We start from the raw sequence: 57,671 nt of genomic DNA, 5'->3' as shown, positions 1-57,671 counted from the left end.
ATCCAAATGCTGGAGGCGTTCTTGTACTTGGACTTGGCTGTGAGAATAGTAATATTGATGTATTAAAGCCATATATAGGTAATGTTGATGAGTCCAGAGTTAAGTTCCTTGTTTCTCAGAAATCAGACGATGAGATGGAAGAGGGACTTGAGCTTTTAAGAGAAATAATTGATGTTGTTTCCAATGATAAAAGAGAAGAAGTAGATGCTTCAAAGCTTGTTATTGGCCTTAAGTGCGGTGGAAGCGACGGCTTTTCAGGAATAACAGCTAATCCTCTGGTTGGTAGAATTTCTGACAGGATAGTAGAGTGTGGTGGTACATCTATTCTTACAGAAGTTCCAGAGATGTTCGGCGCAGAGACTATCCTCATGAATAGGTGTAAAGACGAGGCTACATTTAATGACACTGTAAATATGATAAATGGTTTCAAAGACTATTTCACCAAACAGGGTGAACCTATCTATGAAAATCCATCTCCTGGAAATAAGGCAGGCGGTATTACAACACTTGAAGATAAGTCTCTTGGTTGTACTCAGAAGTCTGGAGATTATCCTGTCATGAATGTTCTTGAATACGGAGAGAGGACAGATGTAATGGGGCTTAATCTTTTGTGTGCTCCTGGCAATGACCTTTGTGCAGCTACAGCACTTGCAAGTGCCGGTGCTCAGATAGTTCTTTTTACAACAGGAAGAGGAACACCTTTTGCATGCCCTGTTCCTACTATGAAGATTGCAAGTAACAATACAATCGCTGACAAAAAGAGTAACTGGATTGACTTTAGAGCAGGACAGATACTTGAGGGAAAGAGCTTTGAAGAACTTACAGATGATCTTTTTGACAAAATCCTGCGTACAGCTTCTGGCGAAAAGTTAAAGAGCGAGATTGCGGGCTTCCATGATATGGCTATCTGGAAGAGAGGAGTAACCCTCTGATAATAAATGTAAGGACTTACGGAAATATAAGTGCCTTATGCATGTTGTCTATTTTGTAAGCAATAAATGACAAAAGTAGAGCATTATGTGATTGTTTTTTATTTGCCAAATATACAAAGTGCACAAATGGAAACCGGTTACATTGTGTAAACTGTTGTATAAAACAACATGCTATTTTACGTTCGTTCACAGTTTATTAAAAAAATTGTTGTGATTTTTTACATGTAAGCACTTACGGAAATGCAGTAAAAACGGCACTTCCCGAAAAAAATGTACAACTTTGTTACAAATCCTACAAAATTCGTGCTTGCAAAGGTTTTAAATACATGATAAAGTACGTACATAAGCAAGTGAAAACGCTTACATTTTTAAATTCAAAAATCATTATTGGGAGGAACAAAATAATGAAAAAGAAAGTTTTATCATTACTTCTTTCAACAGCAATGGTAGCTTCTCTTGCAGCTTGTGCTTCAGAGACACCTGCAGACACAACAGAGCCAACTCAGACAGCTGGCGATGCAACTCAGACAGAGAATGCTGGCGAGACAGCAGCTGTTGAGGACTTTAACCTTGAGACTCTTAACATCGTAGTTGATGGAACACTTACAGCTACAGTAGAGAGCGGACAGAAGGAATTCGAAGAGCAGTGGGAAGCTGCAGTAGCTGAGAAGCTTGGTCACCCAGTTGATCTTGTTATCAACCAGCTTGATCACTCAGACTATGCTGGAACAGTATCTCGTCTTCTTACAACAGGTGAGGTTGGCGATGGTTCTTATCCAGATGCTCTTATCATGAGCGCTACAATGCTTAGACAGTATCAGACAACGGGTCTTCTTTGGGATATGGCTGATGCTTATGCAAACGCAGAGTTCCAGTCACGTATCACACTTCCTACAATCAACGAGAACATGAAGGATAAGGAAGGCCACCTTTACGGATTTGCTCCTACATATGGTAACGGATGTGTTACTTACATCAAGAAGTCATGGCTTGATGCAGTAGGAATGAAGGCAGAAGACATCAAGACATTCGATGACTATTATGCAATGCTCAAGGCATTCACAGAGAATGATCCTGATGGAAACGGATCAGCTGGTACATACGGTGTTATCGCAGCTGGTTATGGTAAGCTTGATGAGGCTCCATACATCAACTATATGCCAGAGTTCTGGCAGGGCGCATATCCTTCATTCTATCAGAAGGACGGCGTTTGGGTAGATGGATTCCAGGAGCAGGCTACAATCGATGCTCTTGCAAGACTTGCACAGGGCGTTGCTGATGGCGTTATCGATCCTGATACAGAGGAAGCTGGAACAAAGCAGGCTCGTGAGAAGTTCTTCTCAAACGATCAGACAACATCAGAAGGTGTATTCACATACTGGGCTGGTACATGGCTTAGAACACTTACAACAAACATGGAGAAGCAGGAAGTTGACAACGATCTTGGTGATGATAGACTCGTTCAGCTTGCTCCTATCCAGGAGATCAAGGATACATGGGGCGGATACCTCAACAGAGAAGCTCCTGTATGGGTAATCACAGATGATCAGGATGGCAATTCTGCTCGTGAGCAGGCTATCTTCGATGCTCTTCTTGAGACAATGCTTGATGGTGACAAGGTTCAGACACTCTGGACATATGGTGCAGAGGATGTTCACTGGTCAACACACGCAGAAGAGTTCACAACAAATGCTGATGATCCTGAGAAGAAGAAGGACTACTCTTATGAAGAGGGTGAGTTCCACCTTAAGCAGTCACCTAACGACCCTAACTCTGTATGGAAGAAGAATCACCTTGATTCAGTCCTTGTAATTGCTCCTCTTACAAACGGTTTCGTTGATAACGATGCACTTGTACAGGCTGGTAACAAGTTCTTCACAGAGAACTGTGTTGATGCTCCTGCAGCAGCTTCTTGCGATACACTTACAGAGAACGAGGCAGCTCTTGTAGAAGAGAAGACAACACTTATGAAGCAGGCTATCGCTGGTGAGATTACACCTGAGGAAGCTATTGCTCAGTATCAGGCTGACTTTGGCGATATCGCTCAGCAGATTCTTGATGAGCTCAATGCTCAGTAATTAGCATTTTGCTAATAATACTTTGACTTTTTCCCATCCTCCGAGGGAAAAGCTCTTTTGGAGGATGGGATTTTTTTGAAAAAAATTAAAGATTTGATATAATATAATAGTAAAAAAGTAACGATTTATTGTGAAAGGAATAGGATGCTATGAGTAAGAAACAAAATGTTACTACTACATCCACTGGTGCTCCTATCAATCAGAAACCTCTCGGTACACGTATCTGGAACAACCGTGGATACTATTTGATGTTTCTTCCAGTACTAGTTTTTGTAATCATCATATATTATTGGCCTATGCTTGGTGTAAGATATGCTTTCTACCAGTATAAGCTCAAGAACATCACATGGGTTGGTCTTAAGAATTTCGAGACAATGTTTTCTAAGAAGGAGTTCTGGACAGCCTTCACAAACACTTTACAAATATCTATAACAAAGCTGCTGATAACAACTTTTACATCTGTTCTTGTATCTGTTTTCCTGAATGAGATGCACAATATATTTGCTAAGAAGTCATTACAGACTATCATCTATCTGCCTCACTTCATGTCTTGGGCAGTAGTAGCAGCTATTTTCCAGTTGTTCCTTTCAACTTCATCAACTGGTTTTGTAAATGAAACACTTAAGGAATGGGGACTCATTTCAAAGAGTATCGATTTCCTTCATTCACAGACACTGTGGAGACCAATTTTCTATTTGATCAATATCTGGAAAGAGACAGGTTGGGGAACAGTTATTTTCCTTGCAACACTTTCTGGTATTAACCCTGAGCTCTATGAGGCTGCTGATATTGACGGTGCTTCACGACTTCAGAAGATTTGGTATGTAACAGTACCAGCACTTATGAATACGGTAATTATCGTACTGATCCTTAACCTTGCTAAGGTTCTTAACCTTTTTGAATCAGTATTCGTTTTATATAACAACCGTGTATTTGGTGTTTCCGATGTTATTTCTACATATGTTTACCGTCAGACTTTCCTTACTGCCATACCTGATTATGGCTACACAACAGCAGTTGGTCTGTTTAAGTCAATCGTTGGTTGTGTACTTGTTCTTGTATGTAACTGGGCTAGTAAGAGAATCCGCGGACGTGGAATTATTTAAGGAGGGAACATTATGGCACAGGCTAAACAGGCTCAGATGCGTGTAAGAGCCAAGAAAAATAAGGTTCACGTATTTGATGTTGTTAACTATGTAGTATTCGTTATCATTGCTTTGATCGTATTGATCCCTATTTGGAAGGTTGTAGTTGACTCATTTAACTCAGTAGGAGTTTATAAGTTCAGATTATGGCCACAGGATTTTACCTTTAACGGATACCTCACAATTTTTACAACAGTTAGATTATATAGACCATTCATCAATTCAGTTGTTACAACTGTTCTTGGTACATTGCTTGGTCTTGTACTTTCAACACTTGGAGGATATGTACTTACTCAGAAGGATATGCCAGGAAGAAATGCACTTTCATTTTTCCTTCTTTTCACAATGATCTTTTCTGGTGGTATGATTCCTGAATACCTTGTTATGAGACAGCTTCACCTTGTAGATACAATGTGGATCCTTGTTATCAAACATGGTATGAACGTTTATAACCTTGTACTTATGAAGAACTTCTTTGAAGGCATTCCAGAGTCTCTTTTTGAGGCTGCTAAGATTGATGGATGCTCTCCTATGGGAATCTTCTTCAAGATAGTACTTCCTCTTTCCAAGGCAGCTCTTGCATCAATTGGTCTTATGTATGCAGTAACTGTATGGAATGACTACAGCACAGTTCAGATTTATATTACAAATCCTGATCAGGTTAACTTCCAGTACAAGCTGAGGGTTATGATCATGGATGGTGATACACCAACAACAGCATACAAGGTATCTCAGAATACATTGTATTATGCAGCTATTATTGTTGCGATCCTTCCATTCATGGCAGCATATCCTTTCCTTCAGAAGTATTTTGTACAGGGTGTTAATGTAGGTGCTGTTAAGGAGTGATTTTTCCTTAAAACTTATAGAGAGAGAAATTGGTTACAATTTCTCTCTTTTTTTATACTTGATTTAGAGTGGATTAAAGGAGAGAGATATAAATGAGACATATATTTTGGGCAGGAGATTCAACAGTAGCATGCAACAAATTTGGAACCTACCCTCAGACTGGAATAGCTCAGGCATTTGACAGATATACCAAAATGGATGTAGCAATCTGTAATCATGCAGTAAATGGCAGGAGCACAAAGAGCTTTATTGATGAAAGCAGGTTAGCTGCTATTTATAACGATATAACTAAGGGAGATTATCTTTTTATTCAGTTTGGCCACAATGATGAAAAGATAAATGATCCTAAAAGATATACAGATCCTCATGGTGAATTTATTGTAAATCTTGGAAAGTTTGTGAATGTAGCCCGCAACAAGGGAACATATCCGGTATTTATTACTTCGGTAGAGAGAAGACTCTTTGATGAAAATGGAAATCTTAAACCATCAGAGCATACTGAGTATGTAATGGGGATGAAAGAGGCTGGCATACAGTTTAATGTACCAGTGGTAGATCTTTTTACTATGAGTAGGAATTTTCTTGAAAAAACTGGAGATGAAGCTTCTAAAAAGTACTACATGAATCTGAAACCTGGTGAAGTTTCCTGGGCAATTGAAGGAAAAAAGGATAACTCACATTTGCGCTACGAAGGTGCGCTTCTTTATGCCGGAATGATAGCTAAGGGATTGACTGAACTTGGAGAACCTTATTCTACGCTTATTGCAGATTCTGAGTATTTGAAAGAAACCTACGATATTGAAATAAATGGTTAATGGGGAGAAATAAATGAAATATAGAAATCCTATTCTTTTTGCTGATTATTCTGATCCTGATGTTATAAGAGTGGGGGATATGTATTATATGACCGCCAGTAGTTTTAACTATACACCTGGTCTTCCTATTCTGATCTCCAAAGACCTTGTAAACTGGGAACTTGCTGGCTATGCTCTTGATAATATTAAGGAAAAAAGATATGACATTCCAAGACACTCAGAGGGGGTTTGGGCTCCTGCTATAAGGTACCATCAGGGAATGTTTTATATTTTTTATGGAATGCCTGATGAAGGCTATTATGTTGTAAGAACTTCAAATCCTTTGGGAAAATGGGAAGAGCCTGTTTGTATCCTTAAGGGAAAAGGCCTTATTGATCCCTGCCCATTTTGGGATGAAGATGGTAAAGCTTATGTGATCCATGGCTATGCTAAGAGTAGAATTGGTTTTAAAAGCATTCTTGGAATATTTGAGCTTAGCAGTGATGGGTTAAAGGCAATATCGGAGGATCATTTTATCTTTGATGGTAATGACAAGGATCATCCAGCAGTTACTATAGAAGGCCCCAAGATTTACAAACGTGATGGCTATTATTACATTTGGGCTCCTGCGGGAGGCGTTAAGTTTGGCTATCAGGTTGTTCTTAGAAGTAAGAATATACGCGGTCCCTATGAGATAAAAGAAGTAATGCATACAGGAAGTAGCTGCATAAACGGACCTCACCAGGGAGGACTTGTTGATACAGTAAATGGAGATGAGTGGTTTATTCATTTCCAGGACAGGGGATTGTATGGAAGAATCTGCCATCTGCAGCCGGTTTCCTGGAAGAATGGATGGCCTATCGTAGGTATAAACCCTGATAAGGATAATATTGGAGAGCCTGTATTTGAGTTTGAATCTAAAATAATTGCCAAAGAGGCATCTGGGAAAGGAAATATAAATGATCTTGCCTCAGATAGCTTTGATAATGGAAAGTATAATTTATCCTGGCAGTGGCTTGGAAATCATTATGAGTATTTTACAAGAATCATAGGTTCTGATAATGGTAATGTCGAGCATAATACAAATGACATAAGTAATAGTGAAGGTGGCTTGTGCCTTAATGCTTTAAATCTTTCTGGTGAGGATACTTCGATAATCTGGAAAAGCCCTAATGTTCTGACACAGAAGATTGTTTATCCTATGTTTGAAACTAAGATCAATGTTGATGCTACAGGACTTAAAGATGGTGAAAAGTGCGGCGTTTGTATGACTGGTGGGCAGTATGTTGCAGCATATATCAAAAGAGAAAAGGAAGATAAGTATACTGTAAGAACAATAAGAAGCGAGGGTGGGGACCTAGATAAAAAAGAGATAGTTCTTGCAGATTTTGACCTTGAAGAAATATGTAGAGCGAAAGGAATTTCTCTGGACGCGGGACTTAAAAACATCTCTTTTAATCTTGTCTTTGATTGTGATGATAAGAGCATAACTTCTGAAAGAATGTATTTTGCAAATGTTGAGGATAAGACATATGTTCCTGATCTTAAGATTTATCTTTTGATTGGAGATAAAAATGAAAAGGGTATAGATGAGAAAGCTATAAGGACTGATCTTGGCATTAAATATAGTCCTTCTGATCACACCTGGGTTGGTGCTAAGGTGGGAATCTTTGCTCTGTCAGATAATAAATGTGATCTGAATAAATGCGGATATGCAAGATTTAAATCAGTAATAACTAGTGAGTTATGATTGTTAATTGGATTAGAGTATGACTGATTAAAATGTAAATTGGAGTAATGAAATGGACGTCGGAAATATAAATATATATGAAGCTGCAAGGAAGGGAGACTTTGAACTTGTTAAATGGATAGTTGAGTATTCAAGAGCAAGTCTCAATGAGTTTGACGAAAAGCATAGAACAGCCCTTTTTTATGCCGCAATTTCTGGACATCTTGAAATGTTCAGGTATCTTGTAGACAGATGCGGGCTTGATCCCCTAATGGGCGATGATGATCTTACAACCCCTTGGGATATTGTCCATTCTAGGATAAAAGAAATTGAGGGGAGTAAGCAGCCATGCTCAAATGAGGAGTTTTTAAATAATCTTAAAGAAATAGAAGATTATCTGGAAAAAAAGTATGGTCACAAATATGAGGATTATTATAGAAATCCTATAAGACCAGGCTTTTTTCCTGATCCGTCCATATGCAGGGTGGGAAGCGATTATTATATGGTCAATTCTTCATTTATCTTTTTTCCATGTATTCCCATTTCTCATTCCAAAGATCTTGTGCACTGGGAAATTATAGGCCACGCCATTACAAATCCTAAGTGGGCTCTTCTTGACGAACTTGAGGGAGGCCGTGGATACTGGGCTCCTGATATTACATACTACAATGGTAAGTTTTATATTGCAGCTACTTACAGACTTAATGACTCGGGACCTGTCTATAGGCGGCAAATAGTCGTATCATCAGATAAACCTGAGGGGCCTTATAGCGAGCCTGTTTTCATCGATGAGGATGGCATTGATCCAGGCCTTTTTAATGACGATGACGGAAGGCGTTATATGCTATTAAACCGAGGCGCCAGGATATTTGAGCTAGATGATACTGGAACTAAAAAAATATCTGATGCAAGGCTTCTTTATTATGGCAGCAATAAAAGAGCTCCAGAGGGACCTCATATATACAAAAAGAACGGCTATTATTATCTTCTTCAGGCTGAGGGCGGCACAGGTCTTGGTCACAGAGTTACAGTGGCAAGAAGTAGGGAACTTTTTGGCGTTTATGAGCCTTGCCCATATAATCCTATAATGAGACAAAATGATGAGGAAGCGGCCATTCAAAGGTGCGGACATGGAGATCTGGTGGAAACCCCTGATGGGCGCTGGTTTATGGTATATCTCTGCGGAAGACAAATAGGGAATGGCTATAGTATTCTTGGAAGAGAAACGGCGCTTGATCCAGTTACCTGGACCGCAGATGGCTGGCCAATCGTAAATAATCTAAAAGGGCCGTCCTGCATGCAGGTAAAACCTTTTGCAGATGCTGATTTCACTAATCAAGGGAAGATTGAATCAGAAAATACGGGAAAAGATACTATTTCGCCCTGCGGCTTACCTATGGATTACATGACTCCAAGAGGCTTTTATCCAGGGGATGTTTCATTTAAAGGTAATAAGTTTTACATAAGGGGCAGTAAGGCTCCGCTTAGCAGCGTAGATAGCAGAAATATAGTTCTAAGAAGACAGGATAGTTTTAAGTTCAAATATAGTGCTATCCTAAAACCATTAGACTTAAAAGAAGGCCAGAGTGCTGGAATAACAGGCTATTATGATGAAAACACTTATCTGGAGTTTGGAATAGTAAAAAAAGATGGCATGCTTTATATATATTCAAATGAGCATATTGGAGAGGATGATAATATTTTTTATGGAGAAAAGGCTCTGAAAGCAGAATTTTGCGGGATTGAGCTTGTTATGACAACAGACATGCTTGTAAGGACCTTATCTTACAGACTGCTTCCTTCTTCAGAATTAACAACATTTAATACACTTTCTGATGTATATTATCTATGTGATGAGGGTTATCATATTGGTAAAAGATTTACAGGGGCATTAGTTGGCATGTATGCCTATGGAGGTAAAGAGAGTCTAACAGCTGTCTTTGAATTTCCTTTATATGTAAGTCTGTAAAGATGCTTTTATAATACGATGTCTAATTTTTTACACGAAAGGATACCAAAATGCAGATAGGAATCAGATTTCATGACACAGTGGAACTTCCCTTCGAGGAAAGATTACAGGAGATAAAGAGACAGGGCTTTACCTGTACTCATATTGCGCTTTCAAAGGTGCCCGGATTTACGGCAAATACAGATGCGCTTACGCCTGGATATGCAATGTATATGAGAGATGCATTTAGAAGAGCAGATCTTGATGTTGCAGTACTTGGCTGTTATCTTAATCTGGCTACTCCTGATGAAGCTGCACTTAAGGCAACTCAGGACAAATATATGGCACATCTTCGTTTTGCCTCCCTTATGGGGGCTGGAATGGTTGGTACTGAGACTGGTGCTCCAAATGTTGATTATCACTACGACAAGGAGGCCTGTCATTCTCAGGAGGCTCTTGATATTTTTGTAAACAACTTAAGACCTGTTGTATCATATGCCGAGAAAATGGGCGTTATACTTGCTATTGAGCCAGTTTACAGACATATAGTATGGAATCCTAAGAGAGCAAGAGAGGTTCTTGATAAGATAGGCTCTCCAAATCTTCAGATTATCTTTGATCCTGTTAACCTTTTGTGGACTGATAATTTTGAGCAGAGGCAGGAGGTATTTGAGGAGGCGATAGATCTTTTGGGTAAAGATATATGCATGATCCACTTAAAGGATGCAGTGGTAGAGGGCGAAAGCGTAAAGAGCATGGCCTGTGGCCTTGGCGATATCAACTATGACGCTGTTGTGAAGTTTGCAGTTGAGAAAAAGCCTTTTATCCATGCTACACTTGAAGATACAAAGCCTGATAATGCAGTTTCAGCAAGGGAATTTATACAGAATATAGAGAAAAAATATAAGGCTTAATAATATTGAGCCGCTAGATGGTAAGACCTACTAGCGGCTCATTTAGTAGAAAGACTAACGATTTTGACTTGATTTGATATCAATAGATTTTATGTTTTGAAATAAATTTAGCTTCGCAGATATTCAATTTGCTTTGTTACAGCCTCTGGAATTGGAATATCTTCCTTTTTTAGCTTGGCTACAATGTTTGATACAGGTTTTGCTAGATTTTGTATTTTGGTATTGTAGTGGCTTATAAGCTCAGTATACTGAGGATTATCAGCAATCTTTTCCCTTAAATCTTTAGAAAAAGGACAGAAGGTAAAGAGAATTTCTCTAGCAACCTTATTAAGTCTTGGGGATCCGGCAGCTTCAAATTTGGTATATGCTAGATAGTCTGCAATGAACATATTTTTATAATTGTTGTTGTATTTCTTTAAGTCTGTTCTTAACTTCTCCTTCATATCTGATGATAGAGAAGGATTCTTTTTATAGAACTGAAGATAATCGCAATACATGGAGGTAAGAGATGGATCAGTAACATCATTCCAGTGCACACCTTGTTCAGTTTTGCACATTTCCCATCTGAATTCTGCAAAAAGCTTTATCATACATTCTTCGGTATTCTCTGTATTAAAGATGGAGACTACCATTCTTGCAGGCGTTCGTCTGTTTTTACCCTCAATTTCCTGCCAGAGAGCAGCTCTTGATCCTACATTAGGCAAAAGAATCATATATGGCGTGATGTCTTCTGAGTAGTGTAGCTGGGTTATGCCAATTTCAGGGTTTGAATAGACAGCAGATCTGCAAAATACACCATAGTCCAGATTCCTGATCATCTTATAGTAGTCATTTATTTTAGTTACTGTAAGATAAGCCATATCAAGCGGGCGTAGTACATTTTGAGCGTCAAAAACTGGAACAAAGGATGATATTCTGCCAAAGGTCATTCTGTTTCCAAGACCAAAAAGATTATGAATCTCAAACTGAAGTCTGCTAGTAGGGTCATTTGTCATAAGCTCTACCTGAGCCTGGTTTAACTGCCCGGTGCTTTTTTGCTCTCGAAGATAGGTAGGCCAGTCCTGGTCAAATTCGTTTCTGGAGGGCTCGAGTTCAAGATTATATATTTTAAGTAGCCACTCATAGATTGTAAGAACTTTTCCATCAGGATCCGGAACATATGCTTTGGCCATGTTGTATAGAATCTGTGTATTTTTTTCTCCAGCAAGTTCCTCGTCTACAAAACCAAACATAAAGAACATTTTAAGCTCTATTGGAATATTATTGTCGTTTAAACTTTTTATATAGGCAGGAGTGTAGACATCATAGAAAGTTGAGCCAATGCTTCTTCTGAGTGCTCTTGCTTCATCTGATGAATCATAGCGGTTATTGTTGGCCTTAAACTCAGATAACTGTTCTTCAAATTTGGCAGCTATCTCTGGTGATACACCAGAATACTCAAGAATTGTATTAAGAGCGTTGACAATGGTCACTACAGAACCATCGCCATTATTGTTTTCCAGATCATTTAACTTGGCATTTATAGCCTTCATTGTATTAGTAAAGGCTGTAGCTGTTTTCTTTAGTGTATTTCTATATTGTATCAGGTGTTTGGATTCCTCGGAAATCTTATGGAAGATAGTATAGGAGGACATAACAACACCAGTAGCTATTTCGATACTTAGAGGATACAGGGATTTTTTTAAAGATGCTTCATTGGCTTTTAATGCTCTGACAAAGTCAAAGGCCCAATCTTTTATATTGTCGCTTTTTTCAGGAGGTTCAATAGTTTCTATTTCTGGAAATGGCTTGGCTATTTCTCCTACCTTTATACAAAGGGCAGGGTAGTCGTTATAATCAGAGATTATCTGCTCATATTCTGATAGGGCATCTTCAAATTCTTTTTCAAAGATGTCGCAGCATTTAAAGGCAGATTCAACAGATTGAGCAGCGAGAATAGGGGCTATTTTGGGGTTTGAACGAACTACATTGGGGATATCATCGGCGTTGTCATAAGGATAGGAATAAACAGAAGTCTCTTCGAGGGCTTCAATTGTATAGTTATATGGAGTTCCTGGAGCTTCAACTATGCCAATGAAACTGCCAACAGACAGAGTAATAGAAGTGAACTGATTGGAAATTTTAAGGCTTCCCTTAACGAGAACCTCGATTGTTTCTACTATATCTGATCCAGCCCTGTGCAAAATCTGACCTTTTTCTAGTTTGACAAGCCCCATTTGTTACCTCCGGACAGTTGTGAAATATTATTAAATCGTACACATATTAATGGTAACACGTTGAATTTTTATCTTCAATCAGTAAAGACAAGGCAATTCTTAAAATTAAGTTAATTCGCAATAATCTGCTTTAGCTTATATTCATTTAGGGGACCTCTTGAGCATATAAGGCCATATATTTCAGATGAAGACAGATTTTTTTTTAGAATCTCCTGTTCATCATCTGATAGTATCTTGGAAGCGTTTTTCAGGTTTATAAGAATTTTATTATCCGTCAGAGCATTCATTCTTTTTACAAGAGAGGATGCTGATTTTTTCATTCCAAGAACCCTCAAAGGGGAGATATAGTCTTTTGATTTATACTCTTCCATATCATCTTTGGTTATACCAAGAAGTATATGGACCAAACATCTGCTGATCCTTGAATAGGCAAGATCTTTTGATTTTAATAGCTGGCAAAAACTGTCAAAATCAGCATAATTTTCAATATTCGCAATTATCTTATTGGAAAGATCTGTATTTATGTCAAGGAAACGGTCAAAGCCATTATCTTTTTCCAAAATAAGTTTGTAGCCTAGAAGGGCAGACAGTTTACCAGGATTACTTATCGAATCAGCATTATTTCTTAAAATATTGATACATGTTTCAGGCATAGTTAAAGATAAATTGTCTGTTATGCCGTTTGCTGAAATATATGACCTTATAGCTGATGCACTGGAATATTCGGTGAATATATCAGATGAATAGTCTTGTCCAACTCTTTTTATAGAATAAGGCTGTATGGGGCTTGCAGAGCTTATAAGAGCCTTAATATATTCAATCCCCAGAATGTTGTTAGGAGAAAGAAAGGCGTTTTCTACGTCTTTTTTGTTATATGGAATATTAGAAGAAGAAATATAGGCAAGGAGTGCCTTTTGTCTTGCACTGGCATAGGAAAGGCCTGACTTTAGCTCTTTTAATAGAGTTTCCTTGTAGTTTGCGGGCTCTTTTTCCAGAATGTCTGCAATGCAGGTTAAAAGGTCAACACTGCCACATTCACTTCCAAAGCAAAGATAGTCAATAATCCCAAGTCTGTTTAGTAAAGAAACAGCTCCTTTTGCGAAGAATTCAGCACTTCCTGTTGCATAGCAAACTGGCAACTCAAATACTATGTCTGCTCCACAGGAAAGAGCCATCTGGGTTCTTGTGTATTTATCGCAAAAAGAAGGGTAGCCTCTTTGAACAAAGTCGCCACTCATAACGATAACGACATGATCTGCCTTTAGGTCTTTTTTACAGGCCTCGATCAGATGAAGATGGCCAGTGTGAAATGGATTAAATTCTGCAATGATTCCAATAGTTTTCATAAAAATGTAAGCGCTTTCAATTTTGCTCTTGCTAATAATTTTTTCACTGATATAATTATAATGATGCATCATGCAAATGCAAAGCATCGATTTATTTCAAAAATAAATGCTTTATTAATAATAATATGAAAAGGGGTTATCTTATGAAAATTCTTGTAATTAACTGCGGCAGTTCTTCACTGAAATTCCAGCTTATCGATTCAGAGTCAGAGGCTGTTATCTGTAAAGGCCTTTGCGAGAGAATAGGTATTGAGGGAAGCCAGATTGTTTATACTCCAGAGGGTAAGGACAAGGTTACAAAGGTTACACCAATGCCAGACCATAACAGAGCAATTGAGCTTGTTATCGAGGCTCTTACAAATGCTGAGGATGGTGTTGTTAAGCTTGAAGAAATCGGAGCTGTAGGACATCGTATTGTACATGGCGGTGAGAAGTTTACAAAGTCTGTTGTTATCAATGACGAAGTTATCAAGGCTATTGAGGATGTTAGTGACCTTGCACCTCTTCACAACCCTGCAAACCTTATCGGTATCAGGGCTTGCCAGAAGGTTATGCCTTCTGTTCCGATGGTTGCAGTATTTGATACAGCTTTCCATCAGACAATGCCAGAAGAAGCTTATCTTTATGGACTTCATTATTCATACTATGAGAAATATGGTATTAGAAGATATGGTTTCCACGGAACCAGCCATTCATATGTAAGTAAGAGAGCTGCAGAGGTTCTTGGTAAGGACCCTTCACAGCTTAAGATGATTGTTTGCCACCTTGGAAATGGCGCCTCTGTATCTGCAGTAGATGGTGGCAAGTGCGTAGATACATCTATGGGACTTACTCCACTTGAAGGACTTATCATGGGAACAAGAACTGGAGATATTGATCCTTCAGTTGTAGAGTTCATTATGAAAAAAGAGAATGCTTCTGTTGCTGAGGTTACAAACATTCTTAATAAGAAGTCTGGTGTATTTGGACTTTCTGATGAGCTTTCATCTGATTTCAGGGACCTCCAGGCTGGATATGAGAACGGACATAAAGGTGCAAAGCGCGCTGTAGATGCTTTTGTTTACAGAGTAGTTAAGTATATTGGCGCTTATACAGCAGCTATGGGCGGAGTAGATGCCATCGCTTTCACTGCAGGTGTAGGTGAGAATAGCGGATTTGTACGTGGACTTATCTGCAATAGGCTTGGCTTTATTGGTGCTACTCTTGATGATGAGGCTAACAAGGTTCATGGTGAGGACAAGATCATTTCTGGTTCTGATAGTAAGGTAACACTTATGGTAATCCCTACTAATGAAGAACTTGCTATAGCTCGTGATACATATGCATTATGCAAATAATTAGATTATGAAAGAACTTAATTCATGCAAGGAAGCAATGGCAAAAAGCATGGAAAACAAGTATTTTGCCATTGCTCACCTATACAAAGATGAAAAAGCTATGGAAATGCACATTCATGACTGCTATGAAGTGTATTTTTCAATTTCAGGTGGCAAGCAATTCCTTATTGATAATAAGGTTTATGACATTGAGCCTGGAGATCTTTTCCTGATCAATCAGTATGATTCGCATTATCTGACTCAGATAGATAAGGAACTTCATGAGAGAATTGTAATAATGATAGATCCTGAGTACATGCGCAGCATTTCAAGTGCAGAAACAAATCTTGACGCGTGCTTTCAGGATAGAAATGACAAATTCTCGCATAAAGTTAAACTGTCAGCAGAGCAGCAGGGAAGATTTCTTTATTTTATAAATAAGATCATAACAAGTAACGGTTATGGACATGACCTTTTGGAAAGGGCTACATTTACTGAACTTTTTGTTATGATCAACCAGATAATTTGCGACAAACAGAATAATAAAGTTACTGAGAAGACTGCTACCTATAATGAGCAGGTGGATGCGATACTTTCTTATCTTAATAACAATATCCAATATCCGCTTAGTATTGGAGACCTTGCCAAGCATTTTTATATCAGTGAGTCCTATATATGCAGAATATTTAAGGCTGCTACTGGAACTACGATCAATAAATATATGACGGCAAGGAGAATATCTATTGCTAAATCCCTTTTAGCTGAGGGAATAGGCGTTAGTGAGGTTTGCGACAGATGCGGCTTTAGCGATTACAGCAACTTCCTTAAGGCCTTTACCAAGTCAGTTGGCATATCACCTAAGAAGTATTCTCAGTACTGCAACAGATAAAGAATCATAAAGTTAAAAAAATTATTGACAAATAGCATTACTATGGATATACTACTAAAGTATGCTAATGAATAAACGTAAACAATTGCCTTAAACACAGGCAGTTTCTTATACGGTTACTGTAAGGAGGTGTTACTGAAATGTCAATCTGCCCAAAGAATAAGTCATCAAAAGGCCATAGAGATCAGAGAAGAGCTAACTGGAAAATGACAGCTCCAACTCTTGTAAAGTGCAGTCATTGTGGAGCTCTTATGCAGCCTCATCAGGTTTGCAAGAAGTGTGGCTACTACAATAAGAAGAACATTGTTGAAACTGAGGCTTGATAAGTTTTAGTACAACCTAATTAGTTCGAATTTTAAGGCTTTCCGAATACTTCGGAAAGCCTTGATTTTTGCATATCACTTTAGTATAGTTATATAAGTTCAAAATTGATATGGGGGAACTAATAATGGCGGATTTAGTTAGAGTAGCTGTTGATGCCATGGGTGGAGACAATGCTCCTTTTGTTACAGTCAAGGGCGCTGTTGATGCCATTAAGGAATCAGACAGCCTAAAGGTTTTTTTAGTAGGCCAGGAAGATGCTGTTAATGCTGAGCTTGCTAAATATGAATATGATAAGAATAGGATCGAGGTAGTCAATGCTACTGAGATTATTGAAATGGCAGAGCCACCTGTTATGGCTATCAGAACCAAGAAGGATTCATCCATAGTTAAGGCTATGTACATGGTTAACCATGGAGAGGCAGATGCATATGTTTCTGCTGGTAGTACAGGTGCAACTCTTGTTGGCGGCCAGGTCATTGTCGGAAGACTTAAGGGCGTTGACAGAGCTCCACTTGCGCCACTTATCCCTACAGAGAAGGGAAATTCACTTCTTATTGACTGTGGAGCAAATGTGGATGCCAGATCCAACCACCTTGTCCAGTTTGCCAAGATGGGTACTGTATATATGGAAAATGTTATGGGAGTCAAGAATCCTACAGTTGCCATTGTTAACATTGGCGCTGAGGAAGAGAAGGGTAATGCCCTTGTCAAGGAGACTTTCCCTCTTCTTAAGAATTGCCCTGATATTAACTTTATAGGAAGTATTGAGGCAAGAGACATTCCTGCAGGATTTGCAGATGTCATTGTATGTGAGGCATTTACAGGAAATGTAATTCTGAAGATGTATGAAGGCGTAGCCAATTCTATGATGCATATCATCAAGAACAGCCTTATGTCTAGTTTGAAAACCAAGATAGGTGCACTTCTTATAAAGAATGATCTTAAGAAGTCTCTTGGCAATTACAGCATGGACAAATATGGCGGAGCTCCTATGCTGGGACTTAAGGGCCTTGTTGTCAAGACACATGGAAGTGCCAATGACGTAGAGGTCAAGAATTCAATCCTGCAGTGTGTAGTATTTACACAGCAGAAGATCAGTGAAAAGATTAGCGCTAAGCTTTCACCGGAAGCATAAGCTACTCGAATATAATTTTTTTATCTACTGCCTAGCAGTAAAGGAAGGTTTATTATGGAATTTGAGAAGATGAAAGAAGTTATTGCAAACGTACTCAATGTTGATCCTGAAGAGATCACAATGGAGACTACATTTACAGAGGACTTGGGAGCTGATTCACTTGATCTTTTCCAGATCATCATGGGACTCGAGGATGAGTTTGATGTTCAGATCGATCCTGAGAAGACAGAGAGCATCTCTACTGTAGGAGAGGCTGTTGAGCTTCTTAAAACTGCAATTTCTGGAAAATAATTGTAATAAATACAATGGACGATGGAGGCAGTTAGGTTTTAACTGCCTCTTTTAATTATTCTAGAGTAGGAAGACTAAACGTCTTCTACTAGATTTTAAGAGGTGTGTATGTTAAGCGAACAGGAATTAAATGAGTTTCAGAATGTGATTGGATATAAGTTCAAGAATATTGATCTTCTAATTCAGGCATTGACACATAGTTCTTTTGTTAATGAACAGAAGATCAACAAAAAGCCAGATTATGAGAGACTTGAGTTCTTAGGTGATGCGGTCCTTGAGATGATATCCAGTGATTTTCTCTACAGGAAATATCCTGATAAGAAGGAAGGAGAAATGTCCAAGATAAGGGCATCTCTTGTATGCGAAGGAGCTTTGGCTTTTGATGCTGAGCAGATCAATCTAAAGAAATACATTCAGCTTGGTAAAGGTGAAGAGGCTACTGGTGGAAGAAATAAGGAGTCTATTATTGCTGATGTGTGTGAGGCTGTGATTGGAGCTCTTTTCCTTGATGGTGGCATAGAGGAGTCTAAGAGGTTTATTGACACCTATGTACTTACTAATGCAGATAGTATGCAGATGTTCAGCGACAGCAAATCTCATTTGCAGGAATTTGTTCAGGCCAGAGGCCTTGGTGCAATTAAATATGAAATTTGTGGCGAAAGTGGCCCTGAACATGATAAAATATTTGATGTCCGCGTTTATGTCGGGGATGAAATTATGGGAGAGGGGACAGGGAAAACCAAAAAGGCTGCTGAGCAGAAGGCAGCATATCAGGCGCTTCTTGTATATAAAAAGTAATTTGCAATGTATTTAAAAAGTATTGAAATCCATGGCTTTAAGTCTTTTGCTAATAAAATAAAATTTGACTTTCACAATGGAATTACGGGTATTGTTGGACCTAATGGTTCCGGAAAGAGTAATGTAGCAGATGCTGTCAGATGGGTTCTTGGAGAACAGCGTATCAAGCAGCTTCGAGGCGGCTCTATGCAAGATGTAATTTTCTCTGGAACTGAGCTTAGAAAGCCTCTTGGCTATGCTTATGTTGCTATTACTCTTGATAATTCAGATCATTCTCTTGCTATTGATTATGATGAAGTTACTGTCTCCAGAAGGCTATATCGTTCTGGTGAGAGTGAATACATGATCAATGGCTCTTCATGTCGTCTTAAGGACGTCAACGAACTCTTTATGGATACAGGTATCGGTAAAGAGGGTTATTCCATCATTGGACAGGGTCAGATCGACCAGATTCTTTCAAGTAAGCCTGAGGACAGGCGAAATCTTTTTGATGAGGCTGCTGGTATCGTTAAGTTTAAATCTCGTAAGGAAACAGCTATCAAAAAGCTAGAGGAAGAGAAGATCAACCTCACAAGACTTAGTGATATTTTGTCTGAGCTCGAGAAGCAGATTGGACCTTTGGAGAAACAGTCTGAGGTTGCCAAGGAGTATCTGAAATTCAGAGAAAGACTCAAGACTCTTGATGTTAATATGTTCCTTGTAGAGAATAAGCGTCAGAAGGAACAGTATGAGGAAGCTAGCAAGAATCTTGAGATTGCAAAGGCATCACTTGAAGAGGCTAAGGCAAACTATGATAAGACCAAAGAGGAATATGAATCAATCCAGGGTAAGCTTGAGATTCTCGATAAGGAGATAGATGAGGCCAGAGCCAAAATTACAGATTCATCTGTAAAAAGAGAAAAACTTGAGGGCCAGATTGGTATTCTTAATGAGAAAATAAAGGCTGCTACTGATAATGACACACATTTCAAACAGCGTCAGAAGGATGAGCAGGCTAAGATAGATGAAAAGAACCTTCAAAAGGATAAATATCTTGAAGATAAGGCTGAGATTGACAAGATTGTAGAAGAACTCTCTGAGAACAGAAATGCTGCAAGAAAAGAACTTGATGCAGTGATCACCAAAATCTCAAATGTTAATGATGAGATTGAGGCCTGCAAGAATATGATCATTGAAACTCTTGGAACAAGAGCGACGATCAAGTCTAAGCTGAGTTCTCTTGATACTATGAAGGAGCAGGTCAATATCAGGAAGGCAGAACTTACAGGTAAGCTTGTAAGAGCGAGGTCAGACGAATCAAGGCAGGAAGAAATCATTCAAAAGCTTCGCGATGAGTTTGATGCTATTACTGCTGAAATTTCTGAAATGAACAAGAAAAAGAAGAGCGCTGAGGCTGAGGTCGTTAGTATCCGTGAGGGTATGAGCAAGAAGGACACAGAGCTTAGAAATACTCAGATTCTTTATCAGCAGGAAAAATCAAGACTTGAAGCTCTCGCAAATCTGACTGAACGCTATGAAGGATATGGTGGAAGTGTCAAGAAAGTCATGGAGAGGAAGGATGATACCAAGGGTATTATTGGTGTTGTTGCTGATATTATAAAGACTGAACCTAAGTATGAGACAGCTATTGAGGTTGCTCTTGGCGGTAATATCCAGAATATTGTTACAGATGACGAAGAAACAGCCAAGAAGATGATCCAGTATCTTAAGGATTCAAGGGCTGGTAGAGCAACATTTTTACCTCTTACAGCACTTGATAATCCTCCAGAACTTAAGGCTAAGGAAGCTCTTTTAGAGCCTGGCGTTCTTGGAATGGCAGATGAGCTTGTAACTACGGATCCCAAGTACAGATCTGTTGCTAAGGCTATGTTAGGCAGAATCGTGGCTGTTGATCATATCGACAATGCAGTCAAGATTGCACGAAAATACAAATATACTGTTAGAATGGTAACCCTTGAGGGAGAACTTCTTGTTCCAGGTGGTGCTATCAGTGGTGGCGCTTTTAAGAATAACAGTAATCTTCTTGGAAGACGCCGTGAAATGGAAGAGCTTGAGGGAAATGTAAAGAAATATAAAGAAAAACTTGATAGTCTCCAAAAAGAAATCGAGGAAGATAAGAAAAAGAGAAATGAGCTCAGAACTATTGTTGATGAATTAAGCTCAGAACTTCAGGGTAAATTCATACTTCAGAATACAGCAAGGCTTAATGTAGAAAATGAAGAAAAGAGACAGGAAGAGCAGAAAGGAAGCTTATCTGACCTCAAGGCAGAAAACGAGGAAATAGAGTCTAAGCTCCTGGAAATTGCCAGTCAAAAGGAAGAGGCGCAAAAGGCTCTCTCTGAATCAGAACAGCTCGAGAAGGAAAGTTCTGAAAAGGTTGCAGGATATCAGAAGGAACTTGAAGGACTCCATGCTATTGAGGAGACCGAGAACGAGAAAGTTTCCAAATGGGATATCGAATACGAGAAGATAGCTCAGAAACAGGAATTTGCCCAGGTTAATATTAATCGTATTGATGAAGAAATAATTGAAGAAGAGAAGGCACTTGCTGAGATTATTGAGAATCTGAACAACAATGCTATCTCCCTTGAACAGAATAAAAAAGACATTGAAGAAATAAAGCTTACTATTGAAGCATCATCCAATGTTACGGATGAGACTAATAAGGAACTTGAGGAAAAGAAAAAGACTAAGGCATCGCTTTCAGAAACTCAGAAGGAATTCTTTGGAAAGACTGAAGAATTGAATGCCCAGATGCTGAGCCTTGATAAAGAAGTTACAAGGCTTAATTCCAGAAGAGAAAAGTGCGAAGAGACAATTGATGCTCAGATCAATTATATGTGGAATGAGTATGAGATTACACTTTCCGATGCAGCTGGACTTAGAGACGAAGAGATGACTGATGTTCCGGCCATGAGAAAGGAAACAGCTTCTCTTAAGGATTCCATCAGAAAACTTGGTGACGTAAATGTAAATGCCATCGAGGATTACAAGAATCTCATGGAGAGATATACATTTATGAAGACCCAGCATGATGATCTTATTGTGGCAGAGGAACAGCTCAAAGGAATCATCAAGGATCTTGATGAATCTATGCGCAAACAGTTTATTGAACAGTTCCATCTTATCAATACTGAGTTTGATAAGGTATTTAAAGAGATGTTTGGAGGCGGAAAGGGCACACTCGAGCTCAATGAAGATGAGGATGTACTTGAGGCAGGAATTAGGATCAATGCTCAGCCGCCCGGAAAAAAGCTTGTTAACATGATGCAGATGTCTGGTGGAGAGAAGGCTCTTACAGCCATAGCTCTTTTGTTTGCTATTCAGAATCTTAAGCCTTCACCATTCTGCTTGCTTGATGAGATTGAGGCAGCTCTTGATGAGAACAACGTAGTTCGCTTTGCAAAGTATCTTCACAAGCTTTCAAGTACCCAGTTTATTGTAATTACTCATCGTCGTGGTACAATGGAAAGTGCTGACAGACTGTACGGTATTACTATGCAGGAAAAGGGTGTTTCTACCCTTGTTAGCGTAAACCTTATTGATAAGGAGCTTACAAATTAATGGCAAATGGATTTTTTTCAAAATTACAACAGGGTTTATCCAAGACTAGGGATAATATAGCTAAAGGCATAGATAATGTCTTTAATGGTTATTCTAATATTGACGAGGATTTCTACGAAGAACTTGAAGAAACTCTTATTATGGGAGACATCGGGATCAATGCCACCAGTAAGATCATGGATGAATTAAGAGCTCAGGTCAAGCAGCAACACATCAAGGATCCTTCTGAGTGCAGACAGCTTCTTATTGATGACATCAGACAGCAGATGAAAACTGATGAGCATGCATATGACTTTGAGGATAAGAAGACAGTTATATTTGTTATTGGCGTAAATGGAGTAGGCAAAACCACATCTGTAGGTAAACTTGCATCTGTTTTTAAGAAAAGAGGAAAAAAAGTTCTGATTGCAGCAGCAGATACTTATAGAGCAGCAGCTACTGAGCAGCTCAAGGAATGGGCTGACAGAGCTGATACTCCGCTTATTTCTGGAAGAGAAGGGGGAGACCCTGCCAGCGTAATATATGATGCTGTAAACTCTTTTAAAGCAAGAAATCTGGATATTCTGATTGTAGACACTGCGGGAAGACTACATAATAAGAAAAATCTTATGGAAGAATTATCCAAAATGAATAGAATAATAGACAAGGAATTACCTGGAATTTGCAGAGAGAACTTTATTGTACTTGATGGAACAACAGGGCAGAATGCTCTTAATCAAGCAAGAGAGTTTGGAGAAGCAGCTGATCTTACAGGTATTGTCCTTACTAAACTTGATGGAACGGCAAAAGGGGGAATTGCTGTAGCTATCGTGTCTGAGCTTAATATTCCAGTCAAGTATATTGGCGTTGGGGAAGGTCTTGACGATCTGGAAAGATTTGATTCAGATGAATTTGTAGATGCACTTTTTGAGTGATATAGGGAATGAAAATATATAGTGCTGTGCTTGCACATGGCACTATATATTTGAAATGACCGAACATACATGAGGAATAAAGAAATGCGAATGAAATGAGCATTTCGAGTTCCGAATGGATGTAGGATTGCGAGAACGAAGTGGAGCAATCCGTATATCACCTATTTTTTAAATGGAGGAGTATGAAAATGGCCGATGAAAAGAAGATGACTCTTGATAAGTTTGAAGAAGCCTATGAAGACGTCAAAAAAGTTACCCTGGAAACAAAACTAATCTACAGTGATTATTGGAGCAACACTACTGGAAATAAGGTTTATTTAAAACCCGAAAATCTTCAGAGAACTGGTGCTTATAAGGTTAGAGGTGCCTATTACAAGATTACAACTCTTTCTGACGAAGAGAGGAAAAAAGGCCTTATTACAGCATCTGCTGGTAACCATGCGCAGGGTGTAGCTTATGCGGCTAAATGTTATGGCGTTAAGGCAACTATTGTTATGCCTACGTCAACTCCACTTATTAAGGTTAATAGAACCAAGGCTCTTGGTGCAGAAGTTGTATTACATGGAAATGTATATGATGAAGCTTATGAGAAGGCAGTAGAGCTTTCCAAAGAGTATGGATATACTATGGTCCATCCATTTGATGATCTGGATGTTGCTACAGGCCAGGGAACAATTGCTATGGAGATCATCAAAGAGCTTCCAACAGTAGATTATATACTTGTGCCAATTGGAGGAGGCGGACTTGCAACTGGCGTATCTACTCTTGCAAAGCTTCTTAATCCTAAGGTTAAGGTCATCGGCGTTGAACCTGCAGGTGCTAATTGTATGCAGGAATCTTTAAAGGCAGGTCACGTAGTTGCACTTCCTTCAGTTAATACAATTGCTGATGGTACAGCTGTTAAAAAGCCTGGAGAGAAGATATTCCCATATCTTCAGGCTAATATCGATGAGATAATCACTGTTCCTGATGAAGATCTTGTAGTTTCTTTCCTGGATATGGTAGAAAATCATAAGATGGTTGTAGAAAACTCAGGACTATTATCAGTAGCAGCTCTTAAGCAGCTTAATTGCAAGGATAAGAAAATTGCCTGTGTATTATCTGGCGGTAATATGGATATTATTACAATGTCGTCTGTAGTACAGCAGGGACTTATCATGAGAGACAGGATATTTACCGTTTCTGTGCTTCTTCCTGATAAGCCTGGTGAACTTTCAAGGGTTGCAGGTGTAATTGCTGGCGTGAGTGGCAATGTAATAAAGCTTGAGCATAACCAGTTTGTTTCTATTAACAGAAATGCTGCTGTTGAACTTAGGATCACACTTGAAGCATTTGGAACAGATCACAAGGAAGAGATTATAGAAGCTCTCAATAAAGAAGGCTATAAACCAAGAATTGTAAGGACAAATATTTAATATGAGTAGCACAAAGAAAAATAGCATTAAAAAGAGACTGATGGAATACCTGATCATTACGGTTGCATCAACGCTATACGGGCTTGCCACAGCGATGCTGGTTGACCCTAACAATATAGCTCCTGGTGGGATGACAGGCCTTGCTATCGTAATTAACAGGCTTATTCCAATCGGAACTGGTAAGTGGTTTTGGATCATGAATATTCCTATACTGCTTGTTGCTATTTGGAAGTTTGGCATCAGATTTACAGTTTCTACAATCTATGCCACAGGGGTTATATCCCTGACTACAGATTTCTTTCACAATTATTTGTCTGCTTATTTTATAAATGATATTATTTTGGGCGTTACCATTGGTAGTGCATTATCAGCTATTGCCATGGGACTTATTTTTAAAAACCACGCCACAAGTGGTGGTACAGATGTTATAATTAAACTGTTAAGGCTCAGGTATCCGCATATCAAGACTGGCATGCTATTTATTATGACGGATATGGTAGTACTTATTATTGCAGGAATAGTATTTGGAGATATATCTGCTGCTTTGTATTCATTTCTTTCTGTTATGATCACATCTTCAGTTCTTGATCTTGTATTATACGGAAGAGATGGAGCTAAACTGCTCTATATCATATCTGATCATCCAGATATTATTACAGCGAGACTTTTAGAGGAACTTGATATTGGCGTAACACACGTATTTGCTCAGGGAGCATATAGTGGTGAAGATAAAAAGGTTATTATGTGCGCCATTAAAAAGAGACTTTCGCCTCTTGCTGAGGATATAGTAAGAGAAGAAGATCCTAATGCATTTATGATTGTAACTAGTGCCAGTGAAATTTTTGGTGAAGGCTATAAGAGTTATTTTGACGAGAGAATGTGAGCATGAAGAATACTTCCCAGGACACAAGAGAACGCATAGGCGTTAGAAATACTCATAATATCATATCCATTATTTTTTTAAGTCTGGTAGCGCTACTTGCTTTATCTTTTAGCGTTATGCTGCTTATTAAGAATGCCTCCCTTAAAAGAGAAGAGGAGGCTGTCAGAAGTGAGCTTGAAGCTTTAAATGAGGAAGGCTATTACACTGTAACTGAAGCGGACAGGCTTATTGAGGATGCCAAGGCGCAGACTAGACTTGAAACTACAAATTCTATAAAGGCGACAATTCAGTCTAAGCTTGAGGCTGGAGAGGGAACTACAACGACTATCAGATCTCTTTTTCCTGACCAGATGGTAGTTGCAAGCTCAGGCAGATATTACTTTTTTCCAATACTAGATACAATTGCGCATCATGGTTTTGGAGAAGAGGACTTTGTGGTTGGTGATGATGGATTTCTTGAGTATGTTGGTTCTGATGAGAGTATCCATGTGAAAAAAGGTGTTGATGTCTCAAGGTTTCAGGGCAATATAGACTGGAAGACAGTTAAAGAGCAGGGGATAGATTTTGCATTTATAAGAGTTGGACTTCGTGGAACTACAGAGGGCAAGATTCTTACAGATGACTGTTTTGAGGATAATATTAAGGGAGCTACTGAAAATGGTATTGATGTAGGAGTATATTTTTATTCCCAGGCAGTTAATGAGAAAGAGGCTCTAGAAGAAGTTCAGCTTATTCTGGATATGATTGAGCCATACGATGTCAAATACCCTGTGGTGATCGATATAGAAACAGCAGATTCAGATTCTGCGAGAACAAATGACCTTACTTCAGATGAGTATGAGGTTGTTGCCAAGACCTTCTGTGATACAGTAAGAAGCGCAGGCTATAAACCTATGATCTATGGAAATGTCAAATCTTTTACGCTTCTTATGGATGCGCAGGATGTTGATGATTATGGAATTTGGATTGCATATTATGGTAGTCCGTTGTACTATCCATACCATTTTGATGTATTGCAGTTTACATCTTCAGGAACGGTTAAGGGAATTGATGGCAACGTAGATCTTGATATATGCATTACGGATTATTGAAAAGAGTGATATGGTCAGAGAATTTGATGAAAAGCTTCCTTATTCCGCCTACGAGGAAAAGGGATATCTTAACAATGACTTTAAGTTTTTTCATATAAATGATCATGAAAAGGTTGACATTCCTTATCATTATCATGATTTTCATAAATTGATCCTTGTGCTTGGGGGCAAGGTTAAATATCTGATCGAAGGAAGGGAGTATGAGCTTCTTCCCTTCGATTTTGTGCTGGTTAACAGGTATCTGATACACAAGCCACTATTTGATGGGCAGATCAAAGAAAATTATGACAGGATCATATTATATCTAAGTGATGATTTTCTTAGAAAGTATAACCTCTTGGATGCATTTGAAAAAGCAAGAGAAATTGGGAGTTTTGTAGTAAGATTTCCTGGAAATGTTAGTTCAGATCTGTATGACAGATTTCAAAAGATACAGACAGACCTTCAGAATCAGGATAAAGAATATGCTGGAGAATTGCTTACCAGAATTGATGTTTTAAAAGCCATCATCGGTTTTAATAAGGCATGTATAAGCGAAGATTTTGGCTTTAAGCCAGAAGCCAGATATAACAGAAAAGTAATAGAGATAATAACATATATTACAGAGAATCTTTCATCTGATCTTTCCATAGATTACCTGGCTGATCATTTTTATATGAGTAAGTATCATATGATGAGAATCTTCAAGAATGAGACGGATTATTCAATTCATCAATACATTACTGAAAAAAGAATTCTAATGGCGAGGAATCTGATAATTTCAGGTATGCCTGCAACAGCAGCTTGCCTGGAGTGCGGATTTAAGGATTATTCTTCTTTTAGCAGAGCTTTCAAGAACCAGCTTGGATGTTTGCCATCTGATATTAAGATATAAGTGTCAAGAAAAAATACTTGACACCTATATCTTTTTTGTTTATTATATCATTTGTGTTTATAGGTAAAGAGGATATGTATGAAGAAAATCGTAGAGCAAGGCTTGTTGTATGATTTCTATGGCGAGCTTCTAACTGAACATCAGAGAAAAATATATGAGGCCGCTGTTTACAATGATATGTCTCTTACCGAGATTGCTGATGAAAACGGTATCAGCAAGCAGGGGGTGCATGATCTTATCAAGAGGTGCACCAATACGCTTGAGAGTTATGAAGACAGGCTTCACATGATCAGAAGATTTGAAGCTATTAAGGCTCAGGCCGTGGCTTTAGAAAAGTTATCCGGAGATACCGGAACCAACATGGATGCTGATCTTAGAGATAAACTTAAAGGCATCTCAGGCAAAATAATCGAGGAGCTTATTTGATAAATGGCTTTTGAAAGTCTTACTGATAAATTACAAAATGTTTTTAAGAATCTCCGCAGCAAGGGCAAACTTACAGAGGAAGATGTCAAGACTGCTCTTAAGGAAGTCAAGATGGCACTTCTTGAGGCTGATGTAAGTTTTAAGGTTGTTAAACAGTTTATTTCTGCTGTACAAGAGAGAGCTGTTGGAGAAGATGTACTAAATGGTCTTAATCCAGGCCAGATGGTTATCAAGATTGTTAATGAGGAAATGATTTCCCTCATGGGCTCGGAGACTACTGACATTAAGCTCTTGCCTGTGAACGAGATTACAGTCCTTATGATGTGCGGTCTTCAGGGTGCTGGTAAGACTACAACAGCAGCCAAGATTGCCGGCAAGCTCAAGATGAAGGGTAGAAAACCTCTTCTTGTAGCCTGCGATATATATAGACCTGCTGCTATTGATCAGTTACAGATCAATGCCAGCAAGCAGGAAGTGGATTCCTTTACACTTGGTTCTTCAGCTGATCCTGTAGACATTGCCAGAGCGTCAATTGATGAAGCTAAAAAGAATGGCAATAACGTGGTTATCATCGATACTGCTGGTAGATTGCAGATTGATTCCATAATGATGCAGGAGCTTGTAGATATAAAGAATGCTGTATCTGTTACTCAGACACTTCTGGTTGTAGATGCTATGACCGGTCAGGAAGCTGTTAATGTGGCTACTGAATTCAATGAGAAGGTCGGGATAGACGGAATTATTCTATCTAAGATGGATGGCGATTCAAGAGGTGGTGCTGCACTTTCAACCAAGGCAGTAACAGGCAAGCCTATCTTATACGTAGGTATGGGAGAGAAACTTTCAGATCTTGAGCAGTTCTATCCTGATAGAATGGCTAGCCGTATTCTTGGCATGGGAGATGTTCTTAGTCTTATTGATAAGGCTGTAGAGGCTAATGCTGAGAGAGATGCGGAAAAAGATCGTGAAATGGCCCAGAAGATGAAAAAGGGCAAGATCGATTTTGAAATGTACCTAGAGAGTATGAAGGCTATGCGCAATATGGGCGGCCTTTCATCAATTATGGGTATGCTTCCAGGAATGGGCAAGATAAGCGATGATATGCTTCCTGATGAGAAACAACTTGCCAGAATCGAAGCAATAGTTCTTTCTATGACACCTGAAGAACGCAAGAATCCTAAGCTTATGTCACCACAGAGAAAGTTTAGGATAGCTAAGGGCTCTGGCAACGATATTGCTGATGTTAACAGATTTATCAAGCAATTTGAACAAATGCAGAAGATGATGAAGCAGATGCCTGGACTTATGGGTGGCAAGAAGGGCTTTGGCAAGCTCGGTGGTTTTGGCCGAGGAGGATTTCCTGGCGGCAGATTCCCGTTTTGATATGTCTATCAGCTTTTGTGGCTGTTTTATACATATAAGCAAATAATATCTATCTTAATTTTTTAAATGGAGGAAATTAAAATGGCAGTAAAAATGAGATTAAAGAGAATTGGTAAGAAGAAGGTTCCTTTCTACAGAATTATCGTTTCTGATTCAAAGGCTCCTGTACAGGGTAAGTTCATCGAGGAGATCGGAACATACGATCCTAACACAGATCCTAGCACAGTTAAGATCGACGCAGAACTTGCTAAGAAGTGGCTTTCAAATGGTGCACAGCCTACAGAGTCTGTTGCAAAGCTTCTTAAGCAGGCCGGCATTAAATAAGGCTTTTTGGTAATAAAAAAACATATGCCGGGGGTTAATCAATGAAAGAATTAGTTGAAGTTATAGCAAAAGCGCTAGTTGATAATCCGGATGAGGTTGTTGTTTCCGAGAAAACAGACGGGCGTAACATTATGATCGAACTTCATGTAGCTTCTTCAGACATGGGCAAGGTCATTGGCAAACAGGGCCGTATTGCCAAGGCAATTCGTGCCGTTGTTAAGGCTGCATCAACAAGAGAAAATCTCAAGGTTGATGTAGAGATAGTTTGATTTTAACCTTTGCATTTGCCAATCATATGAGTCGAATAGGGCTTTATAGCTTTATTCGACTCTAAGTTTATTACAGGATTTTTAAAGAATATTATGAATTTTCATATCATGACGTTATTTCCAGAGATGATAACTGGAAGTCTTTCAAACAGCATTACTGGTAGAGCAAGCGATAAGGGTTATATCTCTTTTAATGCTGTCAATATCAGAGATTATTCTAATGACTTTAAGCATCACAAGGTTGATGATTATACATATGGAGGCGGTGCAGGTATGCTTATGCAGGCACAGCCTATTTATGATTGTTTTATTTCTATTCAAGACGAGATTTTAAAGCGCGGCGGAAAGAGTCCTAGAGTTATCTATGTTACGCCACAAGGCGCTGTTTTTAACCAGAAAATGGCTCAGGAATTTGCTTCCGAAGAAGATCTTGTGTTTCTGTGCGGACACTATGAAGGTGTTGATGAGAGAGTATTAGAAGAGATTGTTACAGATTATGTTTCTATAGGTGATTATGTACTGACAGGAGGCGAACTTCCTGCAATGGTCATGATCGATGCAATTTCAAGACTTGTACCAGGGGTTCTTAATAACGATGAGTCAGCTATGACTGAGAGCTTTAATAATAATCTGTTAGAGTATCCTCAGTATTCGAGACCAGAGGAATGGATGGGCAAAAAAGTTCCTGCTATACTATTATCAGGTGATCACAAGAAGGTTGATGAATGGAGACTTGAAAAGTCCATTGAAAGGACTAAGGAGAGAAGACCTGATCTTTACGAGAAATACCTTGCTGAGAATCCACCAAAGCCTCCAAAAAAGAAACGAAGGAGAAGAAAAGCTGATCCGGAAATTTCTATGGAACAAGTAGATACTGATAAGACGATCAAAAATGAAGATGGAGAATAATAGTGACAGATAGATTTCAAGTTGGAGTAATTGCATCAACACACGGACTTCAGGGAGAAGTAAATGTTTTTCCCACTACGGAGGATCCAAATCGTTTTAAAAAACTTAAGAAGGTTACTCTTCATACCCAAAGAGGTGAAGAGATTGAACTTGACGTTCAGAGTGCCAGATTTTTCAAGAAGTTTGTCATTGTTAAGTTTAAGCAGTACAACAATATAAATGATGTTGAGAAGTTTAGAGGATGTGAGCTTACAATCGACAGGAAAGATGCTATAAAGCTTGAACCTGGAGAATTTTACTGTGCTGATCTTATGGGCCTTTCAATAGTTGATGAAGATGATAAACTCCTTGGTACTGTAACAGATATCATTCAGACAGGGGCTAATGATGTATATGAAATGACAAAAGAGAATTCTGAGGACAAGATTTATATACCAGCCATAAAAGACTGTGTCAAAAATATTGACCTTGAGAATAAAAAAATAACTATCCATGTTATTGAAGGACTGTTATAATAATATTCTTGGACTGTGTAATATTTAATGACTTTTAACATTAAATGTCATATAATTATAATTATTAAAATATGAAAAAAATATAAATTCTAAATGTATCTAGTTTTATATTAGTGGGGTAATATATGGTCGATTATACAGAAGGTGCTGGCTATCAGTACCATACTCATGTAAAAAAAGGTGATGTAGGAAGATACGTTATTCTGACAGGTGATCCTGGCAGATGCGAGACTATATCACATCTATTTGATAATCCAAGATTTGTAGCTTACAACAGAGAATACAATACTTATACAGGAACTATTGATGGAGAGATGGTTACTGTAATGTCTCATGGCATTGGTGGTGCTTCTACAGCTATTGCAATTGAAGAACTTGTAAAATGCGGAGCAGATACTTTCATTCGAATGGGTACTTCTGGAGGAATGCAGGAAGATGTCATTGGTGGTGATATTGTAATTGCCAATGGCGCAATCAGAGCTGAGGGTACTTCCAAGGAGTATGCGCCTATCGAATATCCTGCTGTAGCATCTTATGATGTAGTTAATGCACTTGTTGAGGGGGCGAAGAAGGCTGGAGCCAAGTACCATGTAGGCGTTGCCCAGTGTAAGGATTCTTTCTTTGGACAGCATGAACCAGAGACTAAGCCTGTAGGACCAGAGCTTTTGTACAAATGGGATGCGTGGATCAAGTGTGGAGCACTTTGCTCCGAGATGGAGTCTTCTACTTTATTTATTGTTGGGAATTATTTGAGAGTTAGAACTGGAGCTGTCCTTTTGGTTGTAGCTAATCAGGAGAGGGCAAAAAAAGGACTTTCTAATCCTCAGGTTCATGATATGGATACTGTATATCGTACAACAATTGAGGCTATTCGTAACCTTATTGCTTTGGATAAAGCCTGAAAAGGTTTTATTATAAAAAGTCAACTTAATTCAAAATGGAGGGAAATTATGAAAAAGAGACTTTTTGCAGTCCTTATGGCTGCGACAATGGTTGCATCACTTGTAGCATGTGGTTCTACAGAGCCAGCAACTACAGAGCCAGCAACAGAGGAGGCAGCTCCTGCTACAGAAGAGGCAGCTCCTGCTGCGGACAACACTGAGGCACCTGCTACAGAGACTAGCTCAGACCTCAAGATCGCTATGATCACAGACTCTGGTGACATCACAGATATGTCTTTCAACCAGACAACTTATGAGGCATGTGACGCTTTCTCTAAGACTAACGGTCTTACATTCCAGTACTATAAGCCATCAGAAGACTCTGATGAGGCTCGTACTGCAGCTTTCAACAACGCTGTTGCTGATGGTTACAATGTAGTTGTTGTTCCTGGTTACCTTTTTGCTTCTATGATCGCTACAGTAGCTGACGCTAACCCAGACGTAACAATCATCGCTCTTGATGTTTCACAGGGTGACTTTGAAGGTGCTGGTATGACAGAGCTTCCTGCTAATGTTTGCTCATTCACATATCAGGAAGAGCTTGCTGGTTACATGGCTGGTTATGCAGTAGTTAAGGAAGGCTACAAGAAGCTTGGTTTCCTTGGCGGCATCGCAGTTCCTGCTGTTATCCGTTATGGTTATGGCTTCGTTCAGGGTGCTGACGCAGCTGCTACAGAGCTTGGTATTGCATCTGATGTAGAAGTTAACTATGTATATGGCGGACAGTTCTTTGGTGATGAGGCTGTTACAGCTACTATGGATACATGGTACTCAAATGGTACAGAAATTGTATTTGCATGTGGTGGCGGTATCTTCACATCAGCTGGTGAGGCTGCTAAGAAGGTAGATGGTAAGGTTGTTGGTGTTGACGTTGACCAGACTGGTACAATTGATGGACTTTACGGTGAAGGCGTTTGCGTAACATCTGCTATGAAGGGTCTTGCTGCAACAGTAAACACAACTCTTACAGATGTACTTGATGGCAACTGGGCTGCTCATTCTGGAAAGATCGAGAACCTTGGTATCGTTTCAGGTGATGACCCATCTCTTAACTACGTACAGCTTCCAACTGAGACATGGTCAATGAAGAACTTCACAGTTGATGATTACAAGGCACTTGTTAAGTCAATGGCTGATGGCTATGTAACAGTAGATAGCAATATCGATGTTATGCCTACAACAGCTATCAAGGTTACAACTTTTGATAACATTCACTAATTGAATAATTAGTTAGTTATGTTGTTCTTCAAAAGGGAAGGAAAACTATTTCCTTCCCTTTTTTAAAGCAAATGATTTATACAAGGGCATAAATAGTGATATAACAAATAGATCTGTAATGTTACTTTTTATGGTTTTGTAACCAATTATTATTTTGTTAGGAAGGTGTTTACGTATGGATGATTATGTAATTGAAATGTTGCATATCACAAAAGAGTTTCCTGGCATAATTGCAAATGATGATATTACTTTGCAGTTAAAGAAAGGTGAGATACATGCACTTCTTGGGGAGAATGGTGCAGGTAAATCAACTCTTATGAGTGTTTTGTTTGGACTCTATACACCTGAAAAGGGTGTTATCAAGAAAGATGGCAAGGAAGTAACCATCAAGAATCCAAATGATGCGACAGATCTTGGGATTGGAATGGTACATCAGCACTTCATGCTTGTAGATATTTTTTCAGTGCTTGATAACATCATTCTGGGGGCAGAGCCTAATAAGTTTGGCTTTTTGACCAAGAAGGAAGCAAGAAAGAAAGTTCTTGCTCTTTCTGACAAATATAATCTTAAGGTTGATCCCGACGCTCTTATTGAGGATATTACTGTTGGTATGCAGCAGCGTGTAGAAATCCTTAAGATGCTCTATAGGGACAATGAAATTCTTATTTTTGATGAGCCTACAGCTGTTCTCACACCTCAGGAGATTGATGAGCTTATGAAGATCATGAAGAATCTAGCTGCTGAGGGTAAGTCAATTCTTTTCATTACTCATAAGCTTAATGAGATCATGGAAGTTGCTGACAGATGTACTATTCTTAGAAGAGGAAAGTACATTGGAACAGTTAATGTTGATGAAACAACCAAGGAAGATCTTTCTTCTATGATGGTTGGCCGTGATGTCAAATTTGCTGTAGACAAAGAAGTAGCCAAGCCTGGGAAGGAAATTCTCAGGGTTGAGAATGTCTGCGTAAAGAGCAAAATACATCAGAACGATTCTGTACACAACGTTTCTTTCAATGTTAGAGAAGGTGAGATTGTATGCATAGCAGGTATCGATGGAAACGGCCAGACGGAGTTCATCGGAGCGTTGACAGGACTTGATGATATTTCCAGCGGTAAGATTTCGTTTATGGGGGATGATATCACTCATAAATCAATAAGATACAAGAATACTCATGGTATGAGTCATGTCCCTGAAGATAGGCATAAACATGGCTTGGTTTTGGATTATACTCTAGAAGAGAATATGATTCTTCAGAGATACTTTGAACCTGATTTTTCATCTCATGGATTTATCAAGAAAAAGTCTATGAGAGAGTATTCTGACAGATTAACCGAGGCTTTTGATGTTAGAAGCGGACGCGGTGCTCAGACTATCGTAAGATCCATGTCTGGTGGTAATCAGCAGAAAGCTATCATTGCAAGAGAAATGGATAGAGATCACAAGCTCTTAGTTGCTGTACAGCCTACAAGAGGCCTTGATGTAGGAGCTATCGAGTATATCCACAAAGAAATAGTCAAGCAGCGTGATGAGGGCTGCGCTATTTTGCTTGTTTCGCTTGAACTTGAAGAGGTTATGAACCTTTCAGACAGAATACTTGTAATGCATGAAGGAGAGATTGTTGGTGAGGTGGATCCTAAGACAACAACTCTTCAGGAACTTGGTCTTTACATGTCAGGAGCCAAGCACGATGAGAGAAGGGAGGCGTTTAAGTAATGAAAGACAATACAAAATTTTTCAAGAAACCTGCTGTGCAGACAATTCTTGCTTCAGTACTATGCGCTATCCTTGGTATTATTTTAGGATATATTATCCTGCTGTGCATGAATCCAGGCCATGCTACAGAGGGTATGATCGCTATTCTCAGAAATTTCTTTAAATATAGTGCCAAGCCAACACAGCTCTGGTATTATTTTGGTTCAACCCTTGTTAAGGCAGTACCTGTAATACTCTGCTCAGAGGCTATTTTATTTGCTTATAAGGCAGGCCTTTTTAATATCGGTGTTGCAGGACAGTACACAATTGGTATTTTAGTCAGCCTGTATACATCACTTGCTCTTGGCTGGAACTGGTTTTTCTGCCTTCTTGCTGCAGTTATCTGTGGCGGTCTTTGGGGTGCTATCTGCGGATTCTTCAAGGCTTACTGCAACGTGAATGAAGTAATAGCTGGTATCATGCTGAACTGGATCAGCTTATACCTTTGCAATATTATTCTTTCTAATGAAAAGACTATGAATATCACTAAGTCTGAGACTTATGATATTGCAGCCAAGAATAAGGCAGGACTTCTTCCTGGTTTTATGCAGAGTGTTTTCGGAAATAACCAGTATATGACTATCGCAGTACCTATTACAGTTATAGTTGCTATTTTGATCTGGGTAGTACTTAGTAAGACAACCTTTGGCTTTGAGCTTAAAGCTACAGGACACAATAAAGATGCAGCTAAATATGCAGGTATGAATGCTAAGAGAAATATCATTCTTACACTTGCAATTTCTGGTGCTGTTTCAGGACTTGCAGCTTCACTTTTCTATCTTACAAGTATTGAGCATTACAAGATTGCTTCATCAGTTCCTGGAATGGGATTTTCAGGAATCGCTGTAGCTTTCCTTGGTGGTCTTCATCCAATAGGAGCCATAGTGGCTGGTCTTTTCGTTGAGTATATAACACTTGGCGGACAGTATCTTAATACAAACTACTTTAACCCACAGGTAGCGGATCTTATGATTGCAATTATCATTTACCTTTGCGGTTTTGTTCTTTTCTTTAAGACTGTGATCAACAAGCCAGGTAAGGCCAAGAAAAAAGATGCTGCGGATGAAAAAGCTGCAGCTAAAAAGGAGGTGAAGTGATGATACTACTTATTCAGTATACACTTATCTTCTCAGCAGTACTTATTCTGGTAGCTCTCGGAGGTATGTTCTCTGAGCGAAGCGGTATTATTAACTTGGGACTTGAAGGAATAATGGTTTTTGGTGCTATGGCTGGTGCTATGGTCATGGTTCTTTTACCTGATACTGCATCTAGATTTACTATTGTAACTCTAACTCTTTTAGCCGCAGCAGTTGTTGGAATGTTGTCATCACTTTTGATCGGTGTTGCCTGCATATATTTTAAGGCTGATCAGACACTTATAGGTACAGCTGTTAATATGCTTGCTACAGCCGCTGCAACAGTTATTGTCAAGGCATTTAATACTGCCCGTTCAAAGGGATCAGACTTTTCAGCCAAGCTTGACTATGTACGAGGCCATGATGCATTCATGTTTAATGTAGGATCACTTCAGCTTAGCTGGTTTATAGTAGTTGCAGCAATTCTTCTTGTTGTTGCTATAGTTCTTTTCTACAAGACTAAATTTGCACTGAGACTCCGTGCCTGTGGTGAGCATCCTCAGGCTGCCGACTCTGTTGGTATCAATGTCTATGCTATGAGATATGCAGGTGTACTTATGTCTGGTTTCCTTGCAGGTCTTGGTGGACTGATCTATATAGCAGCAGCTAACTCTACATGGCACTTTGATTATGGTGTTGCTGGAGCTGGTTTCCTTGCTCTTGCTGTTATGATCTTTGGTCAGTGGAAGCCTGAGAGAATTGCCTGGTCAGCAGTACTTTTTGCTGTATTTAGGTCACTTTCAAATGTATACATGGGAATTGGATTCCTTAGTGTATTGAAAATTCCTGGAACAGTTTATAATATGTTCCCTTATATTGTTTCACTTATTGTTCTTGCATTTACTTCACAGAAATCAAGAGCACCTAAGGCTGAGGGAATACCTTATGATAAGGGGTCAAGGTAATATATGACGACAGAAGAAATAAAGAGCCTTATTGAAAAGGCATTGGAGATGAGAAATTATTCTTACACTCCGTATTCACATTATAATGTTGGTGCAGCTCTTCTTGCTGCAAATAATGTAATCTACACAGGCTGTAACATAGAGAATGCTTCTTTTACACCCACTAATTGTGCTGAGAGAACAGCGTTTTTTAAAGCTGTTAGTGAGGGCGTCAAGGAGTTTAAGGCAATTGCTATCTGTGGCGGAGCAGATGGGGCAGAGACTTTAGATGATTGCAGTCCATGTGGAGTATGCAGACAGGTTATGAGCGAGTTCTGTACAGATGAGTTTATTATTATCTGTGCTAAATCTGTAGATGATTATAAGGTATATACACTGCCAGAAATATTGCCTGACAGATTTGGACCTTCTAACTTAATCAGGGCATAAAATTGTATAAATTATTGACTTCTTCCTACTTGATATGTTATAGTATAGTACGTTGTGACAATCAGACGGTCCTCTGCTATAACATTAACCCAATTAACACTCGTTTATGGCAAGAACGTCCATAGAATAGGAGAAGAAATATGAGTACAATTATCGAAGAGCTCGAGAAAGAGCAGCTGAACGCTAATGCGCCTCAGTTCAACACAGGTGATACTGTAAGAGTACACGCTAAGATCAAGGAAGGAAACCGTGAGAGAGTACAGGTTTTCGAGGGAACTGTTAAGAAGATCCAGGGCGGAAGCAACCGTACAACTTTCACAGTAAGAAAAGAGTCTTACGGTGTTGGCGTTGAGAAGACATGGCCACTTCACTCACCTATCGTTGAGAAGGTAGAGGTTGTTAGAAGAGGTAAGGTAAGAAGAGCTAAGCTTAACTACCTTAAGGGACTTACAGGTAAGAAAGCTAAGGTTAAGGAACTTGTTACCAGATAATTTGTTTGATAGAGGCAGTTACTTTTTAGTAATTGCCTCTTTTTTTCTATAATATAACTTTTTGGGGAATCAGAATGCGACGCAGGAGAAACAAACTATCTTTTTATCAGAAAAAGAAAACAATATCACCTAAGGTTATAAGAGAAATTTTTTCCTGGATCACTATGACCATAGGTATTGTTGCTTTCGCTTTTTTAGTTGTATTTGTTTTTGGAATGCAAGTTAAGGTTATTGGAGATTCCATGGAACCTTCTGCAGTAAATGGTCAGACTGTACTTGTGAATAGACTGATTTATAAGATTCTTGGTCCATCTACCGGAGATATAATAGTTTTTTTACCCAATGGTAATTCTAATTCGCATTATTATGTAAAGCGTGTAGTTGCTTGTCCTGGTGACAAGGTTCAGATCATAGATGGACTTTTGTATATAAATGGAGAGGTACAGACTAAGGATCAGGAAAACTATGATAAAATGGAAGATGCAGGAATTGCTTCCAGTGAGATCAAACTTAAAAGTGGAGAATATTTTGTCCTTGGTGACAATAGAAATAGTAGTGAAGACTCAAGAAGTGCAAATATCGGCGTAGTTACCCAGAGTATGATGGTGGGCAAGGCCTGGTTTAAACTAGGTTTTAAAGATAGTAGCGGAGGCTTTATTTTAAAGTAGTTAAAAAGGAAAGGTGAATTATGAATTTTCAGTGGTATCCAGGTCATATGACCAAGGCTATCAGAATGATGCAGGAAAATATCAAGCTTATTGATATTATTATTGAACTTACAGATGCCAGAATACCTGCAGCTGGCAGAAATCCAGACATTGATGAACTTGGCAAGAATAAGTACAGACTGATCATTTTGAATAAAGCTGATCTTGCGGATCCTAAGGTTACTAAGGAATGGAAGGAATTCTATCAGAAGAAGGGCTATTTTGTAATGGAGATGAACTCCAAGACTGGTAATGAACAGGGCAAGGTCAAGGAGCTTGTTCAGAATGCCTGCGCTGAAAAGATAGAAAGAGATAAAAAAAGAGGTATTGTGGGAAGACCTATAAGAGCTATGGTTGCAGGTATTCCTAACGTTGGAAAGTCGACTTTTATAAATAAGCTTGCAGGTAAAGCTGCAGCTAAGACAGGCAATAAGCCAGGCGTAACTAAAGGTAAGCAGTGGATTGCTCTTGGTAAGAATATGCAGCTTCTTGATACACCAGGTATCTTGTGGCCTAAATTTGAGGACGAAGAGGTAGGACTGCATCTTGCACTTATTGGCTCTATGAATGATGATAATTTAGATGGAACGGAGCTTGCCTGCGAACTGATCAGGATTTTAAAAGAGTCCTACCCAAATGCCATAAACGAGAAGTATAATATAACTAAGGAGCAGATAGAAGAGCTTGAAAAAGAGCAGTATGCTACGCCTCTTAGTGCTGTATTGTCAGCGATAGCTATTAACAGAAAGTGTTTTAAACAGGGAGCACAGCCTGATATGGATAGAGCTGCAGCGCTTCTTTTAGATGATTTCAGAAATGGAAGGCTGGGCAAACTTTCACTTGAAAGGCCGTAAGCCTGATTTTACTTACATTGGAGAGACCCACATGGATATGAAAAAAGTATTAAAGGAAATATTGAGCACAGTAATTTATCTAGGAGTCGTATTTTTACTGACTTTTCTTTTCATTACCTTTGTAATGCAGAGAACAGAAGTAAGTGGACATTCTATGGAGCCAACTTTGTATGATCATGACTCGCTTCTGATTGAGAAGGTTACCTATAGATTTGGTGATGCCAACAGGTATGACATTGTTGTATTTCCTTACAGATATGGTAAGGATGAGTACTTTATAAAAAGAGTCATTGGACTTCCCGGAGAAACTGTCAGTATCGACTTGGACGGCAAAATCTATATAAATGGAGAAGTTCTGGATGAACATTATGGCGCTGAGACTATCCTTGACCCGGGCGTTGCCTTTGATGGAGTGACGCTGGGCGAAGATGAATATTTTGTGATGGGAGATAATAGAAACCACAGTATGGACAGTCGTGATCCATCTGTCGGTGTAATAAATAAAAAAGATATCCTGGGTCATGCGTTCCTGAGAATATATCCCTTTGACAGCTTTGGAGGAATCAACTGATGCAGGCAATATCTGAGATAAAGGAAGCTCTTAAGGTTTCTGAGAATGAAGAAGCCTTAAAGCTGTTTATAAATAATTATTCTGGCGATGACAGAGCAGGTGTTAAGAAGCTCGTGGAGACTGCTTCTAAGAAGCTTGATGCACTTTACAAAGAGATTGACAGAATAGAGGCTATGAAGAAGTATGAATATGAGTATGATAGCCTAGGGTATTTATGCGGTATTGATGAAGTTGGAAGAGGGCCTCTTGCAGGACCTGTTTATGCTGCTGCTGTCATCCTTCCCAAGGATTGCAATATCTTATATCTAAATGATTCCAAGAAATTATCCGAAAAAAAGAGAGAAGAGTTATATGATGTTATCATGGAGAAAGCAGTTGCAGTAGGTATAGGCTCGTCTACCTGTGAACGCATTGATGAGATCAATATTCTTCAGGCAACTTTTGAGGCTATGACTAAGGCCGTTAATAGTCTTTCTGTCAAACCCAATGCTCTTTTAATAGATGCTGTTCATATACCTCAACTTGAGGATTATAAGCAGATATCAATCATTAAGGGAGATGCTAAAAGCGTTTCAATAGCTGCTGCCAGTATTGTAGCTAAGGTTACAAGAGACAGGATCATGAAGGAGTATGCAGAAATATATCCTGAATATGGATTTGATTCTAATAAGGGATATGGCAGCGCTGATCACATAAGCGCCCTCAAAAAGTATGGTCCATGCCCGATTCATCGCAGATCTTTTATAGGAAACTTTGTATGAGTAATATTTCTGGCGTTTCAAGTTCAGGTAATAACATACTCGTAACTGAAGGTCAGGTTTCTGACCTTCAGTCCAAGGCAGTCTCCGTTGAACTTAAAAATGGAGCTATGCTTAGCGGGAAAGTTTTGTCTGTGACTGACTTTGAGGGCGAGAAAATTGCTAGTATAGATATAGGAAACGCTACAATTTCTGCTAAACTTTCTGAAGGAATGGGCCTTAAAGAAGGACAGACTCTTATGTTTGCTGTCAGGGGTGCTAGCGCTGACAGCGTTTCAATCACACCGCTTTTTGAAAATACATCTATTTATCAGAGTACATTAAGGGCTCTTGAAGCTGCAGGACTTGAAGTTAATAATGAGTCCCTGCAGATGGTAAAAGATATGATGGAAGCAGGTCTTCCAATAGATAAATCATCTCTTCTGGAAATGAGCAAGAATCTAAATACCTTTTCTGATACAAGTATTCAGACACTTGTAGAAATGAAAAGTCTTAATATTCCAATAAATGAAAATAATATTGAACAGTATACAAGTTACAAAAATTATGAGCACCAGGTTACTAATGAAATGAGCAGCATAATTGACGAGCTTCCTAAAGCCTTTGATTCGCTTATGGAAAGTGGTAATACCAGTGCGGCTGTTAATTTATATGGCAATGTTTTGAAACTTTTTGGAGGAGAATTATCTTCTGAAGGCTTTCAAAACACTGAGAATACAACTTCTTTGTCACCTGAAAAGGCAGTTGAAGGCAGCGCAGAAAATGAAGAGGGGTCTTCTTTAGGTCTTTTAGGCGATAAAGAGATAACAGCTATATCTAGACAAAGTGCTGCTGACAGGGCACTTGCTCTTTTGCAGGGACAAAGCGATACTCCAAAAGAAAACGGGGAAAAAGGCTTAAATGGCCAGCTTCGTCTTTCAAATGATTTTTTGGATAACCTTCAGAATCTTAATATATCTGAGAAAACCTTGCAGAGTCTTGCAAAAGATTTAGCGCTAGGAAATACTGATGCAAGTAAAACATTGTTTAAAGAGCTTGCAAATGCCTTCGAATCAGCTGATCTTTCTAACCCTGTTGAACTTGCCTCTTTTAAAAAGCTCTTTTCTTCAGAGGAATTTAAAGGCCTTTTGAAAGAAAATATAACTGATCAGTGGCTTCTAAGACCTGGCGATGTGGAGAAAAAAGAAAATATAGACAATCTCTATCAGAGGTTGGGAGCCCAGGCAAAGGGTCTTTTGGATACAATTTCTGATACACTTGGGCCACAGTCAAAACTTGCACAGTCTGCAAATAATCTTAGTAATAACCTTGATTTTATGAATCAGCTTAATCAGATGTTTCAGTATGTTCAGTTGCCTCTTCAGATGGCTGGGCAAAATGCCAATGGAGATCTTTATGTCTACAGAAACAAGAATAAAAAAATGAGTGAAGATGGGTCAGTTAGTGCAATCCTGCATCTTGATATGGATAATCTGGGTCCCATAGATGTTTATGTAAAGATGAAGGATATGAAGGTCACAACAAATTTTTATGTGGCCGATGATAGCGTTCTTGACCTGATAAATGACAATATTCATATTCTTAATGACAGGCTTGAAAAAAGAGGCTATTCACTTAATGTCAATCTGATGCTTCATGGGGATGAAAGTGGTGAAAATGATGCTGTGGATGAACTTTTATCAGTTTCAAGGACACCACTTCTTACAACAAATTCTTTTGATGCGAGGGCGTGATAATGGCTGATGAAAAGAAAAAAGTAAAAACCGCCGTAGCCCTTGGCTATGATCCTGGAGAAGACGGGGCGCCTAAGGTAATAGCATCAGGAAAAGGAGCTTTGGCTGACAAGATCATAGAGCAGGCTCAGAGTAATAAAATACCAGTCCATCAGGACGATAAGCTTGCAGATACCTTGTCCAAACTTGAAATCGGAGAGATGATACCTCCAGAGCTTTATGAGGTTGTGGCTGAGATTCTTGTATTTGTTGATGCAATGGACAAGATAAAGGCAAAAGATAAAGCGAGAAAATAATAATTAGACAAATGTAAATTTTTATGATATTATCCCATTTATGTTTTTAAAGATGGGAACTAAAAAATGAATAAGAGACAAGTAGGAGATTATTATGAATCCCTTGCTTGTACTTATCTTCAAGGCGAGGGAGTCAGGATAGTAGAGAGAAACTATAGGGCTCTTAGAGGTGAGATTGATATCATTGCCCGGGATGGGAAATACCTTGTCTTTATTGAGGTCAAGTACAGAAGGGATAAACGATTTGGAGCCCCTGAGGCTGCCGTTACATTTTCTAAACAAAGGCAAATCTGCAAGCTTTCTAAGCTTTATCTTTATTCAAAGAAATATTCCACTGATTTTCCAATTAGATATGACGTAATTGCTATTACAGATGTAGACAATACTGCTACAATTAGATGGTATAAGAATGCCTTCGATCATGTGGGCTAAATAAAAGTTTTGTTTTGGGAGAAATAATATGAAGGATATTTGTATAAAAAGAACTGGCGGAGAAAGAACCCTTGAGCTAAGAGAAAAAAATGGAGTATATTATTTTGTCTTTCCAAGACTTGAAAAAATAGATTTTATTGATCATCTGTTTAGCACAAGGCTAGGTGGTGTAAGTAGCGGCTGCTATAGTCAGATGAATCTAAGCTATACAAGAGGCGATATAAAGGAAAATGTGGATGAAAACTATATGAGAATTGCAGAATGCATGGGACATGGACATAGCCTCAGGGATTTTGTGTCTACCTTTCAGACTCATACTACTAATGTGAGGGTAGTCACAGAAAAAGACAGAGGAAAGGGCCCTTATATAGAAAGAGATTACACTGATGTAGATGGCCTTGTGACTAATGTTCCTGGAATCATTCTTTCTACTTTCCATGCGGATTGCCCACCAATTTATTTTGTGGATCCTCTGCACAGGGCAATTGGTCTTTCACATTCAGGCTGGAAGGGAACAAAGGGAGAAATTGCAGTAAGAACTATAGAGGCTATGGCTCAAAACTATGGAACAAAGCCGGAAGATCTTGTGACAGCTATCGGTCCTTCTATATGCGGACCTTGTTATGAGATTGGAAGTGATGTGGCAAAAGAGTTTTCTGAGAACTATTCAGAAAAAGAACTTTCAGAAGAGGGAATACTTATTCCTTACCCTGATGACAAATACAGACTCTATCTTTGGAATGCCATTAGATTGTCTTTACTAAAGAGCGGAGTTAAAAAAGAAAATATTCTTGTCACAGATGTTTGTACTAAATGTAATTCCGATATTTTATTCTCTCATAGAGTACAACATGAAGATCGCGGCAACCTTGCGGCTTTCCTTAGTATAAGCGAGTAATAATAAACGAATAAACGTAAATTTCTTAAGAAAAGTGGAAAAAAGATTAATAAATTTCGATGGTAAATCTTAAGAATTAAATGATTTAATTAAGATATAGATTGTAAAAAGGTGATAGTTTATGGAAAACATTCTTGTTTGTGATGATGATAAGGAAATAGTAGATGCCATTGATATATATCTGGCAGAAGAGGGCTACACTGTGTTTAAGGCCTATGATGGATTGCAGGGACTGGATATTATCAGAAGAGCCAGAATACAGCTTGCAGTTGTAGACATAATGATGCCTAATATGGATGGTATCAGAATGGTCAAGGAACTTAGAAAGTTCAGCTCTATTCCGGTAATCTTTTTATCTGCCAAGTCCGAAGATTCAGATAAAATCCTAGGGCTTAATATTGGGGCGGATGATTATGTGACCAAGCCTTTTAATCCACTTGAACTTGTGGCCAGAGTTAAATCAAATATGAGAAGGTACACATCTCTTGGCTCTGAAACAGAAAATGATAATGTCTATTCTGCTGGAGGCCTTGTGGTGGATGACAACTCCAAGGAATGTTTTGTGTTTGGTGAAAACATAAAGCTAACTCCTTTTGAGTACAACATTCTGTGCTTCCTTGTCAAAAATAAAGGAAAAGTTTACTCAATTGACCAGATTTATGAAAACATCTGGCATGAGAGTGCCGGCAGATCAGATAATACTATAGCAGTTCATATCAGACATATTAGAGAGAAAATAGAGATTAACCCTAAGGAACCTAAATTCCTAAAAGTTGTATGGGGAGTAGGCTACAAGATCGAGGATGAGGATTTATAATGCGACTGACAAGGAAATTAAAGAGAATACTAAAAATTTTTCAGCATGTGCTTGCTGGCTTTATTGCTTTTGTGCTGGCTTATTCAATTTCCGGTTCAAGTATTGTCCTGACAGGAGCTGATGGCGATTATACTTACAATCTGTATAAGTCTGACAGAACACGAACATTTGAGGAATCTCTTTTGTTCAATAACATATTTGGCAATAATGCAGCCAGTGTACTAAGGCTTGTTTCCTTTAAAAGTCTTATGGAAACTGATGGAAACTATGATGGCGACAAGAACATAGATGTTACCGCCTATGTTAACAGGTTTACAATGGTGCCTGGTGACTATGTTACAGCTGTTTACCATTTATCAGACCTGTTGAAATGGGGACAAAGCGGTATTGATGTTGAAACCAAAGAGTTTACATCTGAGGAGGCTGCTTCTTTTCTTGGAGGAGCCACAACCTATACTCACATAAATAATAACAACTTTTCGGGTGGAATGAATTCCTATCTTAATTCCCAAATACCTGATAACACTCTTACCTTTACGATTTCTGGCAATTCTGTTATGGATTCTGGTGTTCATAATATACTGGTATCCAGATATCAGACTGTTGATGGCAAGAACATAGAGGACCTTGTTACAAACTGGGATGAATATATTTCTCTTTGTACAAATATCCAGGAGACGATTGGAGAACTGACAAGCAATTTTAAGGAATATGGCCAGCTTACTACTTATTACCAGTATCAGAATAGCAATGTAAGATTCTATGTTTCAAGAGTAATTAATGGCAAGACTCAGATTTTCACAAACGTCAAGGAATTATCTGGAGATACAGTAGGAATCGACATTTTGGATGTCTTCAAGGGCTATGGCAAATATGCTTATTATTGCCCCTATGAACTTAGATATGATACCAACACCCGGATTAAGGAAAATGTATTTAAATCATTAGTAAAGTCCTACAGCTATGCTTTTCCTGATCAAACTAAGATTTATATAGCTGTAGATACAGAAAATTATCCATGTAGTGATGATTTTACTCAGGGAAAGGCAAACTTTACAAAGTATATGCCTTATAGGACACAACTGTATATCTTATGCGGCATTGCCATAATAGCCTATATTGGGATTTTTGCTATCATGTTCAGGGATGCCAGGAGAAAAAGGGCTGACGATGAAAATATCTCTAATGAACAAGCTTCCAGCGGTATTTTCTATTCTGAAGGAGTATTCCTTTTAGGTCTTGTTCTTGTTGCTATACCTATAATGATATTTATTATCGCAAGCTTTGCTATGAAAACCAGCTTTATTAAAATGACGCAACTTGAATCTTTTCCTTACTATGTTGGGCTTTCTGCCGTCCTTGCTGATATAGGTATATTGTATGTAATCTACGAATTTACAAACAGAATAGTCAATAGGAAACTTTGGAAGAACAGCTTTACCAGAGTTGTGAGCTTTGGGGCAAGGGATGTTATCGTAAATACCACTGATAATGGTAATGTTTTTATCAGGACATGGATTCCTTATGTGATATTTGTTGTAATAAACCTTCTTTTGTTTGAGATAGGCCTGGCTGGTATTGTTATTGCTATCTTCATGGATCTTTTGATCGGAATATATCTGTATAGGCAAAATACTGACAGGGACAAGATCATACATGTCATAGAAAATATCAAAAATGGAGATGTCAAAGCTAAAGTTGATACAAGAGATCTACATGCTGATAATATCCTATTGGCTGACGCGGTTAATTCAATCGGAGAAGGTATAGAAAAGGCTGTAGAGACCAGCATGAAAGATGAAAAGCTTAAGGCTGATCTTATTACAAATGTTTCTCATGATATCAAGACTCCGCTTACTTCTATAATTAACTATATTGGTCTTATAAAAAGAGAAAAAATTGAAAATCCAAAAGTCTCTGAATATGTTGAGGTCCTTGATAATAAGTCCCTTAAGCTAAAACAGCTTATTGAAGACTTACTTGATGCTTCAAAGATAAGCTCAGGCAATATCAGCATTACTCTTAGCAAGATAAACTTTGTTGAGCTTGTTAATCAGAATATTGGAGAATTTTACGAGAAGTTTGAAAATGCCAGTCTGCAGCCAATCTTTAGATGCAATGAGAGTAGTATCCAGATCATGGCTGACCCAAGACACCTATGGAGGGTAATAGAAAATCTATTTAGCAATACTTGTAAATATGCGCTTCCGAATACAAGGGTTTACATGGATATGAAGCGCAAGGAAAAAGAGGATGGAAAGAGAGTTGTAGAATTTTCAGTAAAGAATATTTCTGCAAGAGAGTTAGATCTTGATGGAGATGATCTGGCTGAGAGATTTATAAGAGGAGATGAGTCAAGAACAACTGAAGGAAGCGGACTGGGCCTATCTATAGCCAAGAATCTTACACTTGCCCAGGGAGGCGGCTTTAAGATCAAATTAGATGGAGATCTTTTCAAGGTAATCCTTACCTTTGAGGAGGCATGATATAAAAAGTAAGAAGCATTAGCAATTGTTGATTTTTTGAAAAAAGAGCCATGAAAACCAGAATAATACTGGATTTCATGGCCCTATTAACATCAATCAAAAAGTTCTGCTGGAGTCTTACAGCCTGAGTTATACTTACCAACAATCTCATGGATTTTGTCAGTAGGCATATTAACTGTTGACATTGAAGCGTCGTGATTTAAGAAATCGATAATAGTAGCAAGGAATTTGCCCATATCTGCAATAAATACGTATTCCCTTGACTTAACATCATCATTCATGTAAGTAAGGTTAGTGGTAATAACCGCATCAAAATAACCATTCTTGTAACCATCATCAAATTTGCTCATTCCGTTTGTGAAAAGACCAAATGTGGTACAGATGAATACTCGCTTTGCTCCCATGTTCTTTAGCTGTTTGGCAGTATCTATCATACTGGAACCAGAAGAAATCATATCGTCAATTATGATAACGTCTCTTCCGGAAATATCTGAGCCAAGGAATTCATGAGCTACGATAGGATTAGTTCCGTTTACAACATGAGCATAATCTCGTCTCTTGTAGAACATACCAGTATCTGCGCCAATTACATTGGCGAAATATACGGCTCTGTCAAGAGCGCCTTCATCAGGAGAAATAACAGTCAGATGATCCTTATCTACAATAAGGTCATCGATATGGGATAGAAGAGCCTTCATAAACTGATAGGATGCAAGGAAATTGTCAAAACCTCCAATTGGCTTGGCATTAGAGATTCTGGGGTCATGAGCATCAAAGGTGATGAAATTAGAAATACCCATATCATGAAGCTCTTTAAACATGGCAGCTGCATCAAGAGATTCCATACCATTTCTCTTGTGCTGTCTTCCCTCATATAAGAAAGGCATGATGACATTTATTCTCTTGGCCTTACCAGTAATTGCACCAATCACTCTTTTCAGATCCTGGAAGTGATCATCGGGAGATTTGTGGTTGACGAAATTGTACATCTTGTAGGTGATGCTATAGTTGCAGACATCTGTAAGAATGTAGACGTCATTACCACGAACACTCTGTGCAATAGTAGCCTTGGCTTCGCCACTTCTAAATCTGTCAAGGTTGATCTTGATCTGATAACTGTCCTTGACATAACCATGGAAAGCTGGATCGTTCTCGGGCATCTTGTAAAGTTCATGTCTGAACTGAGATATATATTTGTCTACACTATCTCCAAGTTCCCTTGCTGAATCCATTACGATAAGGTTAAGCGGAGCTACAGGAATAGTAGCTTCTAGCTTGTGAAAATCTGGCATAATTATCCCCTTTTTCATTGATAACATGTAATTGATACCTGGTTTTGATATCATATAATCGCGGTTTTCTTAAGTTAAATTTGCTCAAGATCCTACATCTTATGTTTTACCATCTTATTTACTGACACGTCAAGGAATTTCATGTATAATGAAGGTTATGAAAAAGTATAATGGACATTTAATAGGCAATGTTGAAGACGGCAGCATTGCTCAGGAACTAAATATAGAAAAGGGAGATTATCTTCTTAAGATTAATGATGAGGAACTGGAGGATGTTTTTGATTACCAATATCTGGTACAGGATGAACATTTAGATGTCCTTATCAGAAAGGCTGATGGTGAAGAGTGGCTTCTTGATATTGATAAAGACTTTGATGAGGACCTTGGTATAGAATTTGAAAATGGCCTCATGGATAACTACAGACGTTGTAGTAATAGCTGTATCTTTTGCTTCATCGATCAGATGCCCAAGGGAATGAGAGATACCTTGTACTTTAAGGATGATGATTCACGACTTTCCTTCCTTCAGGGTAATTATGTGACACTTACCAATATGTCAGACAAGGATATAGACAGGATTCTTAAGTATCATTTATCTCCAATCAATATCTCTTTTCAGACGACCAATCCAGAACTTCGATGCAAAATGCTGGGCAACAGATTTGCCGGAGAGGCTCTTAAAAAGGTAGACAGACTCTGTGCTCCGGGTACGGGAATAGAAATAAACGGTCAGATCGTTCTATGTAAGGGTGTTAATGATGGACCTGAGCTGACAAGGTCCATAACAGATCTTACCAAGTATATTCCTAATCTTCAGAGCGTATCAGTTGTGCCCGTTGGTCTATCTAAATATAGAGATGGCTTGTATCCGCTTGAGCCGTTTAACAAGGAGGATGCCCAGAAGGTTATCGACGAGATTGAATCCTGGCAGAAAAAGGTTTATAAGGAGCATGGAATTCATTTTATACACGCGAGTGACGAGTGGTATTTTCTGGCAGGCCGAGATTTTCCTGAGGAAGAACGATATGATGGCTATATCCAGCTTGAAAACGGTGTAGGAATGGTTCGGCTTCTCATAAATGAATTTGAAGAGTCTATGAAAATAGCTCTTTCTGAGCATATGGATCACATTAAGGGCCTTAAGAGGCATATCTCTTTTGCAACTGGTAAACTGGTATATCCTTGTATAAAAGAGCTTGTAGATAGAGCTGTATCAGTTTGCCCTGGACTAAACACCTCAGTTTATGAGATAATCAATGAGTTTTTTGGCGAGAGGATCACTGTATCAGGGCTTTTAACAGGTCAGGATATTATAAAACAGCTAAAAGGGAAGGAACTTGGAGATGTTTTGTATCTTCCCGAGAACCTTCTTAGAAGCGGAGAAGATTATCTTCTTGATGACGTAACAGTAGGAGATATAGAAAGAGAGCTGAATGTTAAGGTAGGCATTGCCAAGTGTGATGGACACGACCTTGTATCCAAGCTTTTTGATATACCTGTTGATGAGCTTTTCTGATTTTTTCAGGAGCTTACGATTTAAATAGCAATACATAGATAAGGAAGTATTTATGAGTAAAAGAAATATTGTAGCGGTGGTCGGTAGACCTAACGTAGGTAAATCTACACTTTTTAATGCGCTTGCTGGTAGCAGGATCGCTATTGTGCAGGATACACCTGGAGTAACAAGAGACAGAATTTATCAGGATGTAGAGTGGCTGAATCACAGCTTTACTCTTATTGACACAGGCGGTATTGAGCCTGATTCCAAGGACATCATTCTGGCACAGATGAGAGATCAGGCCCAGATAGCTATTGATACTGCTGATGTTATCATCTTCATGGTTGATGTTAAGCAGGGACTTACAGATTCTGATTCTAAGGTTGCAGATATGCTTAGGAAATCTGGTAAGCCTGTTGTTTTGTGTGTAAACAAGGTTGATAACTACAATAGGGATTCACTTGATGTATATGAATTTTATAATCTGGGAATTGGAGAGCCTTTCCCTATTTCTGCTGTTAACAAGCAGGGTATTGGTGATCTTTTGGAAGAAGTAGTAAGCCACTTTAGCAAATCATCTACTGATGAGGAAGAGGATGATTCTACTAAGATTGCCATTATTGGTAAGCCGAACGTTGGTAAGTCATCTATCATTAATAAACTTATAGGCGAGAACAGACTTATTGTTTCTGACATTGCAGGTACAACAAGAGATGCCATTGATACTCAGGTTAAGTACAACGGCAAGAAATATACATTTATCGACACAGCAGGACTTCGAAGAAAGAATAAGGTCAAGGACGAGCTTGAGCACTACATGATCGTTAGAACAGTAGGAGCTGTAGAAAGAGCGGACGTTGCTATCCTCGTTATTAATGCTGCTGAGGGCGTCACAGAGCAGGATGCTAAGATTGCTGGAATCGCCCATGAAAGTGGCAAGGCCGTTATTATCGCAGTTAACAAGTGGGATCTTATCGAGAAGGATAACCATTCTGTAAAAGAGTTTACTAAGGACATCAGAAATACTCTGGCCTTTATGAACTATGCCGAGATAATCTTTATATCAGCAGAGACGGGACAGAGACTTGTTAAGCTCTATGACATGATCGATATGGTTTCTGAGAACCATGCTATGAGAGTTTCAACTGGTGTTCTCAATGAGATCATGACACAGGCTGTAGTAATGCAGCAGCCACCAAGTGATAAGGGCAAGATGCTTAAGCTTTACTATATTACGCAGGCTTCTGTTAAGCCGCCTACATTTGTTATCTTTGTAAATGACAAAAAGCTTATGCACTTTAGTTACACAAGATATATTGAGAATCAGATAAGAGAGGCCTTTGGATTTAAGGGAACACCTCTACGATTTATCATAAGGGAGAGAAAAGAGGACAAGTAAAATGGGACTTGGTTTACTGCTTGAAAGAGTAATTTGTTTGGGGATTGGCTATGTATTTGGCATGATCCAGACTGCGGTTTTCTATGGAAGACTTAAGGGAGTAGACATCAGAAAGGTTGGAAGCGGAAACGCTGGTACAACAAATACATTAAGAGTATTGGGGCCAAAGGCTGGAGGAATAGTTCTTCTTGGCGATATGCTTAAATGCATGGCTGCCATTTTTATCACTTATCTTCTTTTTGGCAGAAGTAATCCTGATTTTATTATTCTTTATATGACTTATACAGCTGCAGGAGCTGTTCTTGGACATGATTTTCCTGTTACTCTTAAGTTTAAGGGTGGCAAGGGAATTGCCTGCACTGCGGGCTTCACAATTTATACTGGAATTCAGTTTACATGGTTATTTATCCTTATGGGAGTAATTTCTTTCTTCCTGCCATTTAACTTATTCCATATTGTATCTGTATGCAGCTTGTTTTACTATACAGCACTTCTTGTTATGACAATTATCTATGGTCAGATGGGACTTTTTGGGGCACTGCCACAGGGAAACCTTATAGAAGTGTATGTACTTTTGGGACTACTTACTTTCCTTGCCTTTTATCAGCATAGAGGAAATCTAAAAAAGCTCTTTGCAGGTCAGGAAAGAAAGACCTATATTTTCAAAAAGAATAAGATAGACTAATCGTAGGAGAATATTTATCTTGGAAAAAGAAATAGGCATTATAGGTGCTGGTAGCTGGGGAATTGCCCTTGGTTACCTTCTTAAGAATAATGGTCATAATATTACTATTTGGTCCAGAAGACAGGAAACAGTAGATAAGCTTAGAGCTTATCACGGGAACGAAGACAAGCTTCCAGGAGTTATTTTGGATGATTCTGTTAAGTTTACTTGCAGTATGGAGGAAGCTATCAAGGATAAGGACATCATAGTCCTTGTTGTTCCGTCTTCTCATATGAGAGAGACTGTAAGACAGATGAAGCCTTATATGAATAGCTCTGATGAACACCCTCAGATCATTGTTAACTGCTCAAAAGGTATAGAGGAGCAGAGCCTTATGGTCATGTCAGATGTTATTCTTGATGAACTTCCAGGAAGCCAGGTCTGTGTACTATCTGGCCCTTCCCATGCTGAAGAGGTTGGAAAGGGCATGCCTACATCAATTGTAGTTGGGGCCTTTGACAAGGAAACTGCGAGACTTGTTCAGAATGTCTTTATGAGTAATGTGTTCAGGGTCTATATTAGCCCTGATATGCTTGGAATAGAGATTGGTGCAGCTCTTAAAAATGTAATTGCACTTGCTTCCGGAATAGCTGATGGTTATGGTCTTGGAGATAATGCCAAGGCTGCTCTTATCACTCGAGGAATAGCAGAAATTGGAAGACTTGGAATGGCTATGGGTGGTAAATTTGAGACCTTTAGCGGCCTTTCAGGAATTGGAGACCTTGTTGTTACCTGTGCTTCTATGCACTCCAGAAACAGAAGAGCAGGTATCCTTATTGGCCAGGGCAAATCCATGCAGGAAGCTATGGATGAAGTCAAAATGGTTGTAGAGGGCGTATATAGTGCTAAGGCTGCAAGACTTCTTGCAGAGAAATATGATGTGGACATGCCTATAGTAACAGCAGTTAATCAGGTTCTCTTTGAGGGTAAGTCTCCCGAGGAGGCTCTCAATGATCTTATGATCAGAGATAAAAAGATAGAGAGCAGTAATCTAGACTGGTAAAATTTTTTGATATTTAATTTCATAAAATCCATTGCAATTTGCAAGATATTACAGTATTATATGTGCAAATAAAAATGTTTATGCAGAGTAGACGTTAGAGCGTTAAGTGCCTGGTGAACAGGGAGTTGTCATCGGGACGAAGAGTATTTGACTCGCGGTTTTAGTGTCGCATCCCGCTGCTACATCATGTATAAGGATTATTATCATGCCTCTGATGTGGTTAAAGGAAAAACTGCAAAGGAGGTATTATTATGTCTAAAAATCAATCTGTAACTGGAAAAGAAAGCTTTTTTAAAAGAACTTTTGGCTCTCTAACTCAGCTAAAAGAAACTAAGGTTCTTACTATTTGTGGCCTTATGGGAGCGCTTGCTATAATCCTTGGCCAGGTAGCGACAATCAAATTTGGCCAGTATGTACGTATCGGATTTTCAGGTCTTCCTAATCAGATAGTAGATTATTTGTTTGGACCTTGGATTGGAGCGATATTTGGCGGAACCATGGACGTTGTTAAGTGGTTTATTAGTGGAGATGGCGATTTCTTTCCTGGCTTTACTATTACAGCTATGTTAGGAGCTTTTCTCTACGGAATATTTATCTATAATAAGCCAGTTAAGCTTTGGAGAGTAATTTGTGCTCAGATATCTGTTAAGATAGTCTGCAATATTATTTTAAATACTTTGTGGCTTAATATGCTTTATGGAAAAGCTATAGCAGCAATTCTTCCAGCAAGAATTGCATCCAATGCCGTGATGCTTCCAATCGATACATTTATTATGTTTGTTATGCTTCAGGTAGTATGTAAGGTGAAAAAGAATATTTTTGACACCTGATGATATACGTTTTTTCCTTGACTTTTATTAATAAAAAAACTAATATAACTAAGTAAATAGAAATAGCGATGATCGGAATAAGTAAGAATCGCAGGCTGACAACAGAGAATAGCCGGTTGGTGAGAGGCGTATGTTAAGAGCGATGATGAATACCTCCGTGAGCTGCAGGTCGGAATGTTCCTTTAGAATTAGTATGATCTGCCGGGATTGACCGTTATATCAAGAGAGTATCGCTTATTTTTTGAGCCGTACTTACTGAGGCATATAGCGTGAGCTATATGTGAATGAAGGTGGTAACACGAATTATTCGTCCTTCGTAATCAATAATGATTGCGAAGGACTTTTTGTTTAGTGAATCGGAAATTTCCACTCTCGCAATCATACATAATTTTGGAGGTGCGTAATGCAGATTTTTGAAGAGTTAAAAGCAAGAGGACTCATTGCCCAGGTAACAGACGAAGAGCAGATCAGAGAGCTTGTTAACACAGGTAAGGCAACATTCTATATTGGTTTTGACTGTACAGCAGATTCCCTTACTGCAGGTCACTTCATGGCACTTACTCTTATGAAGAGACTTCAGATGGCTGGCAATAAGCCAATCGCCCTTATTGGTGGCGGTACAACAATGATCGGTGATCCATCAGGTAGAACAGATATGAGAAAGATGCTTACAAGAGAAGACATCGATCACAATGCAGAGTGCTTCAAGAAGCAGATGGAGAAATTCATCGATTTTGGTGAAGGCAAGGCTATGATGGTCAACAACGCAGACTGGCTTTTAAACCTTAACTACATTGAACTTCTTCGCGAGGTTGGTGCATGCTTTTCAGTTAACAACATGCTGAGAGCTGAGTGCTACAAGCAGCGTATGGAAAAAGGACTTTCTTTCCTTGAGTTCAACTACATGATCATGCAGTCTTACGACTTCTACTACATGTTCCAGAAGTACAACTGTAATCTTGAATTTGGTGGAGATGATCAGTGGAGCAATATGCTGGGCGGAACAGAGCTTATTAGAAGAAAGCTTGGCAAGGATGCTCACGCTATGACTATCACTCTTCTTACAGACTCTCAGGGCAAGAAGATGGGTAAGACTGCTGGAAATGCTGTATGGCTTGATCCTAATAAGACATCACCATTCGATTTCTATCAGTACTGGAGAAACGTTGGCGATGCTGATGTAGATAAGTGCATTAAGATGCTTACATTTATTCCTATCGAGGAAATCCTTGAGATGGAGAAGTGGGATGACTCCAGAATCAATGAGAAAAAGGAAATCCTTGCATTTGAGCTTACAGCTCTTGTACATGGTAAAGAGGAAGCTCAGAAGGCACAGGATGCTGCAAGAGCGCTCTTTGCAGGCGGCTCAGATATGACCAATGTTCCTGCTATAAGCCTCAAGGAAGAGGACTTTAGAGATGGAGTTATTGATATCCTTCAGGTACTTGTTTCTGCAGGTCTTTGCAATACTAGAAGTGAGGCAAGACGCGCTGTAGAGCAGGGAGGCGTTACTTTTAACGACGAGAAGGTATCAGATGTTAAGACTTCATATAGCAAGGATGTATTCGCAGATGGCGTAATGGTTCGTAAGGGTAAGAAGTCATACAAGAAAGTAACATTCTGATAAATACTAAATTTATTTGGCCTGAATTTGCAAGATTAGATACATAGTTGTAGAGGAAGGAATTACCAGGATTGATAGCAGCTACTAGTTAATTAGTAGCTGTTATTTTTTATGATATAGGAAATTTCTCCGAAATTCCTATATCATAAAAAACGCTCCGCTAAGGATGCACACCTCGCGGAGATGAAGTTTATTGCTTCGCAATACCGCTCGGGCGCGAAAGAGTCGCGGGCGACTCTTTGTTCTGCTATGGATGCGCACTCGCGCGAGATGTATATGAGAAATATAAACTAAAAATACTAACTAAAGGTTAATGTTTTTTTATTTTATTACAATATAAAATTAATGACGGTGGCGCTCATTTTTTTTAAAGACGCCATTTCACAAAAGGTTTTCTTATGAGAAAGGTGGGATTACATGAGTAAAAAGTTTCTAACGAAATTGTTAGCACTAACTTTGTGTGCAGGCCTTGTTCTTCAGCCTGTTACAGCTTTTGCTGACACTCCTGTTGAGAGTGAGACGACTGAAGTGGTAGCAGAAGAAGTTACTGACGAAGTAACTGAAGAAATTAAAGAAGAAGTACCTGAAGTAAAAGAAGAACTTCCAGAAGAAGTTACTCCTCTAGAAACTGAAGCTGAAGAAGTAAAGCCAATGGATAATTCTTCGCTTCCAGTTCTCAAGGCATGGATTGACGATGGATGGCTGTATATTGACTCTATTGGTGATGACTATTTTTACGATATTGTTGTTGATAATGGAGCAATAACTACCTCTAATATACCTTATAATCTTAATAAGTATTGCAATGAAATTGGTCTTGCTAGTGGTTCATATAAAGTAACAGTTCAAGCCTTAAAAAAACATACTTATGAGATTTCTTCACAGACAGCAGAGCTTACTTATGACTTTGTTGCTGATGATATTGTTCTTAGGCCACTCACAAACGTTAAGATTGAGGAGGATATCCTTACATTTGATGCGTATGCGGAGAATTGCTTATATTTTGTGAAGGTGGATGGTCATGACCCAATCATAGCTACTACAAACAGGGTTGATCTTATATATAATTTCTCTAGCATGGGATTTACTCCTGGCAAATATATGCTACATATAACAGCCACAAAACAGAATTTTAAGCCTATTTCTCAGACTTATGATATTGAATATGCATACGCTATGGAGCCAGAACCAGAGCCAGAACCTAAGATCGTTATTCTTAAAGAGGATTCCATTTCCAGTAATATTAAGAATATGGAAATTAAATATGGGAAGTTATGCGAAACTCCTACATTTAACTCCTCTTATTCTCAACTGGAGTATACTTTTGCCGGATGGGAGGAATATTCTGATGAATATGATCCTGAATATCCGGATGGCTTTAGGCCTTGTAAGGGCTTCTTTGAAGGAAAATACAGAGCTGTTTTAAAAGTTCGTATTCGTGATGGCTATGGTAATTATGAATTAGATCCATTTTTTAAACTTTATGTTAATGGTATTGGTTGGCGTTGTATAGTTACTTCATATGATGAGAATTTTAATATGACTAGCATGACGTTTGCTTCTCCAACATATGATATAGAAACTCCTGAGTTGCCAGAACCA

General features: G+C 38.8%; 53 protein-coding genes, 1 riboswitch and 1 other annotated feature (1 of these 55 running past the window's edge). Of the genes, 50 read left to right on the top strand and 3 right to left on the bottom strand.

Translation table 11 applies throughout. The features are described 5' to 3' along the window. The 8 genes from BLO53_RS00270 to BLO53_RS00235 form a co-directional block, all read left to right on the top strand. Window positions 1–932 carry the 3' portion of a UxaA family hydrolase gene (locus BLO53_RS00270; protein ID WP_092058149.1) on the top strand. Its footprint begins 571 nt before the window's first position, so 932 of the gene's 1,503 nt are visible here — the last part of the coding sequence; its start codon lies off the left edge, out of view; it ends in the stop codon at window positions 930–932. Window positions 933–1,336: 404 nt separating this feature from the next. Beyond that, a complete protein-coding gene (locus BLO53_RS00265) occupies window positions 1,337–3,010 on the top strand; it encodes a hypothetical protein (protein ID WP_092058147.1) in 1,674 nt (557 codons plus the stop codon). Window positions 3,011–3,159: 149 nt separating this feature from the next. Then, the gene (locus BLO53_RS00260; RefSeq protein WP_092058145.1) at window positions 3,160–4,116 is read left to right on the top strand and encodes an ABC transporter permease; all 957 of its coding nucleotides are present in this window, start codon (window positions 3,160–3,162) and stop codon (window positions 4,114–4,116) included. A 12-nt stretch (window positions 4,117–4,128) separates the two neighbouring features. Then, window positions 4,129–5,004: a carbohydrate ABC transporter permease gene (locus BLO53_RS00255; RefSeq protein WP_092058144.1), complete on the top strand. Its 876-nt coding sequence runs from the start codon at window positions 4,129–4,131 to the stop codon at window positions 5,002–5,004. Between the two features lie 92 nt (window positions 5,005–5,096). Continuing rightward, the gene (locus BLO53_RS00250; RefSeq protein WP_092058142.1) at window positions 5,097–5,819 is read left to right on the top strand and encodes a rhamnogalacturonan acetylesterase; all 723 of its coding nucleotides are present in this window, start codon (window positions 5,097–5,099) and stop codon (window positions 5,817–5,819) included. 13 nt (window positions 5,820–5,832) lie between these two features. Beyond that, window positions 5,833–7,548, top strand: a complete 1,716-nt coding sequence (locus BLO53_RS00245; RefSeq protein ID WP_092058140.1) for a glycoside hydrolase family 43 protein — start codon at window positions 5,833–5,835, stop codon at window positions 7,546–7,548. 52 nt (window positions 7,549–7,600) lie between these two features. Then, window positions 7,601–9,496, top strand: coding sequence for a family 43 glycosylhydrolase (locus tag BLO53_RS00240; protein ID WP_092058139.1), 1,896 nt, complete (start codon window positions 7,601–7,603; stop codon window positions 9,494–9,496). A 50-nt stretch (window positions 9,497–9,546) separates the two neighbouring features. Continuing rightward, the gene (locus BLO53_RS00235; RefSeq protein WP_092058137.1) at window positions 9,547–10,389 is read left to right on the top strand and encodes a sugar phosphate isomerase/epimerase family protein; all 843 of its coding nucleotides are present in this window, start codon (window positions 9,547–9,549) and stop codon (window positions 10,387–10,389) included. Between the two features lie 107 nt (window positions 10,390–10,496). Here the strand turns inward: BLO53_RS00235 and BLO53_RS00230 are convergent, their stop codons facing one another. Then, the gene (locus tag BLO53_RS00230; protein ID WP_092058135.1) at window positions 10,497–12,605 is read right to left on the bottom strand and encodes a cyclic nucleotide-binding domain-containing protein; all 2,109 of its coding nucleotides are present in this window, start codon (window positions 12,603–12,605) and stop codon (window positions 10,497–10,499) included. 110 nt (window positions 12,606–12,715) lie between these two features. Further along, window positions 12,716–13,951: a tRNA(Met) cytidine acetate ligase gene (locus BLO53_RS00225; protein ID WP_176757088.1), complete on the bottom strand. Its 1,236-nt coding sequence runs from the start codon at window positions 13,949–13,951 to the stop codon at window positions 12,716–12,718. A gap of 143 nt (window positions 13,952–14,094) precedes the next feature. Here BLO53_RS00225 and BLO53_RS00220 point away from each other — a divergent pair, with 143 nt between their 5' ends. The 35 genes from BLO53_RS00220 to BLO53_RS00050 all read left to right on the top strand — a co-directional run bounded on the left by BLO53_RS00220 (window position 14,095) and on the right by BLO53_RS00050 (window position 47,699). Continuing rightward, entirely contained in the window at window positions 14,095–15,288 is a 1,194-nt protein-coding gene (locus tag BLO53_RS00220) for an acetate/propionate family kinase (RefSeq protein ID WP_092058132.1), read from the top strand. A 7-nt stretch (window positions 15,289–15,295) separates the two neighbouring features. Further along, a complete protein-coding gene (locus BLO53_RS00215) occupies window positions 15,296–16,156 on the top strand; it encodes an AraC family transcriptional regulator (RefSeq protein WP_092058130.1) in 861 nt (286 codons plus the stop codon). Window positions 16,157–16,296: 140 nt separating this feature from the next. Then, window positions 16,297–16,479, top strand: coding sequence for a 50S ribosomal protein L32 (rpmF, locus tag BLO53_RS00210; RefSeq protein WP_013280968.1), 183 nt, complete (start codon window positions 16,297–16,299; stop codon window positions 16,477–16,479). A gap of 125 nt (window positions 16,480–16,604) precedes the next feature. Beyond that, window positions 16,605–17,615, top strand: a complete 1,011-nt coding sequence (gene plsX / locus BLO53_RS00205; RefSeq protein ID WP_092058128.1) for a phosphate acyltransferase PlsX — start codon at window positions 16,605–16,607, stop codon at window positions 17,613–17,615. Between the two features lie 54 nt (window positions 17,616–17,669). Continuing rightward, a complete protein-coding gene (gene acpP / locus BLO53_RS00200) occupies window positions 17,670–17,906 on the top strand; it encodes an acyl carrier protein (protein WP_026487898.1) in 237 nt (78 codons plus the stop codon). 108 nt (window positions 17,907–18,014) lie between these two features. After that, a complete protein-coding gene (gene rnc, locus BLO53_RS00195; protein ID WP_092058126.1) occupies window positions 18,015–18,704 on the top strand; it encodes a ribonuclease III in 690 nt (229 codons plus the stop codon). Window positions 18,705–18,710: 6 nt separating this feature from the next. Continuing rightward, window positions 18,711–22,268, top strand: coding sequence for a chromosome segregation protein SMC (smc, locus tag BLO53_RS00190; RefSeq protein ID WP_092058124.1), 3,558 nt, complete (start codon window positions 18,711–18,713; stop codon window positions 22,266–22,268). After that, the gene (gene ftsY / locus BLO53_RS00185; RefSeq protein ID WP_026487895.1) at window positions 22,268–23,182 is read left to right on the top strand and encodes a signal recognition particle-docking protein FtsY; all 915 of its coding nucleotides are present in this window, start codon (window positions 22,268–22,270) and stop codon (window positions 23,180–23,182) included. Before smc ends, ftsY begins: the two co-directional genes overlap by 1 nt. A 188-nt stretch (window positions 23,183–23,370) precedes the next feature. Continuing rightward, window positions 23,371–24,597 (top strand): threonine ammonia-lyase, encoded by a 1,227-nt coding sequence (gene ilvA, locus BLO53_RS00180; RefSeq protein ID WP_026487894.1) that lies wholly within the window; start codon window positions 23,371–23,373, stop codon window positions 24,595–24,597. Between the two features lies 1 nt (window position 24,598). Further along, on the top strand, window positions 24,599–25,480 hold the full coding sequence (locus BLO53_RS00175) for a YitT family protein (protein ID WP_092058122.1): 882 nt from the start codon (window positions 24,599–24,601) through the stop codon (window positions 25,478–25,480). A 2-nt stretch (window positions 25,481–25,482) separates the two neighbouring features. Continuing rightward, on the top strand, window positions 25,483–26,571 hold the full coding sequence (locus tag BLO53_RS00170; RefSeq protein ID WP_092058120.1) for a glycoside hydrolase family 25 protein: 1,089 nt from the start codon (window positions 25,483–25,485) through the stop codon (window positions 26,569–26,571). Window positions 26,572–26,581: 10 nt separating this feature from the next. Further along, entirely contained in the window at window positions 26,582–27,445 is an 864-nt protein-coding gene (locus BLO53_RS00165) for an AraC family transcriptional regulator (RefSeq protein WP_092058118.1), read from the top strand. Window positions 27,446–27,523: 78 nt separating this feature from the next. Continuing rightward, window positions 27,524–27,871, top strand: a complete 348-nt coding sequence (ylxM, locus tag BLO53_RS00160; protein WP_092058116.1) for a YlxM family DNA-binding protein — start codon at window positions 27,524–27,526, stop codon at window positions 27,869–27,871. Window positions 27,872–27,874: 3 nt separating this feature from the next. Continuing rightward, on the top strand, window positions 27,875–29,254 hold the full coding sequence (ffh, locus tag BLO53_RS00155; RefSeq protein WP_092058115.1) for a signal recognition particle protein: 1,380 nt from the start codon (window positions 27,875–27,877) through the stop codon (window positions 29,252–29,254). Between the two features lie 81 nt (window positions 29,255–29,335). Beyond that, window positions 29,336–29,578, top strand: a complete 243-nt coding sequence (gene rpsP, locus BLO53_RS00150; RefSeq protein WP_092058113.1) for a 30S ribosomal protein S16 — start codon at window positions 29,336–29,338, stop codon at window positions 29,576–29,578. Window positions 29,579–29,619: 41 nt separating this feature from the next. Continuing rightward, a complete protein-coding gene (locus tag BLO53_RS00145; protein ID WP_026487889.1) occupies window positions 29,620–29,847 on the top strand; it encodes a KH domain-containing protein in 228 nt (75 codons plus the stop codon). A 93-nt stretch (window positions 29,848–29,940) separates the two neighbouring features. Next, on the top strand, window positions 29,941–30,756 hold the full coding sequence (gene trmD / locus BLO53_RS00140) for a tRNA (guanosine(37)-N1)-methyltransferase TrmD (RefSeq protein WP_092058111.1): 816 nt from the start codon (window positions 29,941–29,943) through the stop codon (window positions 30,754–30,756). A 2-nt stretch (window positions 30,757–30,758) separates the two neighbouring features. Beyond that, the gene (gene rimM / locus BLO53_RS00135) at window positions 30,759–31,271 is read left to right on the top strand and encodes a ribosome maturation factor RimM (RefSeq protein ID WP_092058110.1); all 513 of its coding nucleotides are present in this window, start codon (window positions 30,759–30,761) and stop codon (window positions 31,269–31,271) included. Between the two features lie 125 nt (window positions 31,272–31,396). Continuing rightward, window positions 31,397–32,173, top strand: a complete 777-nt coding sequence (gene udp, locus BLO53_RS00130; RefSeq protein WP_092058108.1) for a uridine phosphorylase — start codon at window positions 31,397–31,399, stop codon at window positions 32,171–32,173. Between the two features lie 48 nt (window positions 32,174–32,221). Further along, a complete protein-coding gene (locus BLO53_RS00125) occupies window positions 32,222–33,430 on the top strand; it encodes a BMP family lipoprotein (RefSeq protein ID WP_176757087.1) in 1,209 nt (402 codons plus the stop codon). Between the two features lie 175 nt (window positions 33,431–33,605). Continuing rightward, on the top strand, window positions 33,606–35,147 hold the full coding sequence (locus BLO53_RS00120) for an ABC transporter ATP-binding protein (RefSeq protein ID WP_092058106.1): 1,542 nt from the start codon (window positions 33,606–33,608) through the stop codon (window positions 35,145–35,147). Next, window positions 35,147–36,283 carry an ABC transporter permease gene (locus BLO53_RS00115; protein WP_092058104.1) on the top strand — a complete coding sequence of 379 codons (1,137 nt, stop codon included), beginning with the start codon at window positions 35,147–35,149 and terminating at the stop codon, window positions 36,281–36,283. Before BLO53_RS00120 ends, BLO53_RS00115 begins: the two co-directional genes overlap by 1 nt. Continuing rightward, entirely contained in the window at window positions 36,283–37,227 is a 945-nt protein-coding gene (locus BLO53_RS00110; protein WP_092058102.1) for an ABC transporter permease, read from the top strand. The genes BLO53_RS00115 and BLO53_RS00110 overlap by 1 nt, the downstream gene beginning before the upstream one ends. A gap of 3 nt (window positions 37,228–37,230) precedes the next feature. Next, the gene (gene cdd / locus BLO53_RS00105; protein WP_092058100.1) at window positions 37,231–37,656 is read left to right on the top strand and encodes a cytidine deaminase; all 426 of its coding nucleotides are present in this window, start codon (window positions 37,231–37,233) and stop codon (window positions 37,654–37,656) included. Between the two features lie 140 nt (window positions 37,657–37,796). After that, window positions 37,797–38,147, top strand: a complete 351-nt coding sequence (gene rplS, locus BLO53_RS00100) for a 50S ribosomal protein L19 (RefSeq protein WP_026487880.1) — start codon at window positions 37,797–37,799, stop codon at window positions 38,145–38,147. 74 nt (window positions 38,148–38,221) lie between these two features. After that, entirely contained in the window at window positions 38,222–38,815 is a 594-nt protein-coding gene (gene lepB / locus BLO53_RS00095; RefSeq protein ID WP_092058098.1) for a signal peptidase I, read from the top strand. A 20-nt stretch (window positions 38,816–38,835) separates the two neighbouring features. Next, a complete protein-coding gene (gene ylqF / locus BLO53_RS00090; protein WP_092058096.1) occupies window positions 38,836–39,708 on the top strand; it encodes a ribosome biogenesis GTPase YlqF in 873 nt (290 codons plus the stop codon). A 37-nt stretch (window positions 39,709–39,745) separates the two neighbouring features. After that, on the top strand, window positions 39,746–40,279 hold the full coding sequence (lepB, locus tag BLO53_RS00085; protein WP_092058499.1) for a signal peptidase I: 534 nt from the start codon (window positions 39,746–39,748) through the stop codon (window positions 40,277–40,279). Beyond that, window positions 40,279–41,040: a ribonuclease HII gene (locus BLO53_RS00080; RefSeq protein WP_092058094.1), complete on the top strand. Its 762-nt coding sequence runs from the start codon at window positions 40,279–40,281 to the stop codon at window positions 41,038–41,040. Before lepB (BLO53_RS00085) ends, BLO53_RS00080 begins: the two co-directional genes overlap by 1 nt. Beyond that, complete coding sequence (gene fliK / locus BLO53_RS00075; protein ID WP_176757086.1) at window positions 41,037–42,770, top strand: flagellar hook-length control protein FliK; 1,734 nt, start codon at window positions 41,037–41,039, stop codon at window positions 42,768–42,770. The genes BLO53_RS00080 and fliK overlap by 4 nt, the downstream gene beginning before the upstream one ends. A gap of 2 nt (window positions 42,771–42,772) precedes the next feature. Further along, a complete protein-coding gene (locus BLO53_RS00070) occupies window positions 42,773–43,066 on the top strand; it encodes an EscU/YscU/HrcU family type III secretion system export apparatus switch protein (protein ID WP_026487874.1) in 294 nt (97 codons plus the stop codon). A gap of 66 nt (window positions 43,067–43,132) precedes the next feature. Continuing rightward, the gene (locus tag BLO53_RS00065) at window positions 43,133–43,498 is read left to right on the top strand and encodes a YraN family protein (RefSeq protein WP_026487873.1); all 366 of its coding nucleotides are present in this window, start codon (window positions 43,133–43,135) and stop codon (window positions 43,496–43,498) included. Window positions 43,499–43,526: 28 nt separating this feature from the next. Further along, on the top strand, window positions 43,527–44,396 hold the full coding sequence (gene pgeF / locus BLO53_RS00060) for a peptidoglycan editing factor PgeF (RefSeq protein WP_092058092.1): 870 nt from the start codon (window positions 43,527–43,529) through the stop codon (window positions 44,394–44,396). Between the two features lie 121 nt (window positions 44,397–44,517). Continuing rightward, a complete protein-coding gene (locus BLO53_RS00055) occupies window positions 44,518–45,213 on the top strand; it encodes a response regulator transcription factor (RefSeq protein ID WP_026487871.1) in 696 nt (231 codons plus the stop codon). Further along, window positions 45,213–47,699: a sensor histidine kinase gene (locus BLO53_RS00050; RefSeq protein WP_092058090.1), complete on the top strand. Its 2,487-nt coding sequence runs from the start codon at window positions 45,213–45,215 to the stop codon at window positions 47,697–47,699. The genes BLO53_RS00055 and BLO53_RS00050 overlap by 1 nt, the downstream gene beginning before the upstream one ends. A 92-nt stretch (window positions 47,700–47,791) precedes the next feature. Here BLO53_RS00050 and BLO53_RS00045 read toward each other — a convergent pair whose 3' ends face one another. Beyond that, a complete protein-coding gene (locus tag BLO53_RS00045; protein WP_092058089.1) occupies window positions 47,792–48,991 on the bottom strand; it encodes a ribose-phosphate pyrophosphokinase in 1,200 nt (399 codons plus the stop codon). 157 nt (window positions 48,992–49,148) lie between these two features. On the opposite strand from BLO53_RS00045, the gene BLO53_RS00040 reads away from it, so the two are divergent. From BLO53_RS00040 to BLO53_RS00010, 7 genes are all read left to right on the top strand, one after another. Then, the gene (locus BLO53_RS00040) at window positions 49,149–50,507 is read left to right on the top strand and encodes a DUF512 domain-containing protein (protein ID WP_330388764.1); all 1,359 of its coding nucleotides are present in this window, start codon (window positions 49,149–49,151) and stop codon (window positions 50,505–50,507) included. A 52-nt stretch (window positions 50,508–50,559) separates the two neighbouring features. Next, on the top strand, window positions 50,560–51,888 hold the full coding sequence (der, locus tag BLO53_RS00035) for a ribosome biogenesis GTPase Der (protein WP_026487868.1): 1,329 nt from the start codon (window positions 50,560–50,562) through the stop codon (window positions 51,886–51,888). Window position 51,889: 1 nt separating this feature from the next. Beyond that, window positions 51,890–52,573, top strand: coding sequence for a glycerol-3-phosphate acyltransferase (locus tag BLO53_RS00030; RefSeq protein ID WP_092058085.1), 684 nt, complete (start codon window positions 51,890–51,892; stop codon window positions 52,571–52,573). Between the two features lie 19 nt (window positions 52,574–52,592). Then, window positions 52,593–53,615: an NAD(P)H-dependent glycerol-3-phosphate dehydrogenase gene (locus tag BLO53_RS00025; protein ID WP_092058082.1), complete on the top strand. Its 1,023-nt coding sequence runs from the start codon at window positions 52,593–52,595 to the stop codon at window positions 53,613–53,615. Window positions 53,616–53,696: 81 nt separating this feature from the next. Continuing rightward, a riboswitch (THF riboswitch) is annotated at window positions 53,697–53,796 on the top strand. 70 nt (window positions 53,797–53,866) lie between these two features. After that, window positions 53,867–54,445, top strand: coding sequence for a folate family ECF transporter S component (locus tag BLO53_RS00020; protein ID WP_092058080.1), 579 nt, complete (start codon window positions 53,867–53,869; stop codon window positions 54,443–54,445). Window positions 54,446–54,504: 59 nt separating this feature from the next. Next, window positions 54,505–54,763, top strand: a binding site (T-box leader). 85 nt (window positions 54,764–54,848) lie between these two features. Further along, entirely contained in the window at window positions 54,849–56,069 is a 1,221-nt protein-coding gene (gene tyrS, locus BLO53_RS00015; RefSeq protein ID WP_092058078.1) for a tyrosine--tRNA ligase, read from the top strand. A gap of 417 nt (window positions 56,070–56,486) precedes the next feature. Further along, window positions 56,487–57,671: hypothetical protein (locus BLO53_RS00010; protein WP_207648452.1), on the top strand; the 1,185-nt coding region annotated here is incomplete at its 3' end.

The organism is Butyrivibrio sp. INlla14 (genome assembly GCF_900102515.1).
Taxonomy (GTDB): domain Bacteria; phylum Bacillota; class Clostridia; order Lachnospirales; family Lachnospiraceae; genus Butyrivibrio.
This window is presented reverse-complemented; position numbering and strand designations above follow the sequence as displayed.

Coding starts and splice junctions, on each gene's coding strand:
- BLO53_RS00265 (WP_092058147.1), top strand. CDS start 1,337: ATGAAAAAGAAAGTTTTATCATTACTTCTTTCAACAGCAATGGTAGCT.
- BLO53_RS00260 (WP_092058145.1), top strand. CDS start 3,160: ATGAGTAAGAAACAAAATGTTACTACTACATCCACTGGTGCTCCTATC.
- BLO53_RS00255 (WP_092058144.1), top strand. CDS start 4,129: ATGGCACAGGCTAAACAGGCTCAGATGCGTGTAAGAGCCAAGAAAAAT.
- BLO53_RS00250 (WP_092058142.1), top strand. CDS start 5,097: ATGAGACATATATTTTGGGCAGGAGATTCAACAGTAGCATGCAACAAA.
- BLO53_RS00245 (WP_092058140.1), top strand. CDS start 5,833: ATGAAATATAGAAATCCTATTCTTTTTGCTGATTATTCTGATCCTGAT.
- BLO53_RS00240 (WP_092058139.1), top strand. CDS start 7,601: ATGGACGTCGGAAATATAAATATATATGAAGCTGCAAGGAAGGGAGAC.
- BLO53_RS00235 (WP_092058137.1), top strand. CDS start 9,547: ATGCAGATAGGAATCAGATTTCATGACACAGTGGAACTTCCCTTCGAG.
- BLO53_RS00230 (WP_092058135.1), bottom strand. CDS start 12,605: ATGGGGCTTGTCAAACTAGAAAAAGGTCAGATTTTGCACAGGGCTGGA.
- BLO53_RS00225 (WP_176757088.1), bottom strand. CDS start 13,951: ATGAAAACTATTGGAATCATTGCAGAATTTAATCCATTTCACACTGGC.
- BLO53_RS00220 (WP_092058132.1), top strand. CDS start 14,095: ATGAAAATTCTTGTAATTAACTGCGGCAGTTCTTCACTGAAATTCCAG.
- BLO53_RS00215 (WP_092058130.1), top strand. CDS start 15,296: ATGAAAGAACTTAATTCATGCAAGGAAGCAATGGCAAAAAGCATGGAA.
- rpmF (WP_013280968.1), top strand. CDS start 16,297: ATGTCAATCTGCCCAAAGAATAAGTCATCAAAAGGCCATAGAGATCAG.
- plsX (WP_092058128.1), top strand. CDS start 16,605: ATGGCGGATTTAGTTAGAGTAGCTGTTGATGCCATGGGTGGAGACAAT.
- acpP (WP_026487898.1), top strand. CDS start 17,670: ATGGAATTTGAGAAGATGAAAGAAGTTATTGCAAACGTACTCAATGTT.
- rnc (WP_092058126.1), top strand. CDS start 18,015: ATGTTAAGCGAACAGGAATTAAATGAGTTTCAGAATGTGATTGGATAT.
- smc (WP_092058124.1), top strand. CDS start 18,711: ATGTATTTAAAAAGTATTGAAATCCATGGCTTTAAGTCTTTTGCTAAT.
- ftsY (WP_026487895.1), top strand. CDS start 22,268: ATGGCAAATGGATTTTTTTCAAAATTACAACAGGGTTTATCCAAGACT.
- ilvA (WP_026487894.1), top strand. CDS start 23,371: ATGGCCGATGAAAAGAAGATGACTCTTGATAAGTTTGAAGAAGCCTAT.
- BLO53_RS00175 (WP_092058122.1), top strand. CDS start 24,599: ATGAGTAGCACAAAGAAAAATAGCATTAAAAAGAGACTGATGGAATAC.
- BLO53_RS00170 (WP_092058120.1), top strand. CDS start 25,483: ATGAAGAATACTTCCCAGGACACAAGAGAACGCATAGGCGTTAGAAAT.
- BLO53_RS00165 (WP_092058118.1), top strand. CDS start 26,582: ATGGTCAGAGAATTTGATGAAAAGCTTCCTTATTCCGCCTACGAGGAA.
- ylxM (WP_092058116.1), top strand. CDS start 27,524: ATGAAGAAAATCGTAGAGCAAGGCTTGTTGTATGATTTCTATGGCGAG.
- ffh (WP_092058115.1), top strand. CDS start 27,875: ATGGCTTTTGAAAGTCTTACTGATAAATTACAAAATGTTTTTAAGAAT.
- rpsP (WP_092058113.1), top strand. CDS start 29,336: ATGGCAGTAAAAATGAGATTAAAGAGAATTGGTAAGAAGAAGGTTCCT.
- BLO53_RS00145 (WP_026487889.1), top strand. CDS start 29,620: ATGAAAGAATTAGTTGAAGTTATAGCAAAAGCGCTAGTTGATAATCCG.
- trmD (WP_092058111.1), top strand. CDS start 29,941: ATGAATTTTCATATCATGACGTTATTTCCAGAGATGATAACTGGAAGT.
- udp (WP_092058108.1), top strand. CDS start 31,397: ATGGTCGATTATACAGAAGGTGCTGGCTATCAGTACCATACTCATGTA.
- BLO53_RS00125 (WP_176757087.1), top strand. CDS start 32,222: ATGAAAAAGAGACTTTTTGCAGTCCTTATGGCTGCGACAATGGTTGCA.
- BLO53_RS00120 (WP_092058106.1), top strand. CDS start 33,606: ATGGATGATTATGTAATTGAAATGTTGCATATCACAAAAGAGTTTCCT.
- BLO53_RS00115 (WP_092058104.1), top strand. CDS start 35,147: ATGAAAGACAATACAAAATTTTTCAAGAAACCTGCTGTGCAGACAATT.
- BLO53_RS00110 (WP_092058102.1), top strand. CDS start 36,283: ATGATACTACTTATTCAGTATACACTTATCTTCTCAGCAGTACTTATT.
- cdd (WP_092058100.1), top strand. CDS start 37,231: ATGACGACAGAAGAAATAAAGAGCCTTATTGAAAAGGCATTGGAGATG.
- rplS (WP_026487880.1), top strand. CDS start 37,797: ATGAGTACAATTATCGAAGAGCTCGAGAAAGAGCAGCTGAACGCTAAT.
- lepB (WP_092058098.1), top strand. CDS start 38,222: ATGCGACGCAGGAGAAACAAACTATCTTTTTATCAGAAAAAGAAAACA.
- ylqF (WP_092058096.1), top strand. CDS start 38,836: ATGAATTTTCAGTGGTATCCAGGTCATATGACCAAGGCTATCAGAATG.
- lepB (WP_092058499.1), top strand. CDS start 39,746: ATGAAAAAAGTATTAAAGGAAATATTGAGCACAGTAATTTATCTAGGA.
- BLO53_RS00080 (WP_092058094.1), top strand. CDS start 40,279: ATGCAGGCAATATCTGAGATAAAGGAAGCTCTTAAGGTTTCTGAGAAT.
- fliK (WP_176757086.1), top strand. CDS start 41,037: ATGAGTAATATTTCTGGCGTTTCAAGTTCAGGTAATAACATACTCGTA.
- BLO53_RS00070 (WP_026487874.1), top strand. CDS start 42,773: ATGGCTGATGAAAAGAAAAAAGTAAAAACCGCCGTAGCCCTTGGCTAT.
- BLO53_RS00065 (WP_026487873.1), top strand. CDS start 43,133: ATGAATAAGAGACAAGTAGGAGATTATTATGAATCCCTTGCTTGTACT.
- pgeF (WP_092058092.1), top strand. CDS start 43,527: ATGAAGGATATTTGTATAAAAAGAACTGGCGGAGAAAGAACCCTTGAG.
- BLO53_RS00055 (WP_026487871.1), top strand. CDS start 44,518: ATGGAAAACATTCTTGTTTGTGATGATGATAAGGAAATAGTAGATGCC.
- BLO53_RS00050 (WP_092058090.1), top strand. CDS start 45,213: ATGCGACTGACAAGGAAATTAAAGAGAATACTAAAAATTTTTCAGCAT.
- BLO53_RS00045 (WP_092058089.1), bottom strand. CDS start 48,991: ATGCCAGATTTTCACAAGCTAGAAGCTACTATTCCTGTAGCTCCGCTT.
- BLO53_RS00040 (WP_330388764.1), top strand. CDS start 49,149: ATGAAAAAGTATAATGGACATTTAATAGGCAATGTTGAAGACGGCAGC.
- der (WP_026487868.1), top strand. CDS start 50,560: ATGAGTAAAAGAAATATTGTAGCGGTGGTCGGTAGACCTAACGTAGGT.
- BLO53_RS00030 (WP_092058085.1), top strand. CDS start 51,890: ATGGGACTTGGTTTACTGCTTGAAAGAGTAATTTGTTTGGGGATTGGC.
- BLO53_RS00020 (WP_092058080.1), top strand. CDS start 53,867: ATGTCTAAAAATCAATCTGTAACTGGAAAAGAAAGCTTTTTTAAAAGA.
- tyrS (WP_092058078.1), top strand. CDS start 54,849: ATGCAGATTTTTGAAGAGTTAAAAGCAAGAGGACTCATTGCCCAGGTA.